The sequence below is a fragment of the Microbacterium sp. MF43 genome, from assembly GCF_012847295.1.
GTDB lineage: Bacteria > Actinomycetota > Actinomycetes > Actinomycetales > Microbacteriaceae > Microbacterium.
In genome coordinates this window covers 343771-398821 of sequence record NZ_JABBDY010000004.1, presented here as the reverse complement: position 1 = coordinate 398821, position 55051 = coordinate 343771, and the positions used below count along the sequence as shown (strand labels likewise).

The 55051-nt window shown below is 66.6% G+C and carries 53 protein-coding genes and 1 tRNA gene (1 of these 54 cut by a window edge); 21 read left to right on the top strand and 33 right to left on the bottom strand.

Features of this window, described 5'->3' with window-relative positions; genetic code table 11:
• From HF323_RS15305 to HF323_RS13765, 11 genes are all read left to right on the top strand, one after another.
• A partial coding sequence (locus tag HF323_RS15305; protein WP_211160586.1) for a hypothetical protein occupies positions 1-299 on the top strand: 299 nt, incomplete at its 5' end.
• Between the two features lies 1 nt (position 300).
• The gene (locus tag HF323_RS13810; protein ID WP_169583278.1) at positions 301-918 is read left to right on the top strand and encodes a M23 family metallopeptidase; all 618 of its coding nucleotides are present in this window, start codon (positions 301-303) and stop codon (positions 916-918) included.
• A 26-nt stretch (positions 919-944) separates the two neighbouring features.
• On the top strand, positions 945-1244 hold the full coding sequence (locus tag HF323_RS13805; protein WP_169583276.1) for a hypothetical protein: 300 nt from the start codon (positions 945-947) through the stop codon (positions 1242-1244).
• Between the two features lies 1 nt (position 1245).
• Complete coding sequence (locus HF323_RS13800) at positions 1246-2709, top strand: hypothetical protein (protein ID WP_169583274.1); 1464 nt, start codon at positions 1246-1248, stop codon at positions 2707-2709.
• Positions 2706-4199 carry an SCO6880 family protein gene (locus HF323_RS13795; RefSeq protein ID WP_169583272.1) on the top strand — a complete coding sequence of 498 codons (1494 nt, stop codon included), beginning with the start codon at positions 2706-2708 and terminating at the stop codon, positions 4197-4199. Before HF323_RS13800 ends, HF323_RS13795 begins: the two co-directional genes overlap by 4 nt.
• Before the next feature lie 203 nt (positions 4200-4402).
• Positions 4403-5791 (top strand): hypothetical protein, encoded by a 1389-nt coding sequence (locus HF323_RS13790; RefSeq protein WP_169583270.1) that lies wholly within the window; start codon positions 4403-4405, stop codon positions 5789-5791.
• Entirely contained in the window at positions 5788-7068 is a 1281-nt protein-coding gene (locus HF323_RS13785) for a ParA family protein (protein ID WP_169583268.1), read from the top strand. The genes HF323_RS13790 and HF323_RS13785 overlap by 4 nt, the downstream gene beginning before the upstream one ends.
• Positions 7069-7088: 20 nt before the next feature.
• Positions 7089-8903 carry a TraM recognition domain-containing protein gene (locus tag HF323_RS13780; RefSeq protein WP_169583265.1) on the top strand — a complete coding sequence of 605 codons (1815 nt, stop codon included), beginning with the start codon at positions 7089-7091 and terminating at the stop codon, positions 8901-8903.
• Positions 8900-9301, top strand: coding sequence for a hypothetical protein (locus HF323_RS13775; protein WP_169583264.1), 402 nt, complete (start codon positions 8900-8902; stop codon positions 9299-9301). The genes HF323_RS13780 and HF323_RS13775 overlap by 4 nt, the downstream gene beginning before the upstream one ends.
• The gene (locus tag HF323_RS13770) at positions 9294-9812 is read left to right on the top strand and encodes a hypothetical protein (protein ID WP_169583262.1); all 519 of its coding nucleotides are present in this window, start codon (positions 9294-9296) and stop codon (positions 9810-9812) included. Before HF323_RS13775 ends, HF323_RS13770 begins: the two co-directional genes overlap by 8 nt.
• A complete protein-coding gene (locus HF323_RS13765) occupies positions 9809-10255 on the top strand; it encodes a single-stranded DNA-binding protein (RefSeq protein ID WP_169583260.1) in 447 nt (148 codons plus the stop codon). The genes HF323_RS13770 and HF323_RS13765 overlap by 4 nt, the downstream gene beginning before the upstream one ends.
• Positions 10256-10516: 261 nt before the next feature.
• Here HF323_RS13765 and HF323_RS13760 read toward each other — a convergent pair whose 3' ends face one another.
• From HF323_RS13760 to HF323_RS13730, 7 genes are all read right to left on the bottom strand, one after another.
• Complete coding sequence (locus HF323_RS13760) at positions 10517-11362, bottom strand: substrate-binding domain-containing protein (protein ID WP_262926872.1); 846 nt, start codon at positions 11360-11362, stop codon at positions 10517-10519.
• A gap of 397 nt (positions 11363-11759) precedes the next feature.
• Entirely contained in the window at positions 11760-12677 is a 918-nt protein-coding gene (locus tag HF323_RS13755; protein WP_169583256.1) for a PfkB family carbohydrate kinase, read from the bottom strand.
• Positions 12678-13063: 386 nt separating this feature from the next.
• Positions 13064-14059, bottom strand: a complete 996-nt coding sequence (locus HF323_RS13750; RefSeq protein ID WP_169583254.1) for a glycoside hydrolase family 68 protein — start codon at positions 14057-14059, stop codon at positions 13064-13066.
• Positions 14053-15420, bottom strand: a complete 1368-nt coding sequence (locus tag HF323_RS13745; RefSeq protein WP_169583252.1) for a glycoside hydrolase — start codon at positions 15418-15420, stop codon at positions 14053-14055. The genes HF323_RS13750 and HF323_RS13745 overlap by 7 nt, the downstream gene beginning before the upstream one ends.
• The gene (locus HF323_RS13740) at positions 15417-16229 is read right to left on the bottom strand and encodes a carbohydrate ABC transporter permease (RefSeq protein ID WP_211160585.1); all 813 of its coding nucleotides are present in this window, start codon (positions 16227-16229) and stop codon (positions 15417-15419) included. The genes HF323_RS13745 and HF323_RS13740 overlap by 4 nt, the downstream gene beginning before the upstream one ends.
• A 62-nt stretch (positions 16230-16291) precedes the next feature.
• Complete coding sequence (locus HF323_RS13735; protein WP_169583248.1) at positions 16292-17236, bottom strand: sugar ABC transporter permease; 945 nt, start codon at positions 17234-17236, stop codon at positions 16292-16294.
• A 71-nt stretch (positions 17237-17307) separates the two neighbouring features.
• Positions 17308-18657, bottom strand: coding sequence for an extracellular solute-binding protein (locus HF323_RS13730; RefSeq protein WP_169583246.1), 1350 nt, complete (start codon positions 18655-18657; stop codon positions 17308-17310).
• Here HF323_RS13730 and HF323_RS13725 point away from each other — a divergent pair.
• Positions 18644-19768 carry a LacI family DNA-binding transcriptional regulator gene (locus HF323_RS13725; RefSeq protein WP_169583245.1) on the top strand — a complete coding sequence of 375 codons (1125 nt, stop codon included), beginning with the start codon at positions 18644-18646 and terminating at the stop codon, positions 19766-19768. The genes HF323_RS13730 and HF323_RS13725 overlap by 14 nt on opposite strands.
• A 234-nt stretch (positions 19769-20002) precedes the next feature.
• On the opposite strand, the gene HF323_RS13720 is transcribed toward HF323_RS13725, so the two are convergent.
• From HF323_RS13720 to HF323_RS13700, 5 genes are all read right to left on the bottom strand, one after another.
• Positions 20003-22741, bottom strand: coding sequence for an AAA family ATPase (locus HF323_RS13720; RefSeq protein WP_169583243.1), 2739 nt, complete (start codon positions 22739-22741; stop codon positions 20003-20005).
• A 1058-nt stretch (positions 22742-23799) separates the two neighbouring features.
• The gene (locus tag HF323_RS13715) at positions 23800-24507 is read right to left on the bottom strand and encodes an adenylate/guanylate cyclase domain-containing protein (RefSeq protein WP_169583241.1); all 708 of its coding nucleotides are present in this window, start codon (positions 24505-24507) and stop codon (positions 23800-23802) included.
• Positions 24508-24515: 8 nt separating this feature from the next.
• Positions 24516-25214 carry an adenylate/guanylate cyclase domain-containing protein gene (locus tag HF323_RS13710; protein WP_169583239.1) on the bottom strand — a complete coding sequence of 233 codons (699 nt, stop codon included), beginning with the start codon at positions 25212-25214 and terminating at the stop codon, positions 24516-24518.
• Between the two features lie 10 nt (positions 25215-25224).
• The gene (locus tag HF323_RS15765; protein WP_169583237.1) at positions 25225-25911 is read right to left on the bottom strand and encodes a Pycsar system effector family protein; all 687 of its coding nucleotides are present in this window, start codon (positions 25909-25911) and stop codon (positions 25225-25227) included.
• 285 nt (positions 25912-26196) lie between these two features.
• Positions 26197-26784 carry a hypothetical protein gene (locus HF323_RS13700; RefSeq protein ID WP_169583235.1) on the bottom strand — a complete coding sequence of 196 codons (588 nt, stop codon included), beginning with the start codon at positions 26782-26784 and terminating at the stop codon, positions 26197-26199.
• 254 nt (positions 26785-27038) lie between these two features.
• Between HF323_RS13700 and HF323_RS13695 the strand changes: the two genes are divergently transcribed.
• On the top strand, positions 27039-27269 hold the full coding sequence (locus HF323_RS13695; protein ID WP_169583233.1) for a hypothetical protein: 231 nt from the start codon (positions 27039-27041) through the stop codon (positions 27267-27269).
• 1536 nt (positions 27270-28805) lie between these two features.
• Positions 28806-29357, top strand: a complete 552-nt coding sequence (locus tag HF323_RS13685; RefSeq protein WP_169583229.1) for a recombinase family protein — start codon at positions 28806-28808, stop codon at positions 29355-29357.
• An 11-nt stretch (positions 29358-29368) separates the two neighbouring features.
• Here the strand turns inward: HF323_RS13685 and HF323_RS13680 are convergent, their stop codons facing one another.
• The 5 genes from HF323_RS13680 to HF323_RS13660 are packed head-to-tail and all read right to left on the bottom strand — an operon-like array spanning position 29369 to position 31407.
• A complete protein-coding gene (locus HF323_RS13680; RefSeq protein WP_169583227.1) occupies positions 29369-29581 on the bottom strand; it encodes a hypothetical protein in 213 nt (70 codons plus the stop codon).
• A 23-nt stretch (positions 29582-29604) separates the two neighbouring features.
• A complete protein-coding gene (locus tag HF323_RS13675; protein WP_169583224.1) occupies positions 29605-29859 on the bottom strand; it encodes a hypothetical protein in 255 nt (84 codons plus the stop codon).
• Positions 29860-29908: 49 nt separating this feature from the next.
• Positions 29909-30925: a hypothetical protein gene (locus tag HF323_RS13670; protein ID WP_169582865.1), complete on the bottom strand. Its 1017-nt coding sequence runs from the start codon at positions 30923-30925 to the stop codon at positions 29909-29911.
• Positions 30922-31176: a glutaredoxin family protein gene (locus HF323_RS13665; protein WP_169583222.1), complete on the bottom strand. Its 255-nt coding sequence runs from the start codon at positions 31174-31176 to the stop codon at positions 30922-30924. Before HF323_RS13665 ends, HF323_RS13670 begins: the two co-directional genes overlap by 4 nt.
• Positions 31177-31179: 3 nt before the next feature.
• Entirely contained in the window at positions 31180-31407 is a 228-nt protein-coding gene (locus HF323_RS13660; protein ID WP_169583220.1) for a helix-turn-helix domain-containing protein, read from the bottom strand.
• A gap of 111 nt (positions 31408-31518) precedes the next feature.
• Between HF323_RS13660 and HF323_RS13655 the strand changes: the two genes are divergently transcribed.
• Positions 31519-32115, top strand: a complete 597-nt coding sequence (locus tag HF323_RS13655) for a hypothetical protein (protein WP_317451069.1) — start codon at positions 31519-31521, stop codon at positions 32113-32115.
• A complete protein-coding gene (locus tag HF323_RS13650; RefSeq protein ID WP_169583218.1) occupies positions 32108-33250 on the top strand; it encodes a tyrosine-type recombinase/integrase in 1143 nt (380 codons plus the stop codon). The genes HF323_RS13655 and HF323_RS13650 overlap by 8 nt, the downstream gene beginning before the upstream one ends.
• A gap of 107 nt (positions 33251-33357) precedes the next feature.
• Here the strand turns inward: HF323_RS13650 and HF323_RS13645 are convergent.
• Positions 33358-33448, bottom strand: a tRNA-Ser gene (locus HF323_RS13645).
• 74 nt (positions 33449-33522) lie between these two features.
• Positions 33523-34359, bottom strand: a complete 837-nt coding sequence (locus HF323_RS13640) for a class II glutamine amidotransferase (RefSeq protein WP_169583216.1) — start codon at positions 34357-34359, stop codon at positions 33523-33525.
• A 132-nt stretch (positions 34360-34491) separates the two neighbouring features.
• On the opposite strand from HF323_RS13640, the gene HF323_RS13635 reads away from it, so the two are divergent.
• Entirely contained in the window at positions 34492-35445 is a 954-nt protein-coding gene (locus tag HF323_RS13635) for an L-lactate dehydrogenase (RefSeq protein WP_169583214.1), read from the top strand.
• 15 nt (positions 35446-35460) lie between these two features.
• On the opposite strand, the gene HF323_RS13630 is transcribed toward HF323_RS13635, so the two are convergent.
• The gene (locus tag HF323_RS13630) at positions 35461-35916 is read right to left on the bottom strand and encodes an SRPBCC domain-containing protein (RefSeq protein WP_169583212.1); all 456 of its coding nucleotides are present in this window, start codon (positions 35914-35916) and stop codon (positions 35461-35463) included.
• Positions 35917-35974: 58 nt separating this feature from the next.
• On the opposite strand from HF323_RS13630, the gene radA reads away from it, so the two are divergent.
• The 3 genes from radA (at position 35975) to HF323_RS13615 (ending at position 40255) form a co-directional block, all read left to right on the top strand.
• Entirely contained in the window at positions 35975-37345 is a 1371-nt protein-coding gene (radA, locus tag HF323_RS13625) for a DNA repair protein RadA (protein WP_169583210.1), read from the top strand.
• Positions 37346-37544: 199 nt separating this feature from the next.
• On the top strand, positions 37545-38738 hold the full coding sequence (locus HF323_RS13620; protein ID WP_211160584.1) for a fumarylacetoacetate hydrolase family protein: 1194 nt from the start codon (positions 37545-37547) through the stop codon (positions 38736-38738).
• The gene (locus tag HF323_RS13615) at positions 38735-40255 is read left to right on the top strand and encodes an aldehyde dehydrogenase family protein (RefSeq protein WP_169583206.1); all 1521 of its coding nucleotides are present in this window, start codon (positions 38735-38737) and stop codon (positions 40253-40255) included. Before HF323_RS13620 ends, HF323_RS13615 begins: the two co-directional genes overlap by 4 nt.
• A gap of 65 nt (positions 40256-40320) precedes the next feature.
• On the opposite strand, the gene HF323_RS13610 is transcribed toward HF323_RS13615, so the two are convergent.
• The 7 genes from HF323_RS13610 to HF323_RS13580 all read right to left on the bottom strand — a co-directional run bounded on the left by HF323_RS13610 (position 40321) and on the right by HF323_RS13580 (position 48253).
• Positions 40321-40722, bottom strand: coding sequence for a dehydrogenase (locus HF323_RS13610; RefSeq protein WP_169583204.1), 402 nt, complete (start codon positions 40720-40722; stop codon positions 40321-40323).
• Between the two features lie 34 nt (positions 40723-40756).
• Entirely contained in the window at positions 40757-41788 is a 1032-nt protein-coding gene (locus HF323_RS13605; protein ID WP_169583202.1) for a Gfo/Idh/MocA family oxidoreductase, read from the bottom strand.
• Positions 41785-43077: a Gfo/Idh/MocA family oxidoreductase gene (locus HF323_RS13600; protein ID WP_169583200.1), complete on the bottom strand. Its 1293-nt coding sequence runs from the start codon at positions 43075-43077 to the stop codon at positions 41785-41787. The genes HF323_RS13605 and HF323_RS13600 overlap by 4 nt, the downstream gene beginning before the upstream one ends.
• A gap of 8 nt (positions 43078-43085) precedes the next feature.
• Complete coding sequence (locus tag HF323_RS15500) at positions 43086-43955, bottom strand: carbohydrate ABC transporter permease (RefSeq protein ID WP_211160583.1); 870 nt, start codon at positions 43953-43955, stop codon at positions 43086-43088.
• On the bottom strand, positions 43952-44899 hold the full coding sequence (locus HF323_RS13590) for a sugar ABC transporter permease (RefSeq protein ID WP_169583198.1): 948 nt from the start codon (positions 44897-44899) through the stop codon (positions 43952-43954). The genes HF323_RS15500 and HF323_RS13590 overlap by 4 nt, the downstream gene beginning before the upstream one ends.
• A gap of 69 nt (positions 44900-44968) precedes the next feature.
• Positions 44969-46267 carry an extracellular solute-binding protein gene (locus HF323_RS13585; protein WP_169583196.1) on the bottom strand — a complete coding sequence of 433 codons (1299 nt, stop codon included), beginning with the start codon at positions 46265-46267 and terminating at the stop codon, positions 44969-44971.
• Positions 46268-46381: 114 nt separating this feature from the next.
• Positions 46382-48253: a beta-galactosidase family protein gene (locus HF323_RS13580; protein ID WP_169583194.1), complete on the bottom strand. Its 1872-nt coding sequence runs from the start codon at positions 48251-48253 to the stop codon at positions 46382-46384.
• Positions 48254-48362: 109 nt separating this feature from the next.
• On the opposite strand from HF323_RS13580, the gene HF323_RS13575 reads away from it, so the two are divergent.
• Entirely contained in the window at positions 48363-49565 is a 1203-nt protein-coding gene (locus HF323_RS13575) for an ROK family transcriptional regulator (protein WP_169583192.1), read from the top strand.
• Positions 49566-49592: 27 nt separating this feature from the next.
• Here HF323_RS13575 and HF323_RS13570 read toward each other — a convergent pair whose 3' ends face one another.
• From HF323_RS13570 to HF323_RS13545, 6 genes are all read right to left on the bottom strand, one after another.
• Positions 49593-50672, bottom strand: a complete 1080-nt coding sequence (locus HF323_RS13570; protein WP_169583190.1) for an enolase C-terminal domain-like protein — start codon at positions 50670-50672, stop codon at positions 49593-49595.
• Positions 50673-50766: 94 nt separating this feature from the next.
• The gene (locus HF323_RS13565) at positions 50767-51483 is read right to left on the bottom strand and encodes a GntR family transcriptional regulator (protein ID WP_169583188.1); all 717 of its coding nucleotides are present in this window, start codon (positions 51481-51483) and stop codon (positions 50767-50769) included.
• 2 nt (positions 51484-51485) lie between these two features.
• Complete coding sequence (locus HF323_RS13560; protein WP_169583186.1) at positions 51486-52259, bottom strand: 3-oxoacyl-ACP reductase; 774 nt, start codon at positions 52257-52259, stop codon at positions 51486-51488.
• A gap of 106 nt (positions 52260-52365) precedes the next feature.
• Entirely contained in the window at positions 52366-53730 is a 1365-nt protein-coding gene (locus HF323_RS13555; RefSeq protein WP_169583184.1) for an aldehyde dehydrogenase family protein, read from the bottom strand.
• Positions 53727-54455, bottom strand: a complete 729-nt coding sequence (locus tag HF323_RS13550) for a gamma-glutamyl-gamma-aminobutyrate hydrolase family protein (protein ID WP_188241705.1) — start codon at positions 54453-54455, stop codon at positions 53727-53729. Before HF323_RS13550 ends, HF323_RS13555 begins: the two co-directional genes overlap by 4 nt.
• 46 nt (positions 54456-54501) lie before the next feature.
• Positions 54502-55051 carry the final stretch of a glutamine synthetase family protein gene (locus HF323_RS13545; RefSeq protein ID WP_169583180.1) on the bottom strand. 806 nt of this gene lie beyond the right edge of the window, so 550 of the gene's 1356 nt are visible here — the last part of the coding sequence; its start codon lies beyond the right edge, outside the window; its stop codon occupies positions 54502-54504.

Below are 55051 nucleotides of genomic sequence, written 5' to 3'. Positions count from 1 at the left end.
GCGACCAGATCCAGGGCTCGACGCCGAAACTCCGGCGAATGTGGTGCGGGCATCTCACGGACTCCTTCCGAGACGATCATCGCCTCAAAGTTGGTGTCCGGAAAAGCGGGTCAGGCTCCGATGTCGTGCTGGAGTTCACGCGATCGGATGGTTCTGGGGTCGAGTCCTCGTATGAGGAGTCGGTGCGGGTGAGTGTGCAGGTGCTGTGCGGTCCGGGGTCGGTTCCGGCACCGGACTCAGCGCAGCAGGTTGGGGACTGCAAGGTGGTGCGCTTCTTCACGGAGCCAGTGGAGCCCTGACATGCCTGCCCCGGTCGCCACCGTCACTGCCCTCGCCGGAACGAGGACGGGACGCCGGGTAGCCGTCGGGATCGTCCTTGCCCTCGCGCTGATGGCGGGCATCGCGATCACACCACTGATCGCGATCTCCTTCGCCGTCGTGGGCGCCAGTGCCGGCGCGCGGGGCACCGCAGCCCCCGGCATCGAACCGGCCGTCCAGGGCGAGTGGGGCTACCCGCTGGCAGGTGCGTACACGAAGGGCCGCGGATTCGGGTACAACCCAGTGGTCGGGTGCAGCTACTGCCCGAGCCAGCACCGCGGCTACGACATGGCCCAAGGCTGCGGCAGCACCATCTACGCCGCCGGGCCCGGCGAAGTGATGACCGCCGGCGTCTACCTGGACTACGGCAACACGGTCCGCATCGACCACGGTAACGGTCTGGTCACCATCTACGGCCACATGCAATGGAACTCGATCCGCGTCGACGTCGGGGAGTCCGTCTCCGCCGGGACGCCACTCGGCGCGGAAGGCAACACCGGCCGCTCCTTCGGCTGCCACCTGCACTTCGAAGTCCGCCAAGACAACACTCGCCTGGATCCCCAACCGTTCATGGCCGCCCGCGGCCTCCCCCTGACCTGAGAGCGACCACCACGGAAGGAACCGCCATGACCACCCCATTTCGCACCCCACTGGATGTCGACGTCCCAGACATCCAGCCGGACTACTCCGCGCCCTTCTTCGAAGGATTCCAAGTCATCGCGTCCTGGATCCTCGCCGTGGCCATGCTTGTGGTCCTGGTGATGCTCATCATCGCCGGCGCCGCGCTCGCCTTCCGCGGCCTCGCGTCCGACCGGGTGCGCACCTGGGCGGGCGAGAGCATCATGTGGATCTTCCTCGCCGCCGCCGTCCTCGGAGCCGCCAGCGGCCTGTTCGCCTTCTTCGTCAACTTCGACTTCGGCTTCTGACATGAGGATCGTGCGCATCCTGCTCGCCTCGCTCGCGCTCGGCGCCGGCCTAGCGATGGGCGCGCATGCACCGGCCGACGCCGCTCAGGACCCCTCAAGCCGGGCGGTGATCGCCGATGCGACTGCGATCACCGGTGAGCCATGGTCGGCTCCTCAGTACCCGGTCGGCTGTCAAACCGCCGGCGGACAAGGCACCTGCACACCCACGAGCCCTACGAACGTAACGGCACAGACCTGCTACCTGGGCGTGCTGGTCGCGGGCGAGCGAACCACGGTGTGCACCACCTACGAAGATCACGCAGACGCGATCCAAGCCGACGGCGGCAAGGTGGCGCTGGTTGAGTACGGCTGCAGTATCGGCGACGTAGCGTGCATCACGTTCGAGAACGCGGGCCGCGGAATGGCCATGTCAGCAACAGCGATGATGTACGCCGTTGCGGCGAACATGCGCTTCGATACCTCGTCGTTGCTGTGGGATGCGGCGACCGGGGAGTGGTCGTTCTGGGCGTGGGCGATCCTCGTCGTCACGTTCGGGTCCATGGTGTGGGCGGTCACCGCCGCCGTCGTCTCCGGCGACCGCGGCGAGGTTGTCGCTGCGGTCGGCAGATCCTTCCTCGCCGTCGCAGCAGTGCCGATCACCCTCTGGCTCACTGGACACCTGCTGAACGCGATGGACGACATGACTTGGTACATCATGAACCGCGACGGTCCGACGACGCTGTTCGCGACCCTCCAGGGAGTCATGTGGGCCGGCGGGCAGGCGAACTACTTCTTCGCGTTCCTCATCCACGGGCTCTTGATGGTCGGGATGCTGCTGCTCATGCTGGTCTTCACCTTCCGCAACATCGTCCTGGCCGCCCTCATCGCGGTCGGCCCGGTGGCGTGGATGCTGTTCCCCGTCCGCGGGCTCGGGCCGCAATGGGTGGTCCGCTACGTGTCCGCTGTCGTGGTACTCCTCCTCACCGGTCCACTCACGATCGGGTTCGTCACCCTCATCATCAACGGGCTCTCCGCGGTGAGCACCATCTGGGATCCGCAGGCGTGGCCGCTACTGTTCGGGCTGGCCCTGGTGGCGTTCGCACCGTTCGCGATCTTCGGACTGTTCAGCTTCGTCGGCGCTGTCGCCGCGGACGGCGTCGGCTCCCGGCTCGGCAGCCACGCCGGCCACCTCGGGGGCCGCGCCGCCCGCACCGCCGTCGCCATCCCCACCCGTCTGGGCAGCGCTCCCGCAGGAGTGGCGGCCAGCGCGAAGAACGGCACCGGCCGACCCGCGACCGCGACAACCAGTGGAGCCGACGCGGCGAAGACATCGACGGCGCGCGGTGCGAGCTCACCCGCTAACCGGACCGCCGCCGCGACGTCCACTGCTCCTCAGTTGGCGCGCGCCACGGCTTCACCGCCGCAACGGAGCGCCAGCTCACCGCCGCCTCCCTCGTCGCCCCGAGTGGAAAGGACTCCGTCATGAGCACGACCCCTGACCTCGCTCGCCCGGTGCGGCTGCCCCGCCGATCCCGGCAGGGAATCGTGATGGGCATGGACGGGTGGCAGCTCACCTTCCTTGCCGCCGCCGCCGTCACCGTCCTCATCGCGGTGAACCGGTTCGGCCCTCCGGGACTCCTCTACGCCGCGCCGATCTACCTCGCCCTCGGCGGGACAGCCGTCGCGACCATTCATGGCATCTCGGCACCCCGGATGGGCGGGCTTTGGGTGATGAAGCAGCTCCGCCACACGACCGGGGCGACCGAGCAACGGTTCCGGCCGGAACGCCGCGAACTGGTGGGCACGCTCAACCTCCCCGGCGTGCGAGCATCCATCCAGTTCTGGGACGTCAACGATGTCGCCTGCCTCTACAACCCCCACGAGCGAACCGTGTCCGTCACTGCGGAGCTCGAGGTGCAGGGCTTCCTGATGCACGACACCCCCGACCGGTACGACCTCGCCCAGCAGTGGGCGCAGGTCCTCGCCTCCTTCACCCAACGCCCCGGCGTGAAGCGGGTCACGCTGCAGGAGCGCACCCTACCCACCACGATCCGCGCCGCCCGGGAGCACTACGACACCGTCCGCGTCCGCCGCGAGCTGGACGCCGCGACCCCGGTCGTGGAGAACTACGAGGCAGTGATGAATGGGGCGGAGCGGTTCGCGGTCGCGCATCGCAATTACCTCACCTTCACCCTCGACCTCATCGCGCTCGGCCCGCAGCTGAAGTCCCTCGGCGGCGGCAAGGACGCCATCCAGACCCTCGCCTACCTCGAGGCCGGCAACCTCGCCGACGCCCTCCGGGCCGCAAAGGTCAGCGTCCGGAAGTGGCTATCTCCGCGGGATGTCGCCGCGCTGGCACGCGTGGCGTTCGACCCGGAATTCGCCCCTATCGTGCAGAACCGGGACGACACCCACATCGGGGTCGATCCGGTCGCGCTGGGCCCGATGCGCCTGGAGGAGCCGAAAGGGAAGAACGGGGTCGTATACACCGACTCCGGGGTGCACACCACGATGTGGGTGCACGAGTGGCCCCGGTCGGACGCACCGGTCGGGTTCGTCGCCCCGGTGGTGTTCGCCCGCCACCCGCACACCGGCGAAGCCGTCACCCACATCTTCTCCCTCGTCCTCACCCCCGTCCCCGTTAGCAAGGCGCTCAAGAGGATCCGGGACGAGAAGAAGGTGTGGCGAGGGAACGAGAAGCTGCGCGCGAAGCGCGGTGCCGACGGGTCCGCCGCGGATGCCGCGGACTGGGATGCGTTGGAGAAGCAGGAGCAGGAGATCGTCGCCGGGCACGGCGAGTTCCGCTACGGCGCCTATCTCACCGTCACCGCCCCCGACGAGGAACGCCTCGACCAAGCCCTCGCAGGGATGCGCAACGCGCTGTCGCGGGCGGGGATGGAGGCGCAGATCCTGTACTGCCAGCAAGCCGAAGCCCTCATGGTCAACGCACTCCCGGTCGGGCTGGGAATGAAGTGATGCCCCGCCACACCCCATTCTTCGAACCTGCTGGCCTCAACCGGCAAGAGCGTCGCACCCTGAAACGAACCGCGGCGCCAAGCTCCGGCAAAGAGACGCCGCGGAGCTCGCGACGAGACCGCAGCCTGCCGGAACCCACGGTGCGTGGGCCGTTGGGACCTGGGCTGACCGAAGGCGGGTATTGGAACCTGGCGCCGGCGTGGGTGCCAGCGCACCAGGCGACCTCGCAGCACCTGGCCGGGATCTACCCGTTCGTCGCCGATGCCGGCCTCGGCCACCGCGGCCCCATCATCGGCGTCGACCTGAACGCGGACGCGCTGTGGCACTTCTCGCCTTGGGAGACGTACGTGGATGCCACCGAGCGCGGCACCTTCTCCACCAACATCCTCGTCCTCGGCGCATATCGGGCCGGGAAGTCTGCCGCCGTGAAGACTCTCGTCACCCGGTCCCTCGCCTTCGGCCACCAAGCCGTCGTCCCCTCCGACGCGAAGGGCGAGTGGGTGATCGTCGCCGACTCGATCCCCGGCGGAAAGGTCATCACCCTCGGCGGCGGCACCACCGCCCGCCTCAACCCGCTCGACCGCGGACCACGCCGCTCGGATGCCGGCGACGAGCAGCACGAGCAGATGGTGCGGCAGCGGCGGATCGCCACCCTCATCACTCTCATCGAACTCGCCCTCGGCGGGCAACGCCTCACCGCCGTCGAGCACGCCTGCATCCACGACGCCCTGCAACGCTGCATCACCAACACCAACGACCAGCCCACCCTTCGCGGCGTCTACGACGAACTCGGCCGCATGACCACCGACCCCAGCGCCGACACTCGCCTCGCCGAGGCGGCCGTGCAGCCCCGGTTCGTGCTCCGCCGCTTCGTCGAAGGCGACCTCTCCGGTCTGTTCGAGGACGAATCGACAGTCGCGTTCGACGCCGACGCCCCGATCGTGGTCGTCGACACGTCCGAGTTGTTCGCGCGCGGCGACCTGGTCGCGCAGCTGACGCAGGTGTGCACGACGGCGTGGATTCAGGCGGTGGTGTCGGACCGGTCCGCGCACCGCACCCGGTACGTGATCCGCGAAGAAGGCTGGCGCGACATGACCTCCCTCGCGGCGCTGCAGATGTACCAGCAATGGCTCAAGCTAAGTCGGCACTACGGGATCAGCAACATCGTGATCCTGCACAAGATGGGCGACCTCGACGCCGTCGGGACCGCCGACTCACAGGAACGCAACCTCGCCTACTCGATCGTCGGCGACATCGAGAACAAGTTCATCTTCCGCACCAACCACCAAGAACAGACCTCGCTCCGCACCCGGCTGAACATGCCCACCCCGCACGTCGACATGGCCCGGCAGCTGCGCAAGGGCGAGTTCCTCGCCTACGTCGGCCAATACGCCTACCTGGTGGACTGCTTTGCCACGTCGACGCCGTGGGAGTACGAGCTGTTCAAGACCGACGACGCCGTCCGACCCTCCGACCATCAAGACCCCGCCCACCTCACCGTCCTCGCTCCGGACGAGTTGGACGACTACTGGCCCGCCCCCGCCGACACCGGCGTGGACGGGTGGCTCACCCCCACCAAGGAGTACCAATGACCACCCCACGCGTGTACGCGACCGTCACCGGCCCGACCGCCACCTTCACCACCCCCGACGGACACACCGAACCCCTCGAAGTCGCCCCCGACGAAGACATCCGGCAAGTCATCGTCGCCCGCACTGCCGAGGAAGCCCGCCGCAACGGGGAACCCGTCGAACTGGTCACCGCCGGCGACCGCGGCAACCACCGCCTCCTCATCACCACCACCGGCGACATCACCCAAGCCCCCGACGCCGAAACCTACGCGCCCCCAGCCACACCGGAGCAGAACGCACCCGCCGAGACACTGCGCCGCAGTATCACCATCACCGTCCCCGACGACACCCCTGCAAGCGAAGACGTAGGAAGGGAGCAGGCTCCCGGGCGAACCTCGTTCATCACCCCGCACACCGGACCGTCCACGGCCACCACAGGGTGGCGGGGTGTGCTGGCAAGCCTCGGGATTACGGTGAAGCCGTCCCCGGCGGAGGTTGCGCGGCGTGACCGGGAGCAGGTGGTCTCGAGACAGTGGGCCGGATGCCGCACCATCGCCGTCGTCAACGGGAAGGGCGGCGTCGGCAAGACCATGACCACCGCGATGCTCGCCGCCGTCTACGCGCGCTACGGCGGCGGCAACGTACTCGCGTGGGACAACAACGACACTCGCGGCACCCTCGGCTGGCGCACCGAACAAGGCCTCTACGACACCACAGTCCGCGACCTCCTCCCCGCCGCCCCGAACCTCCTTGCCCCCACCGCGGGGGTGTCGGATATCTCCCGGTTCGTGCACCACCAGACCACCGACCGCTACGACGTGCTCCGCTCCAACCCGGAACTGCTGGCCACCGACCAGCGGATCGAGCACACCGAGTTCGACCTGCTCATGCAGGTCGCCGCCCGCTACTACCGGTTGGTGATCTTCGACTCCGGCAACGACGAATCCGCCGAACGCTGGCTGCGCATGATCGACTCCAGCTACCAGCTCGTCATCCCCACCCTCGCCGCCCCCGAACCCGCCGAATCCGCCTCCCTCCTCTTGGACGCGCTGCGGCGGCGCGACGAGCGGTCCGCGCAGCTGGCCGCAAACGCGGTCGTCGTCGTCACCAACCCCGAACCCACCCAGCGGGCCGAGGTGGACCGGATCGTCGATGGGTTCACCGGCCAAGTCGGTGCGGTCGCGACCATCCCGTTCGACCCGGCGTTGAAGTCCGGGCCGCTGCGCTTCGACGCCCTGCACCCGAAGACCAGGGACGCGTGGGGCACCGTCGCCGCCTACACCGCATCCCACCTGTGAACTGAGGGGGCGCCACGCTGATGTTTGAGGGGCTGCTGGGCAGGATCGCCGCCATCGGGGTGGCCGCTGCGATCCTGCTCAGTCTCCTGTTCGCCTTCACCGCCGAAGCCATCACCCAGCTGACCTGCGGCGCCCGTCCCACCCCGGCCGGTCTGTTCTCCGGACTGTGGCTTGCCGTCACCGGCGACCCCGCCGCGTACACGGCACCCGCCGGGTGTGCGTTGCCGGTGTGGCAGATTCGCGTCGCCGACCTGCTCCTCCTTCTCCTGGTGGCCGCGATCGCGATCTGGGCGGTAGCGGCGTATCGGCGGTACCGGCACTCCGACCGGTCCTTCCTCACCGACCTCCGACTTCGACCCGGCTTCGCACCGGCATCCGAGATCCGCGACCACCTCTCCGCCAAAGCCGTCCTCCGCCGCGCCACCCAGCTGCGCCCCGACATCACCAAGCCCGGCCCGTCCGACGTTGGATGGCGGGTTGGCCGATCTCGAGGAATGGACGTCTACGTGTCCATTGAGGACTCGGTCGCCCTCGAAGGCCCGCCCCGATCCGGCAAGGGCTATCGGGTGCTGATCTCCGCGATCCTGGACTGGACCGGCCCCCTCATCACGACCTCCACCACCAACGACAACCTCACCGCGACGATGCGGATGCGGCAGCGGCGCGGCGACGTACACGTCTTCGACCCACAAGCACTCTCCGGCATCCCCCACCCGCTCCGGATCAGCCCGATCGCCGGCTGCGAAAACCCGCTCGTCGCGATGCAACGCGGCACCGCCATCATCACCGGCACCGCGCTCGGCGCATCACAGACCAACGAGGAGTGGGCGCAAGCATCCGGTGTCGTTCTCGGTCGCCTCCTGCACGCTGCCGCTGTCGGGGGCCGGTCGATCGCCGACATCTACGACTGGGGCTCCAGCCCACACCTCGCACGTGCCGCGGTCGACGTGCTCCGCTCCGACGGCGCCCCCGGGTGGGGCGACAGCCTCGAGGCCACCATCGCAGGCGACGAGAAGCTCGCCTCCTCGATCTGGTTCGGTGTCCAAGGCGCCGTCGCTCCCCTCGCCGTCCCGCAGATCCGCGACGCCCTCAACCCCACCCCAAGCGACCGAGCCTTTGACCCGCGCGCGTTCCTCGACGACGCCAACACCCTGTACCTGATCGGCTCCGCCTCCGGGGCATCCGCGATGGGCGGATGGCTGTCCGCCGTGCTGGACGACATCGTCGAGGTGGCCCGCATCCGTGCACTCGCCTCCCCCGGCTCCCGCCTCCCACACCCGCTCGGGCTGATCCTGGACGAGATTGTCAACATGTTCCGGTGGGGCAACCTGCCACGGATCATGGCCGACGGCGGAGGCCGCGGGATCTGCACATTCGTCGTCCTGCAAGCCCTCTCACAGGCTGAGACGGCCTGGTCCCGTGCCGAAGCAGACACCATCTGGGCTGCCGCCACCGCCAAAGTCATCCTCGGCGGCGCCAGCCACGTCGACCATCTCCGCGACATCGAAGCCCTCCTCGGCATGAGGGAGACACGCCAAACGAGCCGGTCCTGGTCAACTCGCGACGCCGGGCACTCCACCAGCGAGCACCGCGAACGAGTCCCGCTGATGTCGGTCGACGAGATCAGGCGGATGCCGCACAACACCGGTCTCCTCGCCTACCGCAACCGCCGCGGCGTGCTGCTCGAGCTCACCGGGTGGGATGAACGACGCGACGCCGCCGACATCCGCACCACCAAAGCCGCCACCGAAGCCGAACAGGCCGACGTCTTCCGCGGCCCGATGCCGGCATCCACCCCGGACCCCGAGCCGGCTGTGGAGGAGGTGCCCGAGTGAGCAACGCTCGCCGCCCCGCCAACACCGGTCGCTCATACCGCGCCGGGTACCTGAAATCGCCCGAGTGGTTCGCCCGCCGCGACCGATGGTTCAGGGCTCACGCCCGCACCGGCATCCCTCTTACCTGCCAGGCATGCGGGCACCCGGCGACATCCGCGGAGCTCGAGCTGCACCACACCGACTACCACGGCGTCTACAAGGACGGTGGACGGTGGCACGCCCGTGAGCCCCACGGCGACCTCGTGCCGCTGAACCCGGGATGCCACGAGCTGCTGCACCGGCTCATCGACCGGGACGCCGTCCTCTCGCGCGGTCGGGACCGACGAACTGCCTCTGCCCTCGCGCTCGACCGTCTCCGCGCGAAGCTCAACGAGCTGGATGGGGTGCCCCATGAGTAGCGACGAGGACGTCAGCAGGGCCGAACAGGCTTTCGCGGCTGGTTTCACCGGTTCACGCGCCAGCCGGAATGTCTCGTCTGAGGCGATCGGTGCGCACATCGTCGATTGGTACACCCTCCCTGACGCCACCGCGGCCGGTGAATGGGACAGGCTGCGGCGGTGGGTGGAGTGGGTCACTGTCCGCTACAACATCCCGCAGACCGTGATCCCCGTCTGCTGGTACCAGCACGGCGCGCTCGTCGAAGAGCTCTCCGCCCTGCACACCGCCCACCGCGCCATGTTCGACCGCTCCGACGCCGGCCTCGGGCCGATCGGCTGGCACGAACGCCTCGCAATCGCCCTCCCCCGCCTCGCGAAAGCGTACGGCGGCGGCTGCAACAACGGACACCAAACCTCGAAACCCCGCACCTGGCCAACCCCGGGTGCGGATTGGGACGCGTGGACCAGCCAGGCCCACGCCCACCGAGACACCCACACGGGTGACTCACAACGAAAGGAAACCCACTCATGACGACCAAGATCCCGGTCACCATCGAGGGCAACCTCACCGGCGACCCCGAACACGGCACCGGAGAATCGGGCACCGACTACGCCAGATTCACCGTCGCCGTCAACGACCGACGCCTCAACGAAGAGACACAGCGATGGGAAGACGCCGGCACCGTCTTCCACCGCATCGTCGTCTTCAACCAGCAGGCCCGCCACGTCGCCGACTCGCTCCGCAAAGGCGACAGCGTCCTCGTCGCCGGCGACCTGCGATTCGGCACCTACGTCGACAAGGACTCCGGCCAGACCCGCGAAACCCGCGACATCGTCGCGGACAACGTCGGCGCCTCACTGAAGTTCACGGGCATCGCCGTCGAGCGCAACCCAAAAGCTGACGGCCCCGCGGCAGACGCTACGGGGCCGTACGCCGCACCGGCCTCGTACGCCGGCGCCGGGATGACTCGCTGACCTGACAGCAGGAGCGGGCGGGAGAAATGCTACTCCCGCCCGCTCCACCGGACCAAGCAATCAGGCGGTCCTTTCCCGCAGCTGTTCGTACCTGTGTGGCGATACGGCGCCGCGCCTGCTGGTTCAGGCACTCAATCACGACGGGGCCGCCGGGAAGATGGGAAGGCGGCCCCGACGCCGTGTGCGCGACGCGCCCGTAGCGGATCCATGATCTCGCAATGTATGTGTTTGGGGCCGCGAGCTCGGTCGGGCGTGACCCGCCTATGGGTGACACGGCAACACCTTGACTGATTGCCTCGAAACGATGATCGGGCGAGGACGCTTGACTTTGATGTGGTAGCCCGCCGGCGAACCATCGGCAAAAAGCATGTCCACTGCAGCAACCCCCATCTCGTGGAAGGGCATTCGGACTGTCGTTAGAGGTGGCCACGTGGCGTCCGCCAGCCACACGTCATGAAACGCGATGATTGAGAGTTGGGCCGGCACCTCGACGTCATTTGCGTGCATCTCGGCAAGGAAGCCCAATGCAGCGTTGATATTGGCTACCACGACCGCCGTTGGCAGCCGCGGCGCTCGAAGCAGCTGCCGGGCGGCAGATCTGCCGTCCTCGCTTGTAAGTCCCTCGTGGGTGATCCACGCCGGCCTGCGTGCCAAGCCCAGATCACCCAACGCGGTCTCAAAACCCTGCAGACGTCGCGCGCCGGGTGCGTGCCCAGGGGTCGCTCCGGCAAACCCCACATCGCGATGGCCCCGTTCGGCGAGATGACGAACAGCCGCTTCCGCCCCGGCAGCGTCATCGAAAACTATCGTTCGCTCAGCCGATTCCTCGTCCCAGTTGATCACGACGACCGGAGCGGGCAGTTCGGTCACCGACCGAACCGCCGCGCTGCCGAGGTCCGGAGGAGGCTGGAAAATGACACCATCCGTGCGCCCTTCTCGCACGATGCGCCGAAGCCATTCGCGCCCTTCGTTGATACGTTCCGAACTCGCAAGCATCACAGCCAGTTCGCGTTCTCGCGCTGCAGATTCCACTCCACGCACGAGCTCAGAGTGCACAGAGTTGGTCGCATCCGGCATGACAAGGGTGAGCGCACTGGGTAACCGCATCCTCAAGGAACGCGCGGTGTGACTCGGAACGTACTGCAGATCTGTGACGGCTTGGAGCACTCTCGCACGCGTTTCCGGCGAGATGCGTAGTCTCGAGTCCTTGCTCAGCACTCGCGAGACTACGGCGGGCGAAACCCCCGCACGCGCCGCTACCTCAGCGATGCCGACCATTACTTGTTCCCGAACCACAGGCAGACTGAACCATGCGCCGAGTGCGATCGAGTCGGGGTTCGAAGTCGTGGTGCGCGGCCAGTCCCCGCCGCCGAACTCCCGCCGATGACGATCCATGGTCTACGCCACACAGCTGCACCGCTCGCCGTCGCGTCTGTATGAAGGGACCTCGCAGAACGGCGCTCAAGGTGCCGACCCGCCGCCGGGCGAGATTGACCGCCAGCGCTCATGGCGAGGAATGTGCGTCGGGGGCAAGCTCCGCGGCCCACGGTAAGTCAGCACCTGGTCGACCGACGGTCACTGCGGCCGCCTCCGTTGCACGGAGCGCCAGAGTTCGTACGCGCTGTTCCGTTAGTTCGGCGTTGTGGAGCGGCGGATAGTCGGCGAGGAGCGCTGCCATGAACGTGTCGCCCGCGCCGATCGTGTCCGCGACGGCGACCTTTGGACCTGGGACCTCGACGAGGTGACCGTCGGCTGCGAGAGCGGCTCCGTCTGCGCCGCGCGTGAACGCGATCAGCCTCGGGCCAAGGTCGCTGATCGCTCTGATGACTCCAGCTTGATCCATTCCGGGGTACAGGAACTCAGCATCTTCGTCGGAGAGCTTTAGCACCGTGCACTGTCGGGCGAACTCTTGGAAGCGGGCACGCGCGCTGTTTGGGTCGCCGACCAGCGCCGGGCGAATGTTCGGATCGAAGGTGACGATCTCGGGGCCCAGGCGGTCAATGTGCTGGAGGACGATGTCGGCTCCGGGAGCCAGGAACGCCGCGATCGACCCGGTATGCACCGTGCGCGGCTTCACGCCGAGTCGCTCGCGCGAGAGGGTCCAGTCGATGCGGAAGTCGTAGCGTGCAGAACCATCGCCGAGGATATGGGCGTAGGCGGCCGAAGTCGGACCAGAGCCGAATGACTCCGCGAGCACCCATACTCCGGACCCTTCGAGATGACGGGTGATGGTGCTGCCGCGCGGATCCGAACCCAGCTTTGTCAATAAAGCTACGTCGACACCTCGTCGACCAAGCCCGAGGGCCACGTTTGAGGGGCTGCCACCAGGCGCCTCGACACTCTGTGAACCCTTAATCACGATGTCCATCAAGGCCTCACCGATCACGAGAACGTCGATGTCGAGTGCCGTTTCCGCCGTCACCGCCGGACCTCCTTGAAGCGAAGTAAATCGAAGCCGCTGGCAGCGCCGGCGACATGCAGGACTAACGTGTCGTCGAAGACCGAACCCGTCTCTGCGGCGAGGTGAACATCGAACGTCATTTGGTCGCGGGATTGCTTGAGGACTCGGATACGGTGTTCCTCCTTAACGTCGGTGTCGACGTGGAGAGCGCGATGACCCGGACCCGCCGGACGGGGTCGGCATCGCCAACATTGAGTTCCATGGGCCCCTGCTCCGGGGGTGGCCGAGGTCGAGTCTTCGCTGATGATTAGCCCCTGACACATAGGGTTTCGCCTCTTCTTTGCTCGGCCAGGCGAGGCTTCGCCCGTAGATCGATTGACGTCCTCATCACTGCATTAGGCGAGGTCTCAGTCGAGGACGCCCGGCCGTCCGGAGTGAACTTTGGCGTCGTCCGTTGAACTCAGGTGGAGCACGCCCTCGGTCACCGCGACCGGCAACGGATCGGTTATTTCACCAACGAAATGGGGGCCGACGCGGTCCACGAATCCGAGCAGCGCCCACTCCGGACGCTCGAGGCGCTTCACTTCAATCAGCCGTGCTGCATACAGCGACTCGTGCGCAACGGCCACGGCATTGTCGAGATCCCACGGGCCCAACAGGCTGTCTCCGCGCGCTGTCCACACGCCGCCAGAAGTCCTCGCAATGTCCGGGCCGAGGGAGTGGTGTTCGGGGAGGCAAGAAAATAGCAGGGTGGGTTGCCCATCAACCACGGTGGTCTGCAGCACCTCCAACTGACCGAAGTTGCCCGGACCGGAAAGCGCTGCTTGCACTTCCCATTCGTCGAGGTCGACACTCGTCGCATAGCCCACGACGCCGCGACCGCTGATGTGGCCATGCCTGGCACGCGCTGTGATGAGCATGTGCCACGCCCCGCCGACTGGGTCCTGGAATACAAACGGGTCGCGCCACGCCTGATCGTGCCACCCAGTATCGGCGAGTGTTTCATACCATCGGGGGTCGGGTTCGAGGAGGAAATTCTCGTCCTTTGCCCACGAAAACAGATCGTCCGAGAATGCGCGGCCTATTCGTTGGGCAAGGCCGTCGTCTGACCTAGCGACTCCTGTGTAAAACATCACCCAGCCGCCTTCCGGGTTCCTCACTACGGAGCCGGTCCAGGTTGCTAGATCGTCCCACGCCGGATGATCGGACGGCCGGAGTGCATCGACTACAACTTCCCAACTCGTCCAATCGCGCGAGATTGCGTGCCCAATCCTCGCTGCGTAGTGGCGTTTGTCTGGGTCCAGGAGCGACTTGTCTGCCTTGAGGAAGAAGAGATGGTTCAGCCCTTCGTCATCGGTGACGCTCCAGCTGTCCCATACCCAGTAGTCGTCCAGCTTCAGCATCTGTCAGGCTCCGTCATCTGTCGAGAGGGACCGCCGTCTGCGGTCGGAAGGAAGGTCATCGTGACGATCGCTTGCGGCGGCACAGTTACCGAGTACCTCGCGTTGGATAGGGCTATCGCTCCCCAGGGGTCCCCACAGTTGCCGACATCAACGATGTCCGACTGGTGCAGCTCCCAATTTTCCACTTTGTCAATGAAGTGGACGCGCGGGCGGAGAGTGTCGTTGACGAGGAGCGCTGAGCGGCGGCCGGTGGGCTGCTCAGCCACGAGGACGGGTTCGTCGGGTACCACGGAATAGCGACTACCTGGGGGGACCGCATGAGTGAAGGCCCGCATCACCCAGTAGTGCCTGGTGAGGTAGAGCTTCTGCGAGGCGAAGTCGGCGTGGATGAGACCGCCGTTATCATTGCGTTCCACGCATTCGCGCTCGCTTTCGATGGCTTGCCAGTAGATCCAGGCTTCCGGCTGTAGTTCGTTCAGGTCACGCATGATCATCCGAGCGAGTTCGATCGCCGATCGGATGTCGTCGTGGTCGTGAGGGCCGGACCCCACGCCGTACTCGCTCATCCAAAGCGGGACCGCCCATTCACTCGAAAGTCGAGCCAGTTCCCGTCGGTTCCCCCACCCGTACACGTGCGTGTTGACGCGCTTTAGGAGGTCCGGTGCCGCGAGGAAGACCTCTCGGGCTGTCTCGATGGTTTCGTCGACACTGGTCTCGTCGGGCCCCACCAGGGCGACCCGGTTGATGCCCGCACGATCGAGTGCCATGCGGGTTTCTCTCAGTATTTCGATGAGCTGGGGCCTGCTCACTCGACAGCCCTCTTGATGCCCGCCTGCGATCCACGTATAGGCGGACGGTTCATTGACGGGGTTGAGCGATCGCACCGGGATTTGGTCCACATCAATGAGATGACGGACCACCGCTGCGAGGTAGTGGGCGAATTCACGAACATTCGCGTCTGGCAAGTTGGGTCCACCGTGTTCGGCGCCCGAGACGCACCCACTTGCCGTCATCCAGTACGGGGCTGAATTCGAGAACGCTTCGACGTAGTCCACGCCAGCGGCGAGCGCGTCCCTTAGTATCGACCGTTGACCACGGTCCGCGCTCCAGTCCCACGTTCCGTCGTGCTTGAGGAAGCCTTCGAGCGCCCGCTCGTGCGGCATGTGATCGTGGCCGGGCGCGTCTCCGCCGCCAATGTTGTACCGGACGATGTTCAGACCCAGACCGTCCGCGCCGAACACATGCGCGATGGCCTGCCGCCGGGCAGGTTCCTCCCACCCTTCTAGTCCTCGCCCCATCCAGGCCAGCGACGTCCCCCACCCACGGAATGGCGCGTTCACGCTTTGCGCAAGATCGATCATTTCGTGGCTCCCGCGGTGAGTCCCGAGATCCAGTAGCGGCGCATTAGACCAAAGACCAGCAGCAGAGGGATCATGCTGATGATCGACCCGACCAGGATCATGCCGTACAGGGGTTCCCGAGCGCTCTGAGCTGCAGCCGTTGAGTTCCAAACCGAGAGGCCGAGGGTCAGCGGGTAGAGACGGTCGTCAGTGAGCATCACGAGGGGCAAGAAGAAGTTATTCCAGGTGCCCACGAACGCGGTGAGTGCGACGGTTGCTAGTCCGGGCATGACAGTCGGCAAACCGATCCAGGCGAAGGCCCTGAACTCGCGGGCGCCGTCGAGCCGCGCGGCTTCGATGAGTTCACGCGGTAAGGATGTCTCCCAGAACACGCGCATTAGGTACAGCGCGAAGGGGTTAGCGATGCTCGGAAGGATCACTCCCCAGTAGGTGTTCACGAGTCCCACCGAGCTGGCCATGAAGAAGATTGGCAGCACCAATGCTGTCGAGGGAATCATGATCGCCCCGAGGATGATGTAGAAGGCGGGCTGTTTGCCGCGGAACTCATAGACCGCAAAGGCATACCCTCCCATCGCGCTAACGATCACTGTTCCTAGCGCGACTGCCGTGCTGTAGATGAGCGAGTTCCGTAGCCACTCCCAAAACGCGGCGTCCTGATAGGTGAAGAGCGCAACGAGGTTCTCGGAGAAATGCAGCGGGAGCGCGATCATGAACCCAAAGGTCCCCTGAATCTGCGCGGTGTCCTTCGTCGAGTTGATGAGTAGCCACACGGCGGGCACGAGGAAGTAACACGCAAGGACCAGCAGCATGAGGGTAAGGATCCGCGGGGCATGTGGGCGAACGCGAACGCTGCCTGATGTGGATCGCGGCATCAGCGTGCTCCCGATCCGCTGGCAGTGCGCCGGAGAAATGCGAGCGACACCAGGAAGGTAACCATAGCGATGATCACAGCGATAGCAGCCCCGTATGAGTAGTTGCCGTCTCGCAGCGCGACGCCGTAGAGGTAGTAGTTCGGTGTGACGTTCTCCGGAACGTAACCGAGGGGGGAGAGGACGAACGGCTCCGCGAAGATTTGCGTAGTCCCGATTATGGTGAAGACCAGACAAACGACCAGAGACGGCCGCAGTAGCGGCAGCTTTATGTGGCGAATCTTCTGCCACGTCGATGCGCCGTCGACGTCCGCGGCTTCGTATACCTCTCGCGGGATCGTTTGCAGGCCGGCATAGAGAATAACCATGTTGTACCCGGTCCATGCCCAGGTGACGATGTTGCCGATGCTGAAGAGAATCAGCTCTGGGCTGATGAATGCGATGGGTTCCGCTCCGAGGGCTTCGAGAAGAGCATTCGCGGGAGACAAATTTGTGGAGTATAGGTATCCCCACAACAGCCCGGCAATGACCCCCGGGACGATGTAGGGGACGAGCGCAACCGACTGTATGAATGCTCGGAAGCGATCTGTCAGGAGGTCAAGGGTGAGAGCAAGTCCTGTCGCGAGCCCCAGCATTATTGGCACTTGCACGACCAAGAGAATGAGGATGTTGCTGAATGAGGTGAGGAAGTCGGGGTCTGTGAAGGCGCGCAGATAGTTGGCGAATCCACCGAACACGTCGCTGGCCGGTTGGCCGGGAATGCGTTCTTTAACGAGAAGGCTGAGGACGATTGCGTAGCCGACCGGAACGAGGGTGAACGTGACAAACAGTGCAGCAAATGGGGCGAGGAACGCATAGGGCGCGAGGTTACTCCGGCGCCCACGGAAAGCGGGTGACCATTCCTTCTGCTTGACAGGAGTCGCGAGCGCGGCACCAGGGAGAGCCATGGCAGGTCCTTTCATTGGGACGCGGCACCGATCGAATCGGTGCCGCGTCCCGTTAGCGGGGGCGAGCGTTCCTATTCGGAAACGGAGTATCCCTCCGCTTGCGCCTGCTTCAGCGTCTCATCCTGCCAAGCGTGAATCGCATCGGCGTAAGACATCTCACCCTTCACTGCCATGTCCATGTACTTTGCGTAAACGGTGTTCACATTGGCGAGCCATGGAGCCCACTGGAAGTCGGTGTTCACGGTATTCGAAGCGTCGGAAAGTGCCTGGACGATGTCCTGACCACCGAAGAACGTGTTCAGATCGCTCTCGGTATCGTGAAGCTCGGGAAGCTCCAATCCTTCGACCGAGTTCGTGAAGAGTCCGTCGATCTCCCAGTTAGATACGACTGCCGCGTCGTCGCTATTGATGAAGTCAGCAAAGAGTGCCGCTTCCTCGGGATGCTCGGACTGCGTGGTGACGAGCGTGCTCGATCCGCCCCAGTTGCCTGCGGCGGGGGCGGAGGGGTCGGCCGAAGGCATCGGAGCGAGCGCGTACTTGCCGGCGTTTGCGGCATCGAGGTTTGTCTGGAAGTTTCCGGCTCCCCACGCTGCCTCGATGGAGGTCGCGATGAGTCCCTTATTCATGGGATCCGCGAAGTCGGCTGCGAACCGAGGATAGGTAGAGACGTACCCTGCATCAATGAGCTGCCCCCATCGTTCCGCGACCTCGATCGCTTGCGGGCTAGCGAGCGTCTGCTTCCACCCATCGCCTTCCTGCTCGAACAACTGCCCTCCCTCCGCCCAGACCAGGCCGTAGAAGAACGCCGCCTGGGTTGGGTCGAAGTTGGCAATCTTCACGGTGCCCCCAGAGTCTTCACTCAACCGCTCGGCGGCATCGGCGAACTCCTCCCACGTCGTCGGGACCTCGATTCCATACTCGGCCAGCACGTCGGTGCGGTAGATCATTGTCATCGGACCGCTGTCCTGAGGAATCGCCCATACCCTCTCGCCATCCGGTGACACCTGAGACCAGGTCCACGGGACGTACTTGCCCTCTACATCCGGGCCTGCGTAGCTGGCGATATCGGCCACCCCGCCCGTTTCTACCAGCGCAGGCAGTTCGGAGAATTGGGCTGAGGCGACATCTGGCCCGCCGGTTCCTGCCTGCATCGCCGTCTGGAGCTTCGTAAACGTGTCCCCGCCCAGATTCGTGACCTTCACCGTGATACCTGGGTTTGCCTCCTCGAACAGCTTTGCCGCGTCCGGCATGCTGGCGAGCCAAGTCCAGACCTCCAGTTCGACCGGTTCATCGGCGGGTTCAGACTCGCTGGGACCGGCGCAAGCGGCAAGGGCTACGACGGATAGTGCAGCGATCGCTGAGGCGATGAGTCTGCGATGACGCATGATTCCTCCTTGAAAGACTTTCTTGAGCGCGATCACGGTATCGCCTCCGACGACGCTCGTCAAGGCGGAACGGAAGCGAATAGCGTCCGAGAGGCGCGAGGCTCGCTATGCTCGGGATGTGAAGGGTTTTCAACCACGTGGTGCAACGCTCGCCGACGTGGCGGCACTGGCCGGCGTATCCCCTGCGACCGTTTCACGGGTCCTCAACGGGACGGCATCAGTCTCGGCCGCGCGCGCCGAAGCAGTTCATGCTGCGATGCGCAGCTTGAAGGTGCCCGCCAACAACTTGGCGAGAGGTCTGCTCAGCGGGTCCGTGGAGATGGTCGGAGTCGTCGTTCCAGACCTGCATGACGAGTTCTGCGGCGACATCGTCACCGGCATTGAGGAACGGCTGTCGTACCTGGGCGTGCACATGATGTGCGTCCTAGGCCACAACGACCGAGAATCCGAAACACGTGTGGTGTCGGAGTTGATTCGACGGGACCTGAAGGGCTTGATCGTGCTCGCGGATCATCTTCCAGATCGGTATCTCACGACCATCGCGCGCGAGCGGGCTCTTGTCGTTCTCAACCGGGCTGCATCAGGACCTGGATGGCAGTCGTTGCGGATCGACAACATTTCAGGCGGGAAGATGGCCACTCGCCATTTGATATCCATGGGGCATACACGCATCGCACACCTCACCGGGCCGTCCTACCGGGAGGATGTGGAGGATCGAAAGAACGGGTACCTCGAGGCTCTGGCGGACGCCGGCATCGAACCAGATCCGTCGCTGATGGTTTTCACAGACCGTACATGGGATGAAGTCGACGGCGCTTCGGCGACCGAGCAAATCCTCCGTGGCACGGACGCCACGGCGATCTTCGCTGGAAACGATTTCTTGGCGATAGGCGCGCTTGAGGAGCTGAGGCGGCAACATATCTCGGTGCCTAAAGGGATGTCCGTGGTGAGCTACGACAACAGATCCTACACACGCTGGACTAATCCTCCGCTCACCTGCATTGACTATCCAAAGAAGGAAATTGGCCGACGCGCCGCTGACTACGTCGTCGATCTGATGCGCGGAGGGACCCCGGCTCCCCTCCCGATGCTGACTCCGAACTTGATTGTGCGCGAGTCGACCAGTTCACCCGGGATCCGGCGGTAACTGCCCAGACTGTCCACCCTCGCCGAAGATGCACCCCACCGGTCTCGGGCTGGCCGCGCTCACGAGATCTGCTGGCGGGTGCCCGCGAAACTGTGCGTCCGTGCTTGCGCTGTGCCGCACAGGCATCGCGAGTTCGAGGCGCATCCCTCTCGGCCGTCGCACGGACCGGTTAGTCTTGGTGGTGACGTTACCTGACGAACGCGGCGGCGTTGTCTGCGTTCGTGCATCTCTCCGCTATAGGCGCAACCCGTCGACCGCGACGGTCGCGACGCCCGGCCAGCTCTCGAATACTGGGTCGTTCCGGGCGGCGCGCGCGAGGTCGATCTCGGCTGCTTGGCGCGACTCGTCGACGGTCGTTTCTGTCTGACTCCGGGTTATGCTCTCGGCGATTTGCGCGATGCCGTCCTCCCGGGACGCGGCGACGCAGAGCGCAAGGTTGTTGGCGCGTCCACGCGTGAGGCCAACGTAGAGTCCGGCAGCGTCCACGCCGGGGCCGACGAGGGATGCGTCGGTCGTTTCTCCTTGAATGCCGTGGACCGTGGACGCGTACGCAAGGTGGATGTGGTCGCGGACGTAGTCGGCGGGAATGTGGCGTCGGTCGGTACTGTCCGTGAGGCTCCGGATTTCGATCACGCCGCGCCGGATGCGACGGATCACCCAAGTGGCGCGGTTTTGCACGCCGGCTGCCGCGTCGTTTCGCCGGGTCTGGATGACATCGCCCTCGAGGAGTCGTTGCTCGTCTTGCCCGATCGCGACGTGACGCGCGCTGATCTGGCCAACATCGATGCGTCGCTGCTGGATCGCCTCATTGATGGCGTGCGCCTCGTCGTTGCTGCTGGTCACGAGCGCGATCCGCCGCCCGTCGGCGGTGGAGCGGAACCAAGCATCCACCATGAGGTGGTTGGCGTCCTCCAAAGTCTGCACGCACTGGACATGTCCGGCGGCGTCTAGGTCGGAGGCGACTGCCAGCGCCTCCTCGGGCGTCGTCGCATTGCGTAGTCGCAGCGTGAGATCGGCGTACGCCGGACTTGCGAAGCGGTGTGTCGTCGCCAGCTCGACGCCGCGATCTGCGGTCTGCGCCGCGAGGGCCATCGCTCCAGAGTGGCCGACGGGTGCCGATTGGCGGGGGTCGCCGACCATGGCGATCGTGAAGCCGGACTCGTGAGCGAGCTCGGCCAGTGCCGCAGCAGTGTGGAGGTCGACCATTCCTGCTTCATCAACGACGACGCGGTCATCGGTTCGTAGGGAGAATCGCGTCGGGCCCCGGTACGCGGCTTGAGTGGCCGGGTCGATGTCGCCGACGGTGAGGCGGCTCCAGTGCTGGGCGCCGGAGGGGTCGCCGTGCCATCGGTAGCCGTGGTCGTGAAGGAGCGCGTGGAGGCTGGTGGCCTCGGCGTCGGTTTCGTGTTCGACGACGGCTGCGGCCTTCCTGGTCGGAGCGACGACGAGCATCCGGCGGCGCTGCGCTGTCAGCGCGCTCAGCGCGACCTGCAGGATCGCCGTCTTCCCGGCGCCGGCGGGACCCGTGACGCACACGAGCCGATCCGTGCCCGCGAGTGCCGCCGCAGCTTTCAGCTGGTCTGGATTGAGGTGCTTGTCGGGGATCACGGCGCGTGCCAGTTCGTCGATGATCTCTGGCGTCGGCACCAGACCCTGACGTGAGAGGTCGGCGTATAGGCTCGCGACTCGCAGTTTCAGGATGACGGTGGCTTCGGCCATCAGGGCCTTGATGTGCGCCGGCTTGTTCGGGTCATCGGGGATGAGGTCGACGATGTGTCGGGCGGCGCGGGCGCAGACGTCGTCTACGAGTTCGTCCAGCAGGTCGCGGTTCGCGATGATGCCGGTCGACGCCAGCACACGAATTGCTCCAGCGCGGATGTCCCACAGGCTGAACCTTCCGCTGCTCGAGACAGATCGCCGGTCCGCATCGATCACCGCGGCTGCGGCGAGGAGGTGCCGGTCGAGCTGGGCGAGCGGCACCGGGGACAGCTCCACCGGACCCCGAACCCTGAGCAGCCCGGGATCGATTACGGCGAGCTCTCCGAGCACCTTCTCCTCCCACGTCGCCTCGTCAATCGATGTTGGCTTGTTCGCTCGACCCATCGCCCAGGCTCTCTCGTCGATGTGATGCAGTTCCTCCGGACCGGGGTGCAGGCCGGGATGTTCCCCTTCCCATGCGGTGATGAGGCCCACCCGGTTGGCTTCGATCTGGTTTGACCGTCGCGAGAACGGTCGGACCGCAGTAGTCAGTTCGGCGATCTCACCGTTCACATTAAGGGTGTAACCGCGCACGGCGAGCGCCGCCACCCACCTCGGGTCTGTGCGGGCCGCCAGCTCACCTTCCGCATTCACCACCGTGTGGAGCTTCATCGCCACCCGCGAGTCGAGATTCGACCACTTCCCGTCCTCGCCTTGCACCTTCATGCTCAGCCAGAGATGGCGGTGAACGTGCGGGTCAAGCGACCGCGACCGACGGTGTCTGAGCTCGACCACCTCAAGCCGAGCGATGCGTTCGCGGACGCGGCCGCCGGCACCGCGCCGCGCGTTGAGCTCGCGCCGCCACAGTAGGAAGATGCGGTCGCGCAGACGATCTTGCAAGTCCTCGAACGCCTCCGCGATGATCGGGTCGATCAAGGCCGCCAGACTATAGGTCTTGGGGAAGTTGATCGTCCCATCCAGGAGCAGGTCCGCACTGGGTGAGTGCATCACCCGACCGCGCGGCTCCGCTCCCGCGGGCTCCTGCCCGCTGACCCACCGGCGCAACGCCCTGGGACCGAGGCGGTCGCGCGCGACCTGATCGCCTACCACCGTGAATCGCTCAACGCTAATGCCGCGTCCATACGCGATTGCCGCATCGACACCCGAAATCTGGGCGACGTGCGCATCGCACGCACCATCCATCGCATAGCCGACCGCATTGCGGACACCCCGAGACTGTGTCCCGCGCTTCCACCGTCGCAGCCCCCCGCGCATGCGACCAGACTACCGGAACTTGCTTATGTGCGACACACCTTCGCAAGAAGTGCCTACGTGCATTGCATAGATCACGCACTCGTGAGTCCGGCACGCTACGGCTATTGGGGGCTCGGCGAGCGCGCGCTGGTGTAGACGGTGTGCGTATGTGGTGCCGTCTTCGCTCGCGCTCGCGGTCGGGTGATCCGCGACTCCGCCGCCCCGGGTTTTCGTCGGCCGACGGGTCGGCGCACCTACTGGCGCAATGGCCCGGTGGAGGACCGGGTTGCGGTCTTCGGTGGCCGGCACGGATCGATGGTCGGCGGGATGGCAAGTTCGCTCGGACGCTAGTCGTTAGCCTCGCGCTCACGTCGCCAGGGAACTGCGTGGGCCTCGACCAATCGAAGGAGGAGGTCGACAACATCGTCGGCCGGTTTGACGGCGCCGACTTCCCACCAAGTGTCGGTTCCGAAGGCCAGTATGCCGAGACGGGCGAACCCGGTTCCTCCCATCGAGCTACTGTCAGGCTTGTCCTTCGCCCATGAGTTCTTCTCCCGCACGGGTCGCTACTTCTCGTCGCCGTAGGCGACGACGCCCACGTTCAAGCCACCGCGACTCCCTGCTGGTAGCAGTACCACGGAGTAACCTCCCGGCTCAGCGAGCGACCGGACGACGACGCGAAGATCACCGCGCTGGAAGCGGAGCGCGACGGCATCCGCGAGCAGCAGCGCGTGCTCCGCGACATGAGGCTGGAAGGACGCTCGACCCGGACTATCACCGGCCCAAGGTTGCCGAACTGCAAGCCAGCCTCGACACCACTCTGACGAGAATCGACGACCTGCTCGGTAGGCCGCTTCTCTCCGAGGCCATGCAGGGCGGGCTCGACTGGGAGTCGTGGTCAGCCGACATCCGTCGCAACCTCCTAAAGCTCGCGCGCATCCGGGTCGAGGTTGGGCGGTGGCCCGAGGACGTGCCGCGCATGGTGCGCAAGCGCAACGACGAGACCACCGCCAGTTCCGCGCGCGTCTCGACGTGCACTACGCCGAAGCGATCGAAAAGCGGGACCAGGATTCTGTCGCCTAGTAGTTCGGAATGTGAACCTTCCGGGCGTTAGCGCCGTATACACGGAACCCGAGGTCGCTGGTCCCAAGATCCGTCCACATTGGGGCGCCGGACACCAGGGTCCGATTAGCTTCGTTCAACACGTCATAGACGGCGCTCGTCGCGTAAGTCGTGTACCCGCGCCGAAGAGTGGCGAGCTTTGCTGCGTTGTTTGCCGCGGTGCCGACCCATACATAGTCGTTGTTACCGCGAATGCCGGTGTTGGCGACGGTGAGCGTTGACCAGTCGATGCCGACCTTCTGCTCAACCTTGTACTTGCCCGCGCCATACTGCGCATTCAGTTCGGGCTGAATGATGTCTTCGACTATCGCCGATATGAGCGTCGAGGCTCCAACGGCGTGATTGCGTGCTTGCCCGCCCATGAAGACGCCCATGACACGGTCTCCGTCGTAGGCGGTCACGGTCCCGCTGTAGTGACCGACCGATCTCACAGCGGCGCGAACGTAGGTCTTGTAAACCTCCGCCGCGAACTCCCTGGTCTGCCGAGCCACCAGTCCGGTGGAATCGCGCAGATCTGCATACAAGACTGCCGCTTCGATCTGAACGCCGCCGTTGGTCAGAGGGAGAGCGTCATCCTCTGTGGGGACTTCGTCCTCGACTTTGATTTCCCAGTCAGAGCCGAACGTCTCTCGAACGTAATTGGTCACCTGATCCTTGAGTCCCACTGCGCCTCCTAGAACGGTCGACGCCAGGTCGAACCGTACACCCGGAATCCGAAGTCCGAGGTTCCCATGTCTTCCCACATGTTTTTCTCCGGGGTGCCGCCAAACTTCGCAGACTTGTGCATCACGTCGTAGACCCGTTTCGAGATGTACGTATAGCGGCCCCGGTTGAGGGCGGCGAGCTTGGCAGCGTAGTTCGCTGCATTTCCCACCCACACCAGCTCGTCCGAGCCCCGGAAACCGGTCTTTGCGACGAACAGCTCCGAGGTGTCGACGCCGACCTTCTGCTTGTATTTGTAGTCGTACCTCCCGCTGTACTTCTTGTCGAAGGCGGGCTGCAGGATGTTTCCGACCGACCACTGAATTTTGAGCGCCGTGTCGACCGCTTTCGTGTTCTTGTCCGTGCCTATGAAGACGGCCATCACTCGGTCACCGTCGTAAGCCGTGATCGAGCCGCCGTTAGAGCGAATAATCTTCGCGGCGCAGTAAAGGTAGTTCTTGTAGACCTCGGCGGCCAGCCAATTGGGATTGTTGGCGACCAAATTTGTCGAGTCCGCGAGGTCGGCATAAAGGACCGTGGCGTCGAGGTTGACGGCGTCGGTTGAGAACTTGAGGTCGCCAAGTTCTGGGACCTTCTGACCTTTGCGCTCTTGCCATTGATCGGCGTGAGTCTTCTTGACGTATGCGTGTAGGTCGTCTCTGAGAGTCATGACGCCCTGCCTATCGAATGACGATCGTCGCGGCACCGAGAGCGAGTCCAGATGCTCCGGCGAGGATGAGTGAGATTCGCACGAGCGAGTACTTCAGGAGCAGCAAGCGGGACAGGCGCCAGAACTGGTGGAGTGTTCGCTGCGGGCTCGTCGTGTCCGAGTTCTTGAATGCCTCAACGAGGTCAGGAAGGCACTTGTAGCGCGCGGCGTGACCCCAGTACATCACTCCGAACTGCGGGTGGTCCTTGGTGGTGAAGCGGGGCCAGACTGCGAGCGCCGAAGCTGCGACGGCAAGGATTGCGAGCACGACACCGACCCACCACACCCACTGGCCGAAATCCGTAAGTGACGACGAGTCGAACGTGCCCGCGAGTTGCCCGCCTAGCACAGCGGCGAAACCGATGCCGAGCGCAGCGAGCACCATTGACGCCTTATGGTCGGCTTGAACCACATCCGCGCGGGCTTCTGCCAGCATCTGCTTCGCGGCCTGATGCTTTTGCTCCAGCAACGCTGCTTCGCGTTCTGCAGCCGCGCGTTTTGGGTTGAACACGTCTGCCTCCGCCACACAAGGTATCGCTGACGACCGACACTCCCCAAAGAGATGTTCACTTACCTCGTCGATCCCGGCAGCGTCCCGCGTCCGCAGATCACGAACGAACAGCATCTTTTCGCGCCGGTTGGAGCTTGAACCGCCCACGCTTCAAAGCCCCCACCGCCGTGCACATTCGACTCATCCATGGCGCGAGCGTAGGACTCGAGCTGGCCCGAGGTGTGCCGGTCGCGGGAAGCCATAGGACAACGCAGGGAGGGAAGCGGATCGGCGGCCCGGGCACATCCCCCAAACGTGCCGAGCGCGCAAACGGATGCCGACTGAACGGCCTGAGGACGGCCCGTGTGGTCCCGCTTGCGTCCGTTGCCCGCATACGGATCGCGACTGCCGGCACCCGCCCCCACCCAATCCAATCCAAGACGCGAGGCGGCGTCAGCCAGCGACCGGCGACCATCCACAGTTGCCGCACGCTCCGGCTGCGGGAAGGATTACGAAACAGTTCGGGCAGGTCGGACTCGGAGCCGCGGGCGACGTCGTTCGTCGACTTCTGCGTTCTCGTTCCGCTGGTGTCAAATTCGGCGTTCCGCCATCCGGCGGAAGATCCGTCGCATACTTCCTGTAGCAGAGCAGCCGATGCCCGGCCGCGTAGAACTCGATGTCGCTCTCCGGAGCGTCTGTGACCGACTTCGGCGCCCGCACGTACCCTTCACCGATCGTGCCGTCCTGGTGAACACAGAGCGATGTCAGTGGAGGCTCGCCGTTCTGCTTGGCAAGTACTGCCACCTCCTCCAGCAGCTTGCCGATCCAGTTCGTGATGAGGACTCGGGTTCGGATCCCCGACACCTCTTGGACGCGCAATGCGAGTTCCTTATAGGTAACCAAGCCGTCATATTTCCGCGCCGTGTCGATCAGTTCGTTCAACGCAATCGGAACCCACTCCTGCAGAGCGTCCGCCTGCGACACACGCGAGCCATCGTCCACCCGATAGATCCCGGGGAGCCTCCCGCCAGCTTCTGACATGCCTCGACCCTAGTCCGATAGATGCGGGGCGGCCTTGGGGTCGCGAGGGAAGTCTTCGCCCCGCATGTTTCGTGATCGGCGCTGCACGCGGCACGCCTCCAACGCGCACTGCCCGCAAGGGGATCCTAGATATTGCCGCGTCGCACTCAGCTCTCGCTACGACGACGTGCGGTCATAATCGGGCGGAAGCCCAGGTCGGTCACGGTCGGTCGTCGTCTGACGGATTACGGTCACCAGCCGAGTACCCTCGTCGCATGCATCGTGCGTTCCCCGGCCAGATGACCACTAGCCAGGCCATCGACTACCTCAACGAGCGACTGACTGAGCCGATCTCCAAGGACTGGTTCCTCCAGATGCGCAGCTGGGTCGGCGAACCGATCAGCCGCCAAGGCACGAGTCGGTCGTGGTACCACCGCGGTGACCTCGATGCGTTTCTCACTACGTACGGCACCGACCCCGATAAATGGATCGGCCCGCCTCGCTAGCAGCCGTGGATCGTCAGGCAACGCCTCTACGGCAGGCGGATGAGCCCCTCAGACTTCACCTTCGCTCCGACAATCGGCTGATCATGCGGGGCGAGGATGACGCAGTGCCCGAGTGAGCGGTTGATAAGCGGAGCTCGTAGCGCAGCGGAGAGCGGAGTCTGCAAATAGCGAACGACAGGAACGGAGTCGTCCCCGCCCCCGCTACGCTCTCGCCGTCGGAGAGAGGTTGCGGTCACCACCAACTTGCGAGGCATCGCGCGTCAGTTGCGCCTCGGATCTCAGTGCGGTGGCAACCGATCTTCGAGCCAGGCGGCGTGGCGAATCGAAATGCGTGGATGAGCCTTTTCGGGTGGCCGATAGACTTGGCTAAGGAGGCGTGATGCGACCCGATTCATCGGCCTGGCGAGTCAGCGATGCCGTCGCGTACGACGTCGCGCTCAGCGCTGCAGACGATGGTCTCGCGGAAGATTCCGATCTGAGTCGTGCGGTGGCCCATCGCGCGAACGTCCTCCAGGCGGACGGGTTCGACCGCCCCACGATTGACTCCCTCGGCCCGGCACCCGGCCCGCAGCCGGGGACGGCGAGCACGAGCGATGACCCTCAAGTGATCCTCGAGCAACGCATCTTGCCGACGGTCTTCGCTGGTGCACGACCGACGGATACGCCTCGCATGGTTCTCCTCACTGGGCAACCGGGGTCGGGCCGATCTCGCGCCATCAGCCACCTCCGGGGCGAGAACCCGGACGGGATCGCGGTGATCTCGGCCAGCCTGCTTCGCTCGTTCGTCCCGCGGGCGGTGAACGAGAACGTCGACGCCGATCGTGTCGCCGCGACGTCGGCCTCGTGGTTGATCGCTTGCATGCGGCACGCCCGGGAGCACCGACTCTCGCTTCTCCTCGACGGGCCGATACCGGCGGCTGCGGCCGAAGGCATCCTGACCACATTCGGGCAGGTCGGTTACCGCACGCACGTCGCAGTCGTCGCTACAGGGCGTGCGGAGAGCCTCCTGGCCGTAGCGTCGGCGTACGCATCGAGCGATCGCGAGAGGCGCCTGTTAGAGCTAGTCCCCGTCGAGCAGCACGATCGCGATCTGGAAGAAGCGCGCGCACTGCTGGCAAAGGCAGGGGCTGCGGGTGCCCGACTGACCGTGTTCGACCGAGACGGAGGCGTCGCCGCCGATCAGGTAGACGGGTCTTCGGCGATCCGAGCATTCAATAGAGCTAGCAGGACCCCAATGTCCACCCTGCAAACGGTTCAATGGTTGAGCGAGCTGAAGCGAGTGACTGCATACGCCCGTCAACCCTCATCGACGTTGCCAGAGCTGGGACCACATCTGGTCGCACTCCATGAAGCAGCGCTCCGAGAAGTCGTACCGAACCTTCGAATCCCCACCGGCTCGGTCGTAACACCCGACCTGGAGAGTCGCCTCGCGAGCGAACTGGTCGTGCTCCGCCGGCCGGCTGCGCCGGGGCTGGTGCAAGAGTCGCCCGCGACTATTCCTACGCCCCCAGCCCCGAGTACTGACGGGCCCTCGCGATGACCCGCTTGATCGGATATTCGCGACCATGGTGGCCGGGCGAAGACCTCACCACCGACCTTGAGAAGCTGGCCACGGCGGGTGCCACGGTGACTCTGACCGACCCGGGCGTCGTCGATGGCCCATTGGATGACGGAAGCCCACTGCACTCGCTCGAGCCCGGTGACATCCTGCTGGTGTCGAGTGCGGCGCGGCTCGGATCCTCGCTTCCGCGGGTCGTTCAGACCATCACCGAGCTGGGTCGTCTTGGGATCGCATTTCGTTCGCTCGCCGAGCCCGCGCTGTCCACCGATGCCGGCCCGGTCGATCCCGCCGAGGTGTTTGGCGCGTTGGAGGGGCTCCGGCGGCGGCTGGCGGGATTGCGAACACGTCAGGGGATGCTGCAAGCCGAGGCTGCGGGCCGACGACCGGGCCGGCCGTCCGTGATGACCCCCGATCGCGTAGCGGTGGCGGAAGAGTTGCGCCGCCAGCACCGCTCGATTGCACACATCGCCCGCGTCATCGGCGTCAGCCCGAGCGCCGTGCAGCGCGCCCTCTCGGTACCGGCGTAAGGGAGGGCGAGTCAGACGGGGGGCACGAGTCCGTCCACGTGAGCGACGATGGTGGCCGCGACGAGCGTCCCGAGCACACAGACCGAGAAGATCAGGGCGAGGGTCGTGGCGCGGCGACCCCGCCGACGAACAGCAGCGATCAGCGTGGCAGCCCCGACCATGATTGCCGCGCACGGCAACACGATGGTCGCGATCATCGCCACCGTAGGCTCGAACGTCAGCATCTCCACCACCTCCTCAGCCCCGTCTACCGATCGGCGAGGCGTTCCAATTCCTTCGTCAGCTCAGTCCGGTGTGCGGTGGGGTCCACGATCGCGGTCGCCACGAGATCGGAGAGACGTGCCAGCACGGCCTGATCGACCTCGCTGAGCGGCTCCAGGCACCACTCGATGTCCTCACCGACGGTGTACCCCGGCTCGTCGACGTGCTTGGTCGGGTAGTAGCTGAATGCCGACACCGCGGTCCGCCAGAGCGTGGTTTCGGTGTGTGCTCGGTCGATCATGATGTTCCTTTCGAGGAATGACTTGCGGCTGAACTTTGCGTCCGCCGCCTCAGCGAGTGATGTGTGGACCGTTAGGGGTCGAGCCGGCGTGGTGGGGAGCGGCGGGGTCAGGCAGAAGCGCGGCTCTTGCGCGCTCGGTTCGAAGTCGCGCGTTCACCGCTCTTCCGATTGCGTCCAGGCGGGCATCCTCTGCGGCCTTTGCCGCAAGTCGCGCGATCCGCAGTTCATCGTGGGCGCTGGGTGGAGTTGCAGGTTCTGTGGTCGCTTGGTGGTGTGCGGCGCGTGCCCGGAGGCAATCCCGCTTCCATGCGGCGAGGAGCTCGGGAGGTGTGGGCTGCTTGCTGCCGAGCAGCATCTCGTTGAGGGCTTGCCCGGTGTAGGTCCGGGAGAAGAACTCGTCTGCGGCGACGCCATTCGCAACACGATCCGCAGGGCTCGCCCGGTGTAACCGTCGCGGGGGAAGCCCGGCGGTGCGACGGCGGGCCTCTCGTGCGTAGTACGCGTTGGACTTGGCTCGAGCCAACTCGTGATTCTCTGCGTACCGCTCGCGCTTTCGTTGGAGCACCTGCTCGCGGTTCTTCTCGTAGTAGCGCCTTGAACTCTCTGCGGCCGCCTGCGGGTTTGCCCGCCTTCTGTCGCGCTGTGTCTGGTTCAGCGCGTCGCGATGACTGTCCCGCCATCGGACGGTCCGGGCGTATGCCATCTCGCGGTAGCGGTCAGGATCCGCGGCCTGGCTTCGGACCCGCGCCGCCTTGTGCTGAGCCAGTATTCGGTCGCGATTGTTCGCGTAGTACTTTCGCGCGTAGGTCCTCTTCCGTTCACGTCGAGCAACCTCGCGCTTGTGCTTCCGGCTCTGTCTCTGCATGGAGAGTCGGTTGAGCTCGCGAGCCTTCTCGAGGTTCTCTTCTCGCCACCTCCGCCCCTCGGCCCGCACGTGATCGCGGTTGCGTGCACGCCACGCTTGGTTGGTGAGGCGGCGCCGCTCGCGTTGCGCGTCCGTGTGCGGCAACCACTTCTTCCGCTCCGAACCATGGCGCTTCACGCCCTCGTTGGACGTGCCACTCATGATGCTCTGCCGATCGCGAGGCGGTCGATCAGATCGGGTCGGAATCCGTACCAATGGTTCTCCGGCTCGTCATCGACGACGACAACCGGTGCCTGCGAGTAGCCGAGCTGATCGGTGACGTACTCGAGAGCAGCGACCGTGGCGCGCAGGTCAACCTCGGTGAAGTCAACGCCGCGGCGTTCCAGGTGCTTGAAGGTCTGCCGGCATTGAACACACGCCGGCCCTGCGGAGTAGACGGTCACGCTGGTCATGACTCACCGCCTCGTATTCGAGCCGTGTGCCCGCGCTTCGACCCAGTCATCCAGTTCGTCGAGCGGGTAGACGATCCGGGCGCCGAGCTTTCGATACGGCGGCCCGATCTGGCGGTAGCGCCACATCGAGAGGGTGCGCAGGGTGATGCCCGGAAGCATCGCGACCACCTGCGCCGGGGTGACGAACGTGTGCGAAAGGCTCTGCGTCACCGTGTGATCCAGTGTGCTCATCTCGACCTCCGTTGCGTACTTGCGTCTTGGCTTGACATGAGTGAAGCATTTAGCGATACACTCGTCAAGAGGAAAGCGTGAACCCCTGACGCAACTAGACATAATGGGGAGGTGAAGGTCGACGTGAAGACTCTCGATGGCACCCCCATGTCCGTAGCAGCGGCAGTTCAGCCGCTGGGATCCGGGCTTCGCATCGCGCCAGGGTTCGCGGCCAGCACGACGGACGAGACGACTGGCCTCGCGACGCGCATCGAAGCGAAGTACGTCCGGACCACGGGTCGCTACGTGGTGACGGCGGTTGCCGTCGAAAGCACCGTGGACTCGGTCGAGGTCAACGCGAACACGCTGCGCCAGGTCACCGTGCAAGCGATCGTGCAAGCGGCAGCACCACAGTGCATCGCCCTCACGCTTGATGACAGCGCCGACGCCAAAGGGCTGAGCGTCTCCGAGCTCACGAACCGCGACGGACGCCTTATCCCCGAGTGGCTCGCAACAGATGTCGTCAAACGCGGATCATCCGAAGCCCGACTCGACGTCGTCGAGATCCTCTACGGCGTCGCCGCCCTCTCCGGGCAAGCCCCGCTCCGAATGATCATGAACGAACTCGGAATCCCCCACCGCACCGCCTCAGACTGGACACAGAAGGCGAGAGCAGCAGGACGCCTCGAGGGAATGACAGCAGCCGCCGGCCGAAAGGCCGATGGGTAGCATCCACAGCTACAAGACCGGCGAAGGCAAGCGGTACATGGTCAAGTACCGCAAACCCGACAACTCACAGACCTCCAAACGTGGCTTCAAGACGAAGCGCGACGCAGAGCGCTTCCTCTCCTCGACCTCCGTATCGATCGCGGAGAAGCGATACATTGACCCAACCGACGCGCGCATTACAGTCGGCGAGCTCGGCGCCATCTGGATGACGGACCAGTCGGCGGTCCTCAAGCCGTCCTCTGTTCACCCGCTGGAGTCGGCGTGGAGGATTCACGTCGAACCCGCATGGGGCAACCGACAGGTTGGCGACATTCGCCACAGCGACGTCCGCGCCTGGGTGTCGCAACTCTCCAACACTCGCGGCCCAACGACTGTCATCCGCTCGTTCGGGATCCTCTCGGCGATCCTCGACATCGCCGTCCGGGACAGACGCCTCGCCGACAATCCAGCCCGCGGCGTCAAGCTTCCGAAGAAGCGCCCCAAGCCCCGCGTCTACCTGACACACCGACAGGTCGCCGAGCTCGCCCAACGAGCCGCCTACCCGCACGTGGTCTACTTCCTCTCCTACACCGGTCTCCGATGGGGCGAAGCGACGGGCCTCCGACTGCGAGACGTCGACCTCACTCGCCGTCGCGTGACCGTGTACGAGAACGCCGTGCTTGTGAACGGCCACATCCACGTTGGCTCACCAAAGTCTCATCGCACCCGCTCCGTGCGGTACCCGGACTTTCTTGACCCGATGATCCGATCGCTGTTCGTCGGGAAGGACGCCACACAGCTTCTGTTCGGCGACGGGACTGATCACCTCCGTCTGCCCAACTCCAAGGACGGGTGGTTCGCCAGAGCGGTCAGACGCGCTCAGAAGGAAGACCCGACCTTCCCCCGAGTCACACCGCACGATCTCCGACACACCGCGGCGAGCCTCGCGATCAGTGCCGGGGCAAACGTGAAGGCCGTCCAACGGATGCTCGGCCACGCCTCCGCGGCCATGACTCTGGGCACCTACGCCGACCTCTTCGACGACGATCTCGACGCCGTCGCCACCGCACTCGCGCACGCGCGGAATCGGTCGATCTACCCGCCCTCTGACACGCCCGTTGTGCTGCCGCCAGAGGTCCCCGGTATCGGCATCTGAGCCCGTCGCCGGAGACGTTTGTTCTCAAAATGTTCTCACGGCGGGATTTCGGGCAAGAAGAGAGCCCCGCGATCCCCCTGTTTCCAAGGGTTCGCGGGGCTTCGACGTGGCGGTGACGGTGGGATTTGAACCCACGGTAGGGGGTTACCCTACACAACTTTTCGAGAGTTGCACCTTCGGCCGCTCGGACACGTCACCGCCGACGAGTTTACGTCACGCCGCGCGAACCCGCCAATCGAGCGAACCCCGGCCCGAGCCCACACCCGCGCAGCTCACGCCGACAAGAAGTCCCGGTGATGGTAGCCGTCCGGGTCGAGCACGGCGACGGTCGATTCGGGCACCTCGAGGAAGACCCCGGGCAGGTCGTTGAGCGGCTCCGACACCACGACCTGCGCGCGATCTCCGAAGGCGTCCAGGCGCGAGGCATCCGGATACATCGTCCTGAGCGTCGGCACGTCGGCGGAGTGGAACAGGGTGCGTGATCGCCCATGGGTCGAGTACCGGAAGGCCCACAGGGTCGCACCGTCCGAGACCGCGACCGTCCCCTGCATGGGGAACTGCACGCCGGTGGCACGGCCGGCCTCCTCAACGCGCCGGATCGCCGCACCGACGCCGGCGACGGGATCGTCCATGAGCCCGTAGGTCAGTGCGAGATGGAACAGCACTTCGGTGTCGGTGGTCCCCTGGATCGACGGGTACAGCGACGGGTCCACGTCGAGGACCAGGTCGCGCTTGTATCCGGAGAAGCCCGAGAGCGCCCCGTTGTGCATGAACAGCCAGCGGTCGTGGCGGAACGGGTGGCAGTTGGTCTGCTGGATCGGCGGCCCGGCGGCGGCGCGGACGTGCGTGAAGAAGAGCGGCGAGCGCACAGCCCGACTCAGCTCGCGCAGGTTCTGGTCGTTCCAGGCCGGCTCGATCGATCGGAACAGCGCCGGCTCGGCGCCGGGCGAGGCATCCGCCGGATACCAACCCAGCCCGAAGCCGTCCCCGTTGACGGTCTCGGCGCCCAGCGGAGAGTTCAGCGACATCGCCACGATGGAGTGCGGCGAGTCCACGATGAGGGTCGAGGGCTGCAGCGCCTCACCCGTGTAAGCCAGCCAGCGGCACATGATCGCCTCCGAACCCTTCGCGGACGAGCCTCATGGTAGGCCCGACCGCACGGTGGGCGCGTAGCCCGCCGGGGGTGATTGTCATGGTCGGATGCCTGGCCCGAGGCATCCGCTCACTGCAAGACTGGCCGCATGGCCGTGATCGAGAACTCGAAAGTCACCATCGTCGGAGCCGGCAGCGTCGGGTCGAGCGCCGCGTATGCCGCGCTGATCCGCGGTTCGGCGCGGCATGTCGCGCTCTACGACATCGCGACGCAGAAGGCCGAGGCCGAGGTGCTCGATCTCGCGCACGGCACGCAGTTCACCGGCTCGAGCGACATCGTGGGCGGCAGCGACATCTCGGTCGTCGAGGGGTCGCACGTGGTCGTGATCACCGCGGGGGCGAAGCAGAACCCCGGCCAGACGCGCATCGAGCTCGCTGGCGTCAACGCCGGGATCATGAAGAAGATGATGCCCCAGCTGCTCGAGGCGGCCCCAAACGCGATCTACGTCATCGTGACGAACCCCTGCGACGTGCTCACGGTCCTCGCGCAGGAGGCGACGGGGCTCCCGGACGAGCGCATCTTCGCGTCGGGCACGGTGCTCGACACGTCCCGCCTGCGGTGGAAGCTGGCCGAGCGCGCGGGCGTCGCGACGTCGAGCGTGCACGCCTACATCGTGGGCGAGCACGGCGACACCGAGTTCCCGCTGTGGTCCAAGGCGACCATCGGGACCGTCCCGATCCTCGAGTGGGTCACGCCCACGGGAGACCGCATGACCGTGGACGAGCTCGACCAGATCGCCATCGACGTGCGCGACGCCGCCTACAAGGTCATCCAGGGCAAGGGCGCGACGAACTACGCCATCGGGCTCTCGAGCGCCCGCATCATCGAGGCCATCCTCGGCGACGAGCACGCGGTCATGCCGGTCTCCACGGTGCTGCGCGACTTCCACGGCGTCGACGGCGTCGCGCTCTCGGTGCCGTCGGTCGTGAGCGCGAGCGGGGCGGTGCCCATCCGCGAGACGCAGTTCGCTCCGAACGAGCTCGAGCTGTTCCACCGCTCGGCGGGCGCGCTGCGCGACGTGGCCGATTCACTGCGGGGCTGAAGGGGGACGGATGCCTCACCCGCCCTCCACGAGGCGGGCGAGGTTCCGCAGTGACGAGGCCATCCCCGCGGCGTGATCGGCGGGATCGATCCCGTCCGGCACACCTCTCGCCGCGACCTCGACGTAGGTGCCGCCGTCGCCTTCGGTGAACGTCCACGTCATGGTCATCGTGCCGGCGAACGCGGGGTCGTCCGAGGCGAAGTCCACCTCTTCGACGATCAGCTCGGGCGGCTCGACCCGCACCCGGCGCACCTCGGCGATGTCCTCGTCGGCGGTCGCCTTGCCGCCGCCCGCGGGCGGCTCGAGGTAGCGCAGCACCATCCGGTAGCCGGCGTGCGCGTCGAAGGACTCCAAGCGTCCCGTCATCCCCTCGGGCGGGAGCCACCCGAGCAGCAGGGCAGGGTCGACGAAAGCGCGGAAGACCTCGTCCGGCTCCGCCGCGAGGAACCGGGATGCCTCGTCCACCCGCATGCGGCCAGGCTACGCCGCGCCGCGGGGCGATGTCGCGACCCCGCCGTACGCTGAGGGCATGGCCGCCGCCCGACGACCCACGCAGACCGCACCGTACCGGTGCACCGAGTGCGGATGGACGACGATCAAGTGGGTCGGCCGCTGCGGCGAGTGCCAGCAGTGGGGCACCGTGGTCGAGGCATCCGAACCCCTCGGCCTCACGCGTTCGGTGACGCCGGTCGCTCCCGGCGCAGGCCGGTCCGCACGGCCGATCACCGCCATCGACACCGCCGACACGCCGCGCCGCACGAGCGGGGTCGGCGAGTTCGACCGAGTGCTGGGCGGAGGAGTCGTGCCGGGGGCGGCCATCCTGCTCTCCGGCGAGCCCGGCGTCGGCAAGTCGACGCTGCTGCTCGAGGTCGCGGCGCAGTCCGCCAAAGCCGGCCGGCGGGTGCTGTACGCCTCGGCCGAGGAGTCCACCGCGCAGGTGCGGCTCCGAGCCGAGCGCACCGGAGCGCTCCACGACGAGCTCTTCCTCGCGAGTGAGACCGACCTCGCGACGATCCTCGGGCATGTCGACGACGTGAGACCCGAGCTGCTGATCGTCGACTCGGTGCAGACCGTGGCGTCGTCGCTGTCGGAGGGGATGGCGGGGCATCCGTCGCAGGTCCGCGAGGTCGCGTCGACGCTGATCCGGGTGGCGAAGGAGCGCGGGCTGCCCGTCATCATCGTCGGCCACGTCACCAAAGACGGTTCGATCGCCGGCCCCCGCATCCTCGAGCACCTGGTCGACGTCGTGTGCCACTTCGAGGGCGATCGTCAGACCTCGCTGCGGTTCGTGAGGGCGCTCAAGAACCGCTTCGGGCCGACAGACGAGGTCGGATGCTTCGACATGACCGGCGCCGGCATCGCCGAGGTCCCCGACCCCAGCGCACTCTTCCTCGGCCACGGCACGCCCGAACCCGGCACGTGCGTCGCGATCGCCCTCGAGGGGCGGCGAGCCATGCCCGTCGAGGTGCAGGCGCTCACGATCGCCGCCACCAGCCCCAACCCGCGTCGGATCGTCAACGGCGTCGACGCCGCCCGCGTCGCGATGGTGCTCGCCGTCCTCGAGAAGCGCGGCGGGGTGAAGACGAGCGACAAGGACGTGTACGTCTCGACCGTCGGCGGTGTGCGCTTCACCGAGCCGGCGGCCGACCTCGCGATCGCCGTCGCGGTGGCGGGTGCGGTGAACAACGAGTCCACGCCGAAGACCCTCGCCGCTGTCGGGGAACTCAGCCTCGCCGGCGAGGTCCGGCCCGTGACGCAGGCCGCGCAGCGGCGATCCGAAGCGTCGCGGCTGGGGTACTCCGACGTGATCGACAACCGATCCGGCTCGCTGCGTGGCGCGCTCGCCGATGTGAGGACCCGCATGAAGCCGGGTCCCGGCGACGACGTGCCCGAGTTCTGACACGCGGCAGGTCGCGGAGGGCGATGCTCTGATTCGGCGGCATCCGGTCGGGGTGTCCGTTCGGCGTGCACCAGCCCGCCCCGAAGACCACAGCGCAATCCGTCCCGCAAGTCGACAGGCGCAGGAGGCGCCGTTAGCATGACTCCTGTCTACCGATAATCGATTACCTACTCTCCCTGAGGTCGTCATGCTCTCCGACATGCTGGAACACACCCTCCCGAGCGATTCCGCCCACGCCACCCTCATCGGCCGGGCGTGGGTCCCCACCCTCGGCGGGCCGTCGCCGGTGGTGGTGCGCGGCGGCATCGTCTACGACATCAGCCGTTCGTTCGCCACCGTGCGGGACCTTCTCGAGTGCCCCGAGCCGGTTGAAGCGGTGGCGCGCGCCGTCGGCGAGGATCTGGGGACGATCCGCGCCCTCCTTGCGAACACGCCCCGTGCGGGTCGGGATGCCTCCGCCCCCTGGCTCCTCGCACCCATCGACCTCCAGCCCATCAAGGCCGCAGGAGTCACATTCGCCGTCTCGATGATCGAGCGCGTGATCGAGGAACGCGCAGGGGGCGACCCGGAAAGAGCGGAGCAGATCCGCGCGCGGATCGGGGAGCGGATCGGCGGCGACCTCGCCGATGTGAAGCCCGGGTCCGAGCGCGCCGCGGCTCTGAAGCAGGCGTTCCAGGACGAGGGCCTATGGAGCCAGTACCTCGAGGTGGGTATCGGACCCGACGCCGAGATCTTCACCAAGGCCCAGATGCTGTCCGCGGTCGGGACCGGCGTGCCGGTCGGGATCCGCGCCAGCTCGCAATGGAACAATCCAGAGCCCGAGGTTGCGCTCGTCATGGACTCGCGCGGCACCGCGAAGGGCGCGACGCTGGCGAACGACGTGAACCTCCGCGACATCGAGGGCCGTTCGGCGCTGCTGCTCGGAGCCGCGAAGGACAACAACGCCTCGTGCGCGATCGGGCCCTTCATCCGTGTGTTCGACGAGCACTTCTCGCTGGACTCCGTTCAGGCGCTGACCGTAGAGCTCGACGTACGGGGCGAGGACGGGTTCACCCTGACCGCGCGTTCCGATATGTCGCTCATCAGCCGTGCGCCGCAAGAGCTCATCGACCAGCTCTTCAGCGCGCATCACCAGTACCCGGACGGCGCGGTGCTGCTCCTCGGCACGATGTTCGCGCCGACGGCCGACCGGTACGCCCCGGGTGCGGGCTTCACGCATGCGATCGGCGACATCGTGCGCATCTCGGCGCCCGGACTCGGCGGCCTCGTCAACGTCGTCGACACGAGCGAACGATGCGAACCATGGACCTTCGGAGTGGCCGACCTGATGCGCAACCTGGCGAATCGCGGACTGCTGGGCTCCGCTCGCCCTGAGACGAAGGAAGTCGCATGATCCCGACACAGAATCCCCGCACCGGGGAGGCCGCCCCGACGTCACTCCACCCCACGGAGCCGCGGGAGGTGCGTGAGATCGCCGAGCGCGCGAGCGGTGCCGCGCGACAGCCCCGCCGGGACAGACGCGGCCTCGCCGTTCTCCTCGATGCGATCGCCGATGAGGTTGAACGACGTCGCGCAGATCTTGTGGAGACCGCCGACGCCGAGACAGCTCTCGGCGAAGCTCGCCTCATGTCCGAAGCGGCGCGGGCCGCCGGGCAGTTCCGGCTGTTCGCGAACGTCGTACGGGAGGGCAGCCACCTCGAGGCGATGATCGATCGCGCAGGCGACGGACCCGCGGGGCGGCTCCCCGAGGTCCGACGCATGCTCGTTCCGATCGGTCCGGTCGCGGTATTCGGCTCGAGCAACTTCCCGTTCGCGTTCTCGGTGCTCGGTGGGGACACAGCGTCAGCGCTGGCGGCGGGATGTCCCGTTGTCCTGAAAGCGCACAGCTCGCACCCGCGCACATCCGCCCTCTCCTTGGATGTGCTGCAGACCGCGGCCGGGAAGTGCGATCACGCCGACCTGATCGCCGGCATCGTGTATGGCCAGGCCGCCGGCTCCCAACTGGTGCAGGACCCGAGCATCGCGGCAGTCGGATTCACCGGTTCGCTGTCGGCCGCACAAGCGCTCGAAAGCGCCATCTCCCAGCGGCCCGCCCCGATCCCGTTCTACGGTGAGTTGAGCAGCCTCAACCCCCTGGTCGTTTCCCAGGCCGCGGCATCCGTTCGGGCTGACGCCATCGCGGAAGGGCTCTTCGCGTCGATCACCGGCTCCGCCGGGCAGCTGTGCACGAAGCCGGGCGTCGTCCTCATCCCGCACGGCCCCGGCGGCGATCGACTCGTGAACGCTCTGGCCGAGCGCTTCCGGCACGCGCCCGGCGCAACGGTCCTCAACGGACGGATCCGGGACTCGTTCCACGAGATCGCCGGGCGGCTGCGGGCCGGGCACGGCGGGCGGGTGCTCGCTGCGGCCACGGTTGACGATGCACGCGGTTTCGCCGTCACCCCCATGCTCATCGAGATGGATCTCCCCGTTGTCGCGGAGTCTGCCGAGGAGTGCTTCGGGCCTTTCGCGATCGTCGCGCGCTACGGCGACCACGGCGAGATCGTCGATGTGGTCGAGCGGATGGCCGCGTCACTCACCGTGACGCTCCACACCGTCGGCGAAGATCCGCTGCTCACCGTCGTCCCCCGCCTCGAGCCTCACGCCGGTCGTATCGTCTTCGACGGGTATCCGACGGGCGTGCGCGTGTCGTGGGCACAGCACCATGGCGGGCCCTGGCCGGCGACGAACACGCTCCACACATCTGTCGGCGCGACCTCTGTGCGACGGTTCCTGCGTCCGGTCGCGTGGCAGGATGCTCCCCCCTCCGTGCTGCCCCTCGAGCTCCGTGACGAGTTCGACGCGATTCCCCGTCGGATCGACGGCGAGCTTCACCTGGCTGGTTCGAGCGCCATCCGACACGGTGGGTGAGCGGTGGAGCAGACCCCGCCACTCCAGCCGACCCGCGCTCGCACGCGAGTCAGGCGTCCAGGGAGTCAGGCGTCCAGCGCGACGATGAGGTCAGCAGGCGACGCCTGAAGCGGATGCGGTCCGGCGATGTCGAAGAAAACGGTGGTGATCTCGTCCTCATGCGCGCCGAGGAAGGCGCGCAGCCACGCCGGCGACTGCAGAGCGACACCCGGCGGGAGCGTCGCGGGCTTGTTCGCGGCGTCGCTGAAAAGCAAGAGCGCGACGTCCCCGGTCCGAGGGTCGCGGTAGGTCCACACTTCGCCGCCGTCGAGGGGGTTATCTCGCTGACCCGGTCGTATGAGTGGTACAACCGTTGGGCCGTGCCGGAGCGCGAATGCGACGGCCGCCATGTCCTGCGTCTGGAGAGCGTCTGAGAGCTGCGTGTTGCGGAACTCGAGTCCCTTCTTCGCGCGCTTCTTGCCGGCCATCAGTCCAGGGTAGTCGTCGAGTCGACGCACTCCGTCACGCGAGGGCGGCGTCCGCGATCTGCACGTCGCTTCGCAGACGCGAGGCGTCGCGCGCCGCGTTGGCGACCCGCACGGCTTCCCGTCCGTCGAAGCCCGCGACGCGCGCATCCCGTCCGCTCTCGATCGCCTGGAGGAAGTCGGACAGCTGCGCATCGACCGGATCAGCGGCATCGAAGGCCGGGACAAGTTCTTGGCGCTCCCGGAGGTTGCCAGACCACTCCAACGCGGCGCCCTTGTCGGACCTGTGCGTGAGCCTGCCCCGGTCACCCACGAACGAGAACGCCGACCGCAGTGGCGTCTGCGGCGGACCCCAGATCGCCGAGATGCGGGTGACGGTACCGCTGAGGTGCTGCATCAGCACGTGCGACACATCCAGCGCGGCGTCGCCTCGCCGGTGAGCACTGCGGATCGCGGACACAGACTTCACAGGACCGGCGACCCACAGCGCCATGTCGATGTCGTGAATGGCGAGGTGACCGAGGACGTCGCTCCGGCGCTCGGGATCGCTCCACCACCCGGATTGCACCGGCGAACCTGTGCGCCGGAAGAAGGTCAGCGACTCGACAGCGCCCAGCGCGCCGTTCAGGGCCTGCCCGCGAGCGTGCGCATACTCATGCTGATAGCGGCACACGTGAGCGGGAAGGAGCCTTACTCCGCGCGCATCGGCAAGTCGCAGCAGGTCGTCGGCGTCCTCCACGGTCCCGGTGAGGGGCATCTCCACGATCACGTGCTTGCCGGCGTTGATCGCCGCTCGGGCAAGATCGGCATGAGAGCCGGTCGGCGCGCAGATGTCGACGACGTCGCACGAGGCGAACAGTTCATCGGTGTCTGCGGCGGCCACTCCCCAGCCGCACTCCTTCACGAGCTCGGGCGCTGACATCCGCGAAACGACGGTCGTCGGCACGCCGAGGCGCTGGTAGCTCAGCAGATGAGTTCGCCCCCTCACGCCTGCGCCGATGATGCCGACCGTCTGGGCGGCGGTCCGCGCAGGCGTATGGGCGTTCGCAGCGGGCCGAAGGCTCGTCACCGCGCGAGTGCCCCCGACCAGTCGTGATCGAAGTGGACGACCGTGCCCGAATGGCGAGCCCGCTCGGCCGCGAACACGACCCGGTGACTCGCGAGGCTCTCGCGTGCGCCGGTCGCCAGCTCGGCGGAAGCTCCACCGCGGATCGACTCGACAAACGCCCTGACCAGGCCGATATCGCCGCCTCCGTGACCGTCTGCAGCGGCGTGGCCGACCGCATCGGTGTCGACCGTCCGTGTCTGTCCGGTCATGAAGTCGAAGATGTGGATGAACTGCCCGTCTGCGGTGATCTGCCCCTTCGTGCCGAAGATGCGGGTCTTGCGATGCGTCCCCTCCGACAGCGCCGTCAGGGTGAAGCTGACCAGCACGTCACCCTCGAACTGCATCGTCACGACCTGGTGATCGACGACATCGTTGTCGCTGGCGTAGACGCATCGTCCGTACGGTCCGACTTCGAGCGCGCGATCGACGGCCTCGGGAGTGAGGTCTCCCGCCATCACTCGCGCCATGTAGTCCTCCCCGGGTCCGGGGGAATCCGACACGCCGCGGCGATAGAACCGCAGGGCCGAGAACGGGCAGTCCGGCTCGACGGCACACGTGACGCAGCGATCCGACGCCCCCGCGGGACGGTTCTCCCGCCGGAAATGGGTGAGGCTGCCGAACGATGAGATGCGCTCGAGGGGCTTGCCGACGATGGCGCAGAGCCAGTCGATGTCATGACAGGACTTGGCCAGCAGCAGCGAGCTGCTCTCGTCTTCACGGCGCCAGTTCCCCCGCACGAACGAGTGGGCGAAGTGCCAGTGGCCGATCGGCTCCAGATGATCGATGTTCACGATCTCGCCGATGGCACCTTCGCGGAGGATGTCCTGCAGCGCCAGTGTGAACGGTGTGTAGCGCAGCACGTGGGCGACGGCGAACCGGACGCCGGCTGCCTCGACGGCCTCGACGATGCGGATGCAGTCCGCTTCATTGGTCGCCATCGGCTTCTCGAGCAGGATGTCGTACCCGCGTTCCGCAAAGGCGATCGCCGCGTCGACGTGCTGGTCGTCGAGCAGGCTGATCACCACGATGTCGGCGAGGCGCGGCTGCGCCGCGAGCTCCTCCCAGTCTGCGAAGGCCCTGCTCGGATCGACGCCGAACTCTTCGACGAAGCGCTTCCGCTGCGCGGGCCGGTTCTCTGCCACGGCGACGATCTGCACCGGCTCCTGGAGCAGGGTCGCAGCCTCGGCGTAGGCGAAGCCGCGCGCGCCCGCGCCGGCGACCGCCATCGTCAGCCCGTCGGTCGTTCGCATCGGGTCGTTCATCCTTTCGTTGCCCCGCTCATGAGGCCCTTGACGAAGTAGCGCTGGAAGAAGAGGAACAGGATCAGGATCGGGATCGTCGCGAGCAGCATGAAGGCGAACACCGCCCCGAAGTCCGACACGTACTTGCTCACCGATCGATACACCCCGACAGTGATCGTGGTGCCGTTGCCCGGCCCCAGGATGATCAAGGGCATGATGAAGTCGTTCCACACGGCGACGGCGACGAAGATCAGAACTGTCGCGGCAGCGGGGCGCATCAGGGGGAAGACGATCTGCCAGAAGATCCGGAACGGGCCAGCGCCATCGACCGCTGCGGCTTGTTCCAGTTCGATCGGGATGCTCCTGACGAAGCCCAGGAAGACCATGATCGCAAAGGGCAGCGAGCTCGCGATGTTCACGAGGATGAGGCCGGGAATCGTGCCGATGAGGCCCACGCCGAGCAGGATCTGGATGATGGGCTGAATGATGACCGCCCCCGGGATCATCATGCCGACGACGATCAGGACGATGACGATCTGCGTCACCTTGCCCGTGTTTCGTGCCAGGTAATGCGCGGTCATGCTCCCGAGGAGGATCGTCACCAGTACGGAGATCACCGTGATCTGCGTGCTGTTGATGAGGCCGTTCCAGAACAGGTTGTCCGACCGGGTGAGGACGGCGCCGAAGTTCGCCAGAGTCGGGGTCTCGGGCAGCGAGGCCGGGTGAGCGAAGATCTCGGTGCTCGGCTTGAACACATTCACGATCACCAGGTAGAGCGGTACCGAGAACAAGGCGGCGATGACCGTGCCGATCAGGACGCGAACAGGTCCGACCGAGTTGTCGCGGTCACGCAGCCGCCGGCGGGGGCGTGAGACGGTGGTGCTCACAGGTCTACCTCCCTGCGCTGCAGGAGTCGAAGGACGACGATCGAGACGAAGGCGATGATCGCGAGCATGACCGTGGCCATCGCCTGGCCATAGCCGACCTGGCCCGCCTCGACGCTGTATCGAACGATGTCGAAGGCCAGGGTGTTGGTCGTCCCCACTCCGGGACCACCGTTCGTGAGGACCTTCACCTGGTCATAGGTCTTGAATCCCCCGATCAGGCTGAGCACGACGCTGATGGTGACGACCGGCGCGAGCAGCGGCCACGTCACGGTGCGGAAGCGGGTGAAGGGGCCGGCGCCGTCGATCTCCGCGGCTTCGAGCAGCTCCTTGGGGATGCCCTGAAGACCCGCGAGATACAGCACGACCGCAATGCCGAGCGACTGCCAGCAGATCACCGCACCGACGGTGTAGAGCGCGAGGTTGGGATCGGAGATCCATCCCGGCGGGTCTTGGACGCCGACGTTCATGAGCATCGTGTTGAGCAGTCCGTCGTCACTGAGGATCATGCCCCACGTGACGCTGACGACCACGGCGGAGAGTACGACGGGGATGAAGAATGCTGCTCGGAGCGCGTTGAACACCCACCCCGTGCGATCGAGCAGGATCGCGATGCCTAATCCCAGCGCGTTCGGGATCAGCGTGACCATCACCGCGATGATCACGGTGTTGGTCAGCGCCCTGAGGAATGCCGGGTCATTGGCGAGCCGCACGTAGTTCTCGAGGCCGATGAAGCTGACGTCGGGCCGGAAGGCGTTGTAGTCCGTCGTGCTCGTGACGATCGCCATCCCCATGGGGACCAGCACCAGTCCCAGGTAGATGACCAGCGCGGGAAGCACGAAGACCGAGAATTGAATGAGGCGGCTGCCTCCGCGCGCCTTCCGGCGGCGCTCGGGTTCACGCTGCGCAGTCGCGACGGCGATGCGCGCTTCTTGGAGAGCGGTCATCTATGACTCCGTTATCGGGCGTAGGTGGATGGGAGGGGCAGCTCGCGAGCTGCCCCTCCCGGGACGAACTCACTCGACTTCGAGCTCATCCCACTTCTGGTCGAGGAACGCACCGAACTCCTCGGCCGTCATGCGCAGGTTGATCAGGTCGACCACGGCCGGCTCGATAGCGGTTGCGAAGCCGGGAGGCGTGACGCCCTGGATGTAGAACGCGGCCGGAACGGTCTCGTCGTTGGCGAGCGCCTCACGGTAGGCGTCGTTCGTTGCGAGGTAAGCGTCACCAAGACCGTCCGGAAGCTCGATCTCTTCGCCGACGAGACCGCCGTCGGTCTTGATGTTGGCCTGAACGTTCTTCTCGTTCGTCTGGAACGCGAGCGCCCACTTCTTGGCGAGGTCGACGTCAGGAGCCTCGGCGTTGACGGCCAGGCCCGGGCCGGTCACGACCGGCATGGGGTTGCCGGATTCGCCCGGCATGGCGAACACGCCGAGCTCGAAGTCGAGCGGGGTCGTGTCAGCGGCAGCCGCGAACCAGTTGCCCATCGGGTACATGGCCGCCTTCTGGTCGCGGAACGCCTGCTCGGTCTCGGCGTACGTGCGGCTGAGTCCGTCGGTGTCGTAGCAGCCCTTCTCGGAAAGGTCGGCGACCTTCTGGGCGGCGGCCACGAACTCATCGTCCGAGAACGACACTTCGCCCTCGCCGCGCTTGTCGAACCACTCGGGGTCCTCGCCGAGAACATCGGCCTGGATGATCGCCGAGGACGTGACCATGGTCACCCAGGTCTCACCGCCGCCACCGCCGACCTCGATGGCCTTGATGCCGGCGTCCGTCAGCTGTTCGCAGGTCTCGACGAGCTCGTCCCAGCTGCCGGGCGCCTCCTTGATGCCGGCCTTCGCGAAGAGGTCGGCGTTGTAGTAGACGAGAGGGATGGTCTGTGCACCGATCTGGGGCAGGGCGTAGACCTTGCCGTCGATCTCGCCGACGAAGTTCGCGGGCACCTCGAGCTCGCCCATCTCGTCCTCGCTCCACGAGGCGAGCTGCCCCTTGGCGACGAAGGGCTCCAGGGCGGGGCCGCCGACGATGATGTCGGGGGCCTGGCCCGACGACCACAGCTTCTGGAGGTAGTCCAGGCTGTTCTCACCGACGATGCGGTTGATCTTCACACCGGGAACCTCGGCCGACGCGCGTGCGACGGCTTCGTCCCAGTACTCAGGCGTCAGGTTGGGCGTCTCGAAGGTGAAGAACGTCAGCTCGACGTCCTCACCGTTCCCTCCGCTGCCCGTGGACGTGCTTCCACCGGCCGCGCATGCACTGAGCGTGACAGCGCCCACGGCGAGAGCAACGGCGGCGAGGGGCATCCTTCTGCGCATGTAAGTCTCCTTCGACGATGCAGTGAACACGGAGTGTTCCGGGTAGGTATCGATTAGAAAAATAGGTTTCTTTCATAATCGATGAATCGAGGATCGCAGGCGATCTGTCCTGCGTCAAGCGGGTGTGACCGAATCGAGATCATCGTGCGCTCTGTTCGACTCTGCGGCTTCCACTGCGAGGTCTTCGCTGTACACCTCGACCGGACCGAGCCTGGCCTCCGCGCAGACCGCTATGGCCGCCCCACAGCGCTCGAGTTCGAGCACCGTGACGATATTCATCCCCCGCCGCAGCAAAGGTGCGGGCACATAGTACGTCTCCTGCGGCCCGATCTCCCAATAACGGCCGAGGAGGAAGTCGTTGATCCAGACGAACCCCTTGGAGAATCCCGGAAAGGCCAGGAACGCGTCCCCCGGCTCGTCCACGACGAGCTCGGCCGTCGCCACCCCGGCGGAAGAAGGATCCGCATCGGATGCGCCTCGCCCGGCCAGCGTGGCCAACACCCCCTCGCCCCATTCATCGAGGGGCAGCGCGCGGGCCGTCCAGCCGTTCACCCGTCGCCAGTCCACCCACACGCCGTCGAGGATCCCCTTCCCCTCCCCGAGCAGCGGGCCGAAGTTGATGCGCCCCTGATTCTCCACGAGGATCTCGAGCTCGACGCGACGCCCTCGCCCGGGCAGCACGACGCCGTCGGCGGCAGTGGAGGCATCCATCACCGCCACCATCGCTCCGTCTGCGAAGACGAGCGCGCGATCCCGGAGCCGGCCGATCGTGAGACGCACCTCGCGCTCCGGCAGCAGGGGCGTCGCGCGATAGAGGACGAGGCCGGCGTCGAGCCCCAGCTCCTCGAACGTCGGCGGATGGGCGAGGCCTATCGGCTCCGCTGCAGCGCGCAACGCGGGGAGGAGCTCCGCACGGTGGGTCGTCCGCAGCAGCCGCGGGGCGAGCCGCGGCTGCTGCAGAGGCACCGGCGGAAGCTCGCCGGCACCGCTCCGCGCGAAGATCGCGCGGAAGGCGAAGAACTTGGCAGTCAGAGAGCCATCCTCGGCCACGGGTGCATCCGAGTCGTAGCTCGTCTGCGTCGGCTGCACCCGCGTCCCGTCGTGGTTTGCGCCAGACCAGAGGCCGAAGTTCGTGCCACCGTGCGCCATGTACAGGTTCACCGAGGCATCAGCGTCCATCAGCTGCGTCAGGGTCCGCGCAGCACCGTCTGCCGGCCGGACGTGGTGGCGCTCGCCCCAATGATCGAACCACCCGCTCCACAGCTCGGCGCAGAACAGCGGCTCAGCGGGCCGGCGCGCCCGCATCGTGCCGGCGGCTTCGCCGACGCGCGAGCCGAATGTGGCGGCAGCCAGCACGCCGTGCATGGTGCCGCCGTCGAGCGCCAGATCGGTCGGCCCATCCGCGGTGAAGAGCATTTCCCGGATGCCCCCGTCGACCAGCATCCGCCGCACGGATTCGAGGTACTGCACGTCGTCGCCGAAGCTGCCGAACTCGTTCTCGACCTGCACAGCGACGATCGGCCCGCCCTGACACGCCTGCAGCCTCGCCAGGCGTGGGACGAGCGCGTCGAACCACTCGCCGACGGCCTCCAGGAAGCCTGGGTCGCTGGAGCGGGGGCGAAGGCCGGGCGTGCCGGTCAGCCAGGCCGGCAGCCCGCCGTTGTCCCACTCTGCGCAGATGTAGGGCCCCGGTCGCACGATCGCGTCGAGACCCGCGTCGGCGATGAGCCCGAAGAAGCGCTCGACGTCTTGCCAGCCGTCGAAGCGCCGCCGTCCGCGCCGACGCTCGTGGAAGTTCCAGGGGACATAGCTGTCTACAGCGTTGAGGCCGAGGGCTGCCAGCCGACGGATCCGGTCCTGCCACTGATCGGGATGCACGCGGAAGTAGTGGAGCGAGCCCGATCGGATCCGATGCGGGCGGCCTTCACGGAGAAAGCCGCCCCCGCCGAGCGTCAGGCGAGGGGCTGCGTTGCGAGGGGACGTCATGGGTGCTCTTCAGCGATGAGGACGGCACTGACTACGGCCGAATTGTCAAGTGCTTTTACAAAGTGTCTCAGTAGATTATGTTGACCTGATCATGACGTCAAGGAGACCCGTGCACGCGACCGGTGGCGACCCATCCTTCCTCCGGCGGTTCAACTCCTCGGCGGTCCTCCACGCCCTTTACGAGCACGGAAACGGCGCCGACTCGGCCGGGGAGCTCGGTGGGCTGACGGTCAGTCAGCTGGCCGCCGCGGTGAACGTGTCGCGCCCCACTGCCGAGGAGGCCGCCGAGAGCCTCCATGCCGCCGGGTGGATCGACGTCATCACGCCGCAGCCGGGGGCCCGCCGATCGGCCGGTCGCCCCGCTCGTCGATTCCGATTCCGTCCGACTGCGGGATATGTCGTCGGCGTCGACGTGGAGGCGACGTCGGTCTCGTCGGCGGTCGCAGACCTCGGCGGGACGGTTCTCGGTCGCGACCGCCGCCCCGCCCCGCCACTGCTGCCGGCCGAGGATCGGCTCGAGTTGATCGGGGAATCGGTCGGCGCGGCACTTCGGGAGGCAGGCGTGGAGAGCCATGACATCCTGGGCGGGGTCGTCGGTTCGACGGGCGTCGTCGGTCCTGACGGGCGGATCCTTCGCAACAACCTTCCCGGCTGGCAGGGTCTTCACCTCGCCGACGAGGTCTCCCGCATGCTCGCCGCACCCGTGAGCGCGTACAACCACGTCCGCCTGAGCGCCTTGGGCGAGCGCTGGCGCGGGGCGGCGCAGACGGCCGACGATGTCGTGCATCTGCATGCTGGTCAGCGCATGGGTGTCGGGGTGGTCGTGGACGGCAAGCCGCTCATCGGAGCCCACGGAGCAGCGGGCGAACTGGGTCGCGCACCCGCGACTGCGTGGATGCACGCCTACCGCACCCTCCTCGAGCACCCTCTGGGAGTCCTCACGCCCGCGGGCAGCGCGGGCGTCGGTGGTGACATCGGAGATGCCGGACCGATTTTCGATGCTGCGATGCTCGGCGACGACACCGCGCGGCTCGCCGTGGAGGACTTCGCGAGAGAGCTGATCGACCACGTCGCGCCGATCGTCGCGGCGTTCGATCCTGCCATCGTCGTGATAGGCGGTGACCTCGCTCGCGCCGGCGAGGTCACCGTCGATCCGGTTCAGCGCCGGCTTGACGCCAGCTGCCCGTTCCCGCCCGAGGTACGCGTCTCAGAGCTCGGAGACGACTCGATCACCCTCGGCGCGATTCGCTCCGCGCTCGACGACGTCGAGACCCGGATCTTCAGCGACCCGTACCAGGTCGTCTCCGTCTGATCTCCACGAGCGAGCCGCGGCGCGAGATCAGCGACTCGCGTTGACGAACGACGTCGACGGCGCCGTGGCGCTGTCGAAGTCCCAACCGATCCCGGGCCGGTCGATGGCGCGCACGAGGCCGTCAGCACCGACCTCGGCGGGTCGAACGACGGGGTTGGAGTAGATCAGCGATTCATAGAACGTGTTGCTGCCGATCGCCATGCAGAGGTGGGTGTTCGGCAGACCACCGCCGTGCACCTCGGCCCGCAGAAGGTACGAGTCGGCGAGATGGGCGATGCGGAGAGAGCCGGTGATCCCTCCGCGAAGCGTGGCTCCGGTACGCACGGCCGCGGCCACTCCGGTCGCGACGTAATCGCCGGTGTTCATGTGGGCGCCGGGTGAAACCTCGCCTACCAGCAGCGGGATGTCGACCCGCTCGCCGAGCTGCCGGTAGGCGGACACGCTGTACTCGCGCATGGGCTCCTCGTACCAGAGGTAGCCGGCGGCATCGAGTGCGTTACCGAGGTAGATGGCATCGAGGAGGTCGAAGCCGCCCGACCCGTCGTACATGAGCGGGACCTCGTCGCCGACATGCTCGCGCAGGGCCTCGCTGAGGCGCGCATCCTTGCGCGCATCTCCCCATGCGTGAAGCTTGATGGCCGAGAAGCCCGCCTCCAGGCACTGGTCCGCGACGTCGAGATATTCCTCGATGCTCCCGAACGTAGCTGTCGACGCGTACGCCGGAATCGAGTCGCGGTACGAGCCGATGAGCTGATGCACCGGCATCCGGGCGGCTTTGCCGGCCACGTCCCACAGTGCGACATCGATCACCCCGGCGATGTAGACGGGGAAGTACTCGATACGATCCAGTTCCCATAGGCGATGCCAGAGGAGTTCGCGGTCCAGGGGATCCGCGCCGATCAGTTCGTTCCGCAGACGGCGCTCGACGATGTCCTGAAAGATCACGCCCCGGTGGCAGAACCCGAATCCATCGATTCCGGCGTCGGTGCGAATGGCGATCCATGCGCCGACCGAGGCGCCCTCCGACCCCGGTAGCCCCTGTCGCCAGCTGTAGATCGGCTGGGCCGGCACGTCCACGAGCTCCACGTCCACAGCGACGATGCGCACCCGGGCTCCGATCAGTCGAGGGATTATATCGAAAAGACGTTATCTAATGCCCTTTCGGTTGTCAAAGCAGGAGCCCCCCGCTCCGCGCCCCGCGTCAGGCGAGGAAGCCCCGCAACAGCGCCTCGGAGCCGGCCAGGTGATCGAGGGTCGCGGCCTCTGCGGCATCCGCTCGCCCGGCCAGGATCGCGGTGACGATGCTCTCGTGCTGGGCGTTGGAGTGCTCGATGTTCCGCGGCAGCAGAGGGAAGGTGTCGAGCCAGGCGTTGACCTGCGCGCGGTTCTCGGCGGCGAGCGCCACGAGCGAGGGGATGCCGGCGACCTCGGCGATGGCGAGGTGCAGCAGCGTGTCGAGGCGGCGGTAGTCGGGTTCGGATGCCTCGGCGACCGCCTCGTACCGCGCCCACAGCTCATCGCGCTGGGCGGCGTCGAGCGTGCGCGAGGCGGCGGCCCTCGCCGCGCCGGCCTCGAGAACCCGGCGGAGCCCCAGCACGTCGTCGAGTTCGGCGGGATCGACGGTTCCCGGATGCGGCGGCTGCGGCAGCGGGTCGGCGACGAACGTCCCGCCGTACCGGCCGCGGCGGCGCACGAGGTATCCGGTGTCGGCGAGCTCGCGGATGGCCTCGCGCACGGTGTCGCGGCTCACGGCATACCGGGCGGCGAGCTCGCGCTCGGGCGGCAGCGACTCCCCCGGCGCGACGACACCGAGACGGATCGTCTGCACGAGGCGGGCGACGGTGTCTTCGAGGGCGTTGCCTTCGCGGACGGGCCGGTACACGGCCCGTCGCACCTCGCGCAGCGGCGTCTCGGTCATGGTCACAGCGGCGTGACGTAGGCGTTGGTGATGCCGCCGTCGACGACGAAGGCCGTGGCGGTGATGAAGGACGCGTCGTCCGAGGCGAGGAAGGCGACGGCGGCGGCCATCTCCTCGGGCTCGGCGAACCGGCCCATCGGGACGTGCACGAGACGCCGCTGTGCCCGTTCGGGGTCCTTGGCGAAGAGCTCCTGCAGGAGCGGCGTGTTCACCGGACCGGGGCAGAGCGCGTTCACGCGGATGCCCTGCCGCGCGAACTGCACGCCGAGTTCGCGGGTCATCGCCAGCACGCCGCCCTTCGACGCGGTGTACGAGATCTGCGAGGTCGCAGACCCCAGCAGCGCCACGAACGAGGCCGTGTTGATGATCGAGCCCTTTCGCGCCGGCACCATGTGCCGCAGCGCGGCGCGGGAGCAGAGGTAGACGCTCTTGAGGTTGACGTCCTGCACGCGGTCCCACGCCGGAAGCTCGGTCGTCTCGATCGAGTCGTCGTCGGCGGGAGAGATGCCGGCGTTGTTGAACGCGATGTCGACGCTTCCGAACTCGGCCGCGACGCCATCGAAGAGCGCGTCGACGGATGCCTCGTCCGCCACGTTCACCTGCCGGTAGACACCCCCGACTTCCGCGGCGGCGGCCTCTCCGCTCGGGGCGTCGAGGTCGGCGATCACGACCCGAGCGCCCTCGGCGGCGAACCGGCGCGCGGTCGCGAGTCCGATGCCGGACGCGCCGCCGGTGATGATGGCGACCCTGCCCCCTAGGCGCTGCGTCAGATCCATGTCGTGCTTCCCTTCCCAGGCGTGTCCCGAAGTTTTCGCCCCGTGTCCCGAAGTTCGCCGCTTACCGGCGGCCGAAGCGGGAGGCTTCGGGACATCCGTGCCGCGGTCATGAGGCATCCGTCGCGAAATAGACGTTCTTCGTCTCGGTGAAGTGCTCGGCGGCGTCGGGACCCAGTTCCCGGCCGAGGCCCGAGGCCTTCATGCCGCCGAACGGGGTCCAGTAGCGCACCGACGCGTGCGAGTTGACCGACAGCACGCCGCTCTTCACCCTCTGTGCCACGCGGACGGCGCGGCCGAGGTTCTCGGTCCAGATCGATCCGGCGAGACCGTAGATGGTGTCGTTCGCGAGACGGATGCCGTCGGCCTCGTCCTCGAACGGCAGCACGGCGACGACCGGTCCGAACACCTCCTCCTTCGCGATGCGGTCGGCGCGGTCGGCCAGCACGACGGTCGGCGCGAACCAGAACCCGTCGCCGTCCGGCGCCGAGCCGCGGAATGCGACGTTCGCGCCCTCGAGGAAGCCCGAGACGGTGTCACGGTGCGACGCCGAGATCAGCGGACCCATCTGCGTGGACTCGAGGTTCGGGTCGCCGACCTTCCAGCCATGCACCGCGGGCTCGAGCAGTTCGAGGAACCGGTCGTACACGGACCTCTGCACGAGGATGCGGCTTCGGGCGCAGCAGTCCTGCCCGGCGTTGTCGAAGACGGCGCTCGGCGCGAGTTCGGCGGCCAGCTCGAGGTTCGCGTCGTCGAACACGATGTTGGCGCTCTTGCCGCCGAGTTCGAGCGTGACCGGCTTCAGGCCGCGCGCGCAGCCCGCGGCGACCTCGACGCCGACCTCGGTCGATCCCGTGAAGACGACCTTGCGCACGTCGGGGTGCTCGACGAACCGCTGGCCGACGACCGACCCCGACCCGGTCACGACCGCGAACAGGCCCTCGGGGAGGCCCGCCTCGAGGGCGAGCTCGCCCAGGCGGATCGCGGTCAGCGGCGTGAGCTCTGCGGGCTTGAGGACGACCGCGTTGCCCGCGGCGAGCGCCGGAGCGAATCCCCACGACGCGATCGTCATCGGGAAGTTCCACGGCACGATGACGCCCACCACCCCGTAGGGCTCGTGGAACGTGACATCCAGCCCGCCCCCGACGGGGATCTGCCGACCGCTCAGCCGCTCGGGCGCTCCCGCGTAGTAGTTGAGCACCTGCGCGACGTGCGACGCCTCCCAACGCGCGGACTCGATCGGATGCCCCGAATTGCGCACCTCGAGCTGCGCGAGCTCCTCGATGTGGTCCTCGACGACGCGGGCGAATCGGCGGAGGGCGTCGGCTCGCACGAGGGGCGTGATGCCGGCCCAGGCCCGCTGAATGTGCTTCGCCCGCGCGATGACCGCGTCGACCTCTTCCACCGAGGCGCGGGCGACCTCGCGGATCGGCTCCGCCGTCGCCGGGTTGATCAGCGTGAACGTCCCGCTCATGCGCGCACCGTCCCGGTCGTCGAGCGGTACTGCGCAGCTTCGCCGACGAGGCCCGCGAACAGCCGCCGGTCCTCGGCGTTCTCCTCGGGGTGCCATTGCACGCCCACGAGGTACTGCTCGCCTTCGGACTCGAACGCCTGCACGAGCCCGTCGTCGGTGCGGGCGCTCACAACCAGCCCCTCGCCGAGACGGTCGACGCCCTGGTGATGGTAGCTGTGCACCTCGAGCGGGCCGGCTCCGACGAGGCCCGCGAGACGGGAGCCTTCGTCGACGACGACTTCGTTCGTGGCGAAGACTCCGCCGCCGACACGGTACCGCTCGGTGCCGAGTGCATCGGGGAGGTGCTGGTGCAGCGTGCCTCCCCTGGCCACGTTGACGAGCTGCAGGCCCCGGCAGATCGCGAGCACAGGCATCCGTCTCTCTTCCGCACCGCGGAAGAGGGCGAGTTCCCATGCGTCGCGGTCGGGCCGGGCCGGGTCGGTGAGCGGATGCCTCGGCGCGCCGTACAGCTCGGGCTGGACGTCCAGTCCGCCGGTCAGGATGAGGCCGTCGAGTCCCTCGAGCACGGCCGGGGCCGCGGCATCCGGATCCGGCTGCGGCGGCAGCAGCACGGCGATCCCGCCCGAGGCGGTCACGGCGTCGAAGTACTGCTGCGGCAGGAACGCCGCGCGCACGTCCCACACACCCTGCTTCGCCTGCTCGAGGTAGGTGGTGAGGCCGATCACCGGCCGCTTCCGGAGATCGTGTGCCGCTGCGGGCGGTGTATCGAGATCAGAGGCGCTCAAAACCACGCACCCTCTCCCAGTCGGTGACGGCGGCGTCGAAGGCCTCGACCTCGACGCGCGCCTGATTCAGATAGTGATCGACCATGTCGTCACCGAAGGCCGAACGGGCGATCGCGGACTGGTCGAAGAGCTGGGCGGCCTCTCGGAGCGTCGTCGGCAGGTGGTCGACGCCCGCCGCGTACGCATTGCCCGTCAAGGCCTCCGGCAGCGGCAGCTCGTGCTCGATGCCGTGCAGGCCGCCGGCGATGATCGCCGAGATCGCGAGGTACGGGTTCACGTCCCCGCCGGGGACCCGGTTCTCGACGCGGAGGGAGGACCCGTGACCGACCACGCGCAGCGCACACGTGCGGTTGTCGACGCCCCAGGCGACTCCGGTCGGCGCGAACGAGCCCTTCGCGTAGCGCTTGTAGGCGTTGATCGTCGGCGCGTACAGCAGCGTGAACTCGCGGAGGGTCGCGAGGATACCCGCGATCCAGTGCTCCATGAGGGGGCTGAACCCGTGGTCCCCGTCGCCGGCCATGACCGGCTCGCCGGCC

Coding starts and splice junctions, on each gene's coding strand:
- HF323_RS13810 (WP_169583278.1), top strand. CDS start 301: ATGCCTGCCCCGGTCGCCACCGTCACTGCCCTCGCCGGAACGAGGACG.
- HF323_RS13805 (WP_169583276.1), top strand. CDS start 945: ATGACCACCCCATTTCGCACCCCACTGGATGTCGACGTCCCAGACATC.
- HF323_RS13800 (WP_169583274.1), top strand. CDS start 1,246: ATGAGGATCGTGCGCATCCTGCTCGCCTCGCTCGCGCTCGGCGCCGGC.
- HF323_RS13795 (WP_169583272.1), top strand. CDS start 2,706: ATGAGCACGACCCCTGACCTCGCTCGCCCGGTGCGGCTGCCCCGCCGA.
- HF323_RS13785 (WP_169583268.1), top strand. CDS start 5,788: ATGACCACCCCACGCGTGTACGCGACCGTCACCGGCCCGACCGCCACC.
- HF323_RS13780 (WP_169583265.1), top strand. CDS start 7,089: ATGTTTGAGGGGCTGCTGGGCAGGATCGCCGCCATCGGGGTGGCCGCT.
- HF323_RS13770 (WP_169583262.1), top strand. CDS start 9,294: ATGAGTAGCGACGAGGACGTCAGCAGGGCCGAACAGGCTTTCGCGGCT.
- HF323_RS13765 (WP_169583260.1), top strand. CDS start 9,809: ATGACGACCAAGATCCCGGTCACCATCGAGGGCAACCTCACCGGCGAC.
- HF323_RS13760 (WP_262926872.1), bottom strand. CDS start 11,362: ATGCGGTTACCCAGTGCGCTCACCCTTGTCATGCCGGATGCGACCAAC.
- HF323_RS13750 (WP_169583254.1), bottom strand. CDS start 14,059: ATGCTGAAGCTGGACGACTACTGGGTATGGGACAGCTGGAGCGTCACC.
- HF323_RS13745 (WP_169583252.1), bottom strand. CDS start 15,420: ATGATCGATCTTGCGCAAAGCGTGAACGCGCCATTCCGTGGGTGGGGG.
- HF323_RS13740 (WP_211160585.1), bottom strand. CDS start 16,229: ATGCTGCTGGTCCTTGCGTGTTACTTCCTCGTGCCCGCCGTGTGGCTA.
- HF323_RS13735 (WP_169583248.1), bottom strand. CDS start 17,236: ATGGCTCTCCCTGGTGCCGCGCTCGCGACTCCTGTCAAGCAGAAGGAA.
- HF323_RS13720 (WP_169583243.1), bottom strand. CDS start 22,741: ATGCGCGGGGGGCTGCGACGGTGGAAGCGCGGGACACAGTCTCGGGGT.
- HF323_RS13710 (WP_169583239.1), bottom strand. CDS start 25,214: ATGACTCTCAGAGACGACCTACACGCATACGTCAAGAAGACTCACGCC.
- HF323_RS13700 (WP_169583235.1), bottom strand. CDS start 26,784: ATGTCAGAAGCTGGCGGGAGGCTCCCCGGGATCTATCGGGTGGACGAT.
- HF323_RS13695 (WP_169583233.1), top strand. CDS start 27,039: ATGCATCGTGCGTTCCCCGGCCAGATGACCACTAGCCAGGCCATCGAC.
- HF323_RS13685 (WP_169583229.1), top strand. CDS start 28,806: ATGACCCGCTTGATCGGATATTCGCGACCATGGTGGCCGGGCGAAGAC.
- HF323_RS13680 (WP_169583227.1), bottom strand. CDS start 29,581: ATGCTGACGTTCGAGCCTACGGTGGCGATGATCGCGACCATCGTGTTG.
- HF323_RS13675 (WP_169583224.1), bottom strand. CDS start 29,859: ATGATCGACCGAGCACACACCGAAACCACGCTCTGGCGGACCGCGGTG.
- HF323_RS13670 (WP_169582865.1), bottom strand. CDS start 30,925: ATGAGTGGCACGTCCAACGAGGGCGTGAAGCGCCATGGTTCGGAGCGG.
- HF323_RS13665 (WP_169583222.1), bottom strand. CDS start 31,176: ATGACCAGCGTGACCGTCTACTCCGCAGGGCCGGCGTGTGTTCAATGC.
- HF323_RS13660 (WP_169583220.1), bottom strand. CDS start 31,407: ATGAGCACACTGGATCACACGGTGACGCAGAGCCTTTCGCACACGTTC.
- HF323_RS13650 (WP_169583218.1), top strand. CDS start 32,108: ATGGGTAGCATCCACAGCTACAAGACCGGCGAAGGCAAGCGGTACATG.
- HF323_RS13640 (WP_169583216.1), bottom strand. CDS start 34,359: ATGTGCCGCTGGCTGGCTTACACGGGTGAGGCGCTGCAGCCCTCGACC.
- HF323_RS13635 (WP_169583214.1), top strand. CDS start 34,492: ATGGCCGTGATCGAGAACTCGAAAGTCACCATCGTCGGAGCCGGCAGC.
- HF323_RS13630 (WP_169583212.1), bottom strand. CDS start 35,916: ATGCGGGTGGACGAGGCATCCCGGTTCCTCGCGGCGGAGCCGGACGAG.
- radA (WP_169583210.1), top strand. CDS start 35,975: ATGGCCGCCGCCCGACGACCCACGCAGACCGCACCGTACCGGTGCACC.
- HF323_RS13620 (WP_211160584.1), top strand. CDS start 37,545: ATGCTGGAACACACCCTCCCGAGCGATTCCGCCCACGCCACCCTCATC.
- HF323_RS13615 (WP_169583206.1), top strand. CDS start 38,735: ATGATCCCGACACAGAATCCCCGCACCGGGGAGGCCGCCCCGACGTCA.
- HF323_RS13610 (WP_169583204.1), bottom strand. CDS start 40,722: ATGGCCGGCAAGAAGCGCGCGAAGAAGGGACTCGAGTTCCGCAACACG.
- HF323_RS13600 (WP_169583200.1), bottom strand. CDS start 43,077: ATGCGAACGACCGACGGGCTGACGATGGCGGTCGCCGGCGCGGGCGCG.
- HF323_RS13590 (WP_169583198.1), bottom strand. CDS start 44,899: ATGACCGCTCTCCAAGAAGCGCGCATCGCCGTCGCGACTGCGCAGCGT.
- HF323_RS13585 (WP_169583196.1), bottom strand. CDS start 46,267: ATGCGCAGAAGGATGCCCCTCGCCGCCGTTGCTCTCGCCGTGGGCGCT.
- HF323_RS13580 (WP_169583194.1), bottom strand. CDS start 48,253: ATGACGTCCCCTCGCAACGCAGCCCCTCGCCTGACGCTCGGCGGGGGC.
- HF323_RS13565 (WP_169583188.1), bottom strand. CDS start 51,483: ATGACCGAGACGCCGCTGCGCGAGGTGCGACGGGCCGTGTACCGGCCC.
- HF323_RS13560 (WP_169583186.1), bottom strand. CDS start 52,259: ATGGATCTGACGCAGCGCCTAGGGGGCAGGGTCGCCATCATCACCGGC.
- HF323_RS13555 (WP_169583184.1), bottom strand. CDS start 53,730: ATGAGCGGGACGTTCACGCTGATCAACCCGGCGACGGCGGAGCCGATC.